Annotated in this window: 40 protein-coding genes, 2 rRNA genes and 1 pseudogene (1 of these 43 running past the window's edge); 23 read left to right on the plus strand and 20 right to left on the minus strand. The window is 51.5% G+C overall.

Annotated features, from left to right (window positions below; genetic code table 11):
- Positions 1-245 carry the 5' portion of a lipopolysaccharide biosynthesis protein gene (locus P1P86_07915; GenBank protein MDF1575099.1) on the minus strand. Its footprint begins 1066 nt before the window's first position, so the window shows 245 of its 1311 coding nt (coding positions 1-245); the start codon lies at positions 243-245; its stop codon lies beyond the left edge, outside the window.
- Positions 246-366: 121 nt separating this feature from the next.
- Between P1P86_07915 and P1P86_07920 the strand changes: the two genes are divergently transcribed.
- From P1P86_07920 to P1P86_07940, 5 genes are all read left to right on the plus strand, one after another.
- Positions 367-1119 carry a Bax inhibitor-1/YccA family protein gene (locus tag P1P86_07920; GenBank protein ID MDF1575100.1) on the plus strand — a complete coding sequence of 251 codons (753 nt, stop codon included), beginning with the start codon at positions 367-369 and terminating at the stop codon, positions 1117-1119.
- Between the two features lie 10 nt (positions 1120-1129).
- Positions 1130-2602 (plus strand): aminotransferase class V-fold PLP-dependent enzyme, encoded by a 1473-nt coding sequence (locus tag P1P86_07925; protein ID MDF1575101.1) that lies wholly within the window; start codon positions 1130-1132, stop codon positions 2600-2602.
- Positions 2603-2619: 17 nt separating this feature from the next.
- Positions 2620-3822, plus strand: coding sequence for a hypothetical protein (locus P1P86_07930; GenBank protein MDF1575102.1), 1203 nt, complete (start codon positions 2620-2622; stop codon positions 3820-3822).
- A gap of 62 nt (positions 3823-3884) precedes the next feature.
- Positions 3885-4151: a type B 50S ribosomal protein L31 gene (locus P1P86_07935; GenBank protein ID MDF1575103.1), complete on the plus strand. Its 267-nt coding sequence runs from the start codon at positions 3885-3887 to the stop codon at positions 4149-4151.
- A gap of 69 nt (positions 4152-4220) precedes the next feature.
- Complete coding sequence (locus P1P86_07940) at positions 4221-5402, plus strand: GlmU family protein (protein MDF1575104.1); 1182 nt, start codon at positions 4221-4223, stop codon at positions 5400-5402.
- A gap of 1 nt (position 5403) precedes the next feature.
- Here P1P86_07940 and P1P86_07945 read toward each other — a convergent pair whose 3' ends face one another.
- From P1P86_07945 to glmM, 4 genes are read right to left on the minus strand one after another with little or no spacing between them, the layout of a single operon-like run.
- The gene (locus P1P86_07945) at positions 5404-6903 is read right to left on the minus strand and encodes a TolC family protein (protein ID MDF1575105.1); all 1500 of its coding nucleotides are present in this window, start codon (positions 6901-6903) and stop codon (positions 5404-5406) included.
- On the minus strand, positions 6896-8269 hold the full coding sequence (locus P1P86_07950; GenBank protein ID MDF1575106.1) for an ABC transporter permease: 1374 nt from the start codon (positions 8267-8269) through the stop codon (positions 6896-6898). The genes P1P86_07945 and P1P86_07950 overlap by 8 nt, the downstream gene beginning before the upstream one ends.
- The gene (locus tag P1P86_07955) at positions 8244-9680 is read right to left on the minus strand and encodes an efflux RND transporter periplasmic adaptor subunit (GenBank protein MDF1575107.1); all 1437 of its coding nucleotides are present in this window, start codon (positions 9678-9680) and stop codon (positions 8244-8246) included. Before P1P86_07955 ends, P1P86_07950 begins: the two co-directional genes overlap by 26 nt.
- Before the next feature lie 19 nt (positions 9681-9699).
- Positions 9700-11088, minus strand: a complete 1389-nt coding sequence (gene glmM, locus P1P86_07960) for a phosphoglucosamine mutase (GenBank protein ID MDF1575108.1) — start codon at positions 11086-11088, stop codon at positions 9700-9702.
- Between the two features lie 264 nt (positions 11089-11352).
- On the opposite strand from glmM, the pseudogene P1P86_07965 reads away from it, so the two are divergent.
- The 4 genes and pseudogenes from P1P86_07965 (at position 11353) to P1P86_07980 (ending at position 14806) form a co-directional block, all read left to right on the plus strand.
- Positions 11353-12063, plus strand: a pseudogene (locus tag P1P86_07965) (pseudouridine synthase).
- 1 nt (position 12064) lies between these two features.
- Positions 12065-12943, plus strand: a complete 879-nt coding sequence (gene era / locus P1P86_07970) for a GTPase Era (GenBank protein MDF1575109.1) — start codon at positions 12065-12067, stop codon at positions 12941-12943.
- Positions 12944-12955: 12 nt separating this feature from the next.
- A complete protein-coding gene (gene der, locus P1P86_07975; protein MDF1575110.1) occupies positions 12956-14263 on the plus strand; it encodes a ribosome biogenesis GTPase Der in 1308 nt (435 codons plus the stop codon).
- 27 nt (positions 14264-14290) lie between these two features.
- A complete protein-coding gene (locus tag P1P86_07980) occupies positions 14291-14806 on the plus strand; it encodes a hypothetical protein (GenBank protein MDF1575111.1) in 516 nt (171 codons plus the stop codon).
- On the opposite strand, the gene P1P86_07985 is transcribed toward P1P86_07980, so the two are convergent.
- The 7 genes from P1P86_07985 to rlmH all read right to left on the minus strand — a co-directional run bounded on the left by P1P86_07985 (position 14807) and on the right by rlmH (position 30059).
- Entirely contained in the window at positions 14807-17998 is a 3192-nt protein-coding gene (locus P1P86_07985) for a two-component regulator propeller domain-containing protein (GenBank protein MDF1575112.1), read from the minus strand.
- A 20-nt stretch (positions 17999-18018) separates the two neighbouring features.
- Positions 18019-18981 carry a hypothetical protein gene (locus tag P1P86_07990; protein ID MDF1575113.1) on the minus strand — a complete coding sequence of 321 codons (963 nt, stop codon included), beginning with the start codon at positions 18979-18981 and terminating at the stop codon, positions 18019-18021.
- Positions 18982-19083: 102 nt separating this feature from the next.
- Positions 19084-20481 (minus strand): PKD domain-containing protein, encoded by a 1398-nt coding sequence (locus tag P1P86_07995; GenBank protein MDF1575114.1) that lies wholly within the window; start codon positions 20479-20481, stop codon positions 19084-19086.
- A 3-nt stretch (positions 20482-20484) separates the two neighbouring features.
- On the minus strand, positions 20485-21408 hold the full coding sequence (locus P1P86_08000; GenBank protein MDF1575115.1) for a type IX secretion system membrane protein PorP/SprF: 924 nt from the start codon (positions 21406-21408) through the stop codon (positions 20485-20487).
- A gap of 1 nt (position 21409) precedes the next feature.
- Complete coding sequence (locus P1P86_08005; GenBank protein ID MDF1575116.1) at positions 21410-25852, minus strand: gliding motility-associated C-terminal domain-containing protein; 4443 nt, start codon at positions 25850-25852, stop codon at positions 21410-21412.
- A gap of 54 nt (positions 25853-25906) precedes the next feature.
- Positions 25907-29596 carry an ATP-binding protein gene (locus tag P1P86_08010; protein ID MDF1575117.1) on the minus strand — a complete coding sequence of 1230 codons (3690 nt, stop codon included), beginning with the start codon at positions 29594-29596 and terminating at the stop codon, positions 25907-25909.
- The gene (gene rlmH / locus P1P86_08015; GenBank protein MDF1575118.1) at positions 29589-30059 is read right to left on the minus strand and encodes a 23S rRNA (pseudouridine(1915)-N(3))-methyltransferase RlmH; all 471 of its coding nucleotides are present in this window, start codon (positions 30057-30059) and stop codon (positions 29589-29591) included. Before rlmH ends, P1P86_08010 begins: the two co-directional genes overlap by 8 nt.
- A 97-nt stretch (positions 30060-30156) precedes the next feature.
- On the opposite strand from rlmH, the gene P1P86_08020 reads away from it, so the two are divergent.
- From P1P86_08020 to pdxH, 3 genes are read left to right on the plus strand one after another with little or no spacing between them, the layout of a single operon-like run.
- Positions 30157-30570 (plus strand): DUF4783 domain-containing protein, encoded by a 414-nt coding sequence (locus P1P86_08020; protein ID MDF1575119.1) that lies wholly within the window; start codon positions 30157-30159, stop codon positions 30568-30570.
- Complete coding sequence (gene nadC / locus P1P86_08025; protein ID MDF1575120.1) at positions 30548-31396, plus strand: carboxylating nicotinate-nucleotide diphosphorylase; 849 nt, start codon at positions 30548-30550, stop codon at positions 31394-31396. Before P1P86_08020 ends, nadC begins: the two co-directional genes overlap by 23 nt.
- Positions 31397-31398: 2 nt before the next feature.
- A complete protein-coding gene (pdxH, locus tag P1P86_08030; GenBank protein ID MDF1575121.1) occupies positions 31399-32055 on the plus strand; it encodes a pyridoxamine 5'-phosphate oxidase in 657 nt (218 codons plus the stop codon).
- Here pdxH and P1P86_08035 read toward each other — a convergent pair.
- Positions 32039-34684, minus strand: a complete 2646-nt coding sequence (locus P1P86_08035; GenBank protein MDF1575122.1) for a valine--tRNA ligase — start codon at positions 34682-34684, stop codon at positions 32039-32041. The genes pdxH and P1P86_08035 overlap by 17 nt on opposite strands.
- 153 nt (positions 34685-34837) lie before the next feature.
- Here P1P86_08035 and P1P86_08040 point away from each other — a divergent pair, with 153 nt between their 5' ends.
- From P1P86_08040 to P1P86_08060, 5 genes are read left to right on the plus strand one after another with little or no spacing between them, the layout of a single operon-like run.
- Positions 34838-35446, plus strand: a complete 609-nt coding sequence (locus tag P1P86_08040) for a TetR/AcrR family transcriptional regulator (GenBank protein ID MDF1575123.1) — start codon at positions 34838-34840, stop codon at positions 35444-35446.
- 13 nt (positions 35447-35459) lie between these two features.
- Complete coding sequence (locus P1P86_08045; protein MDF1575124.1) at positions 35460-36911, plus strand: TolC family protein; 1452 nt, start codon at positions 35460-35462, stop codon at positions 36909-36911.
- A 47-nt stretch (positions 36912-36958) separates the two neighbouring features.
- A complete protein-coding gene (locus tag P1P86_08050) occupies positions 36959-38017 on the plus strand; it encodes an efflux RND transporter periplasmic adaptor subunit (GenBank protein ID MDF1575125.1) in 1059 nt (352 codons plus the stop codon).
- Positions 38018-38033: 16 nt separating this feature from the next.
- On the plus strand, positions 38034-41162 hold the full coding sequence (locus P1P86_08055; GenBank protein ID MDF1575126.1) for an efflux RND transporter permease subunit: 3129 nt from the start codon (positions 38034-38036) through the stop codon (positions 41160-41162).
- Positions 41163-41168: 6 nt separating this feature from the next.
- Entirely contained in the window at positions 41169-41462 is a 294-nt protein-coding gene (locus P1P86_08060; protein MDF1575127.1) for a hypothetical protein, read from the plus strand.
- Here the strand turns inward: P1P86_08060 and P1P86_08065 are convergent.
- A complete protein-coding gene (locus tag P1P86_08065) occupies positions 41459-41926 on the minus strand; it encodes a pyridoxamine 5'-phosphate oxidase family protein (GenBank protein ID MDF1575128.1) in 468 nt (155 codons plus the stop codon). The two genes, P1P86_08060 and P1P86_08065, sit on opposite strands and share 4 nt — an antisense overlap.
- 110 nt (positions 41927-42036) lie before the next feature.
- Here P1P86_08065 and P1P86_08070 point away from each other — a divergent pair, with 110 nt between their 5' ends.
- The 3 genes from P1P86_08070 (at position 42037) to P1P86_08080 (ending at position 45019) form a co-directional block, all read left to right on the plus strand.
- Positions 42037-42459: a DUF1573 domain-containing protein gene (locus P1P86_08070; protein MDF1575129.1), complete on the plus strand. Its 423-nt coding sequence runs from the start codon at positions 42037-42039 to the stop codon at positions 42457-42459.
- A gap of 19 nt (positions 42460-42478) precedes the next feature.
- The gene (locus tag P1P86_08075) at positions 42479-43678 is read left to right on the plus strand and encodes a pyridoxal phosphate-dependent aminotransferase (GenBank protein MDF1575130.1); all 1200 of its coding nucleotides are present in this window, start codon (positions 42479-42481) and stop codon (positions 43676-43678) included.
- Positions 43679-43753: 75 nt separating this feature from the next.
- Positions 43754-45019, plus strand: coding sequence for a DEAD/DEAH box helicase (locus P1P86_08080; protein ID MDF1575131.1), 1266 nt, complete (start codon positions 43754-43756; stop codon positions 45017-45019).
- 8 nt (positions 45020-45027) lie between these two features.
- Here the strand turns inward: P1P86_08080 and P1P86_08085 are convergent, their stop codons facing one another.
- Both P1P86_08085 and P1P86_08090 read right to left on the minus strand, forming a co-directional pair.
- Positions 45028-47280, minus strand: a complete 2253-nt coding sequence (locus tag P1P86_08085) for a CotH kinase family protein (protein MDF1575132.1) — start codon at positions 47278-47280, stop codon at positions 45028-45030.
- Complete coding sequence (locus P1P86_08090; protein ID MDF1575133.1) at positions 47273-48409, minus strand: DUF1343 domain-containing protein; 1137 nt, start codon at positions 48407-48409, stop codon at positions 47273-47275. The genes P1P86_08085 and P1P86_08090 overlap by 8 nt, the downstream gene beginning before the upstream one ends.
- Before the next feature lie 99 nt (positions 48410-48508).
- On the opposite strand from P1P86_08090, the gene P1P86_08095 reads away from it, so the two are divergent.
- The 3 genes from P1P86_08095 to P1P86_08105 all read left to right on the plus strand — a co-directional run bounded on the left by P1P86_08095 (position 48509) and on the right by P1P86_08105 (position 53467).
- The gene (locus tag P1P86_08095; protein MDF1575134.1) at positions 48509-49753 is read left to right on the plus strand and encodes an ABC transporter permease; all 1245 of its coding nucleotides are present in this window, start codon (positions 48509-48511) and stop codon (positions 49751-49753) included.
- An 86-nt stretch (positions 49754-49839) separates the two neighbouring features.
- The gene (locus tag P1P86_08100; GenBank protein ID MDF1575135.1) at positions 49840-52830 is read left to right on the plus strand and encodes a thiol protease/hemagglutinin PrtT; all 2991 of its coding nucleotides are present in this window, start codon (positions 49840-49842) and stop codon (positions 52828-52830) included.
- Positions 52831-52849: 19 nt separating this feature from the next.
- The gene (locus P1P86_08105; GenBank protein MDF1575136.1) at positions 52850-53467 is read left to right on the plus strand and encodes a CoA pyrophosphatase; all 618 of its coding nucleotides are present in this window, start codon (positions 52850-52852) and stop codon (positions 53465-53467) included.
- On the opposite strand, the gene P1P86_08110 is transcribed toward P1P86_08105, so the two are convergent.
- From P1P86_08110 to P1P86_08125, 4 genes are all read right to left on the minus strand, one after another.
- Positions 53415-54923 (minus strand): transporter substrate-binding domain-containing protein, encoded by a 1509-nt coding sequence (locus P1P86_08110; GenBank protein ID MDF1575137.1) that lies wholly within the window; start codon positions 54921-54923, stop codon positions 53415-53417. The genes P1P86_08105 and P1P86_08110 overlap by 53 nt on opposite strands.
- Positions 54916-56841: a hypothetical protein gene (locus tag P1P86_08115; GenBank protein ID MDF1575138.1), complete on the minus strand. Its 1926-nt coding sequence runs from the start codon at positions 56839-56841 to the stop codon at positions 54916-54918. The genes P1P86_08110 and P1P86_08115 overlap by 8 nt, the downstream gene beginning before the upstream one ends.
- A gap of 91 nt (positions 56842-56932) precedes the next feature.
- A 5S ribosomal RNA gene (gene rrf, locus P1P86_08120) occupies positions 56933-57042 on the minus strand.
- A gap of 49 nt (positions 57043-57091) precedes the next feature.
- Positions 57092-57332, minus strand: a 23S ribosomal RNA gene (locus P1P86_08125); the annotation flags it as partial.

Genomic DNA, 57332 nt, shown 5'->3' on the forward strand with positions numbered 1-57332 from the left:
ACAGAGTCCCGCTCACTTTTTGGAAGCAGAATGGCCAGTTCATACTTGGCGGTGGAGAAGATCACGGTGATATTCAGGATATTCATATAGAGACCGAATACCCCGAAATCCTCCTCGCTATATATCCGGCTCAGAACAATATAGATCAGCACGGAAAATGCCTGTGCCAGGGTGGTCCCGGAGATCAGTGTGGCCACGTTCCTGAAGAACTCGCTGTTCCAGATTGTACGAAAGGCCCGATTCATAATCAAAAATAGAAATTTAACTGCAATTCTGTCAGTATTTGACTTTGGCTGCGCAATGGCATGTCTTTTGACTCCCTACCATTTGATAAAAACCTATATATTTGACGCAAATTAGAAGAAGATGAGAGCAATGAGGTCATCCAATCCTGCGATGACAGGAAAGATTTTCGAGAAAGCGGGTATTGCAGCCGCCGGCAGCAGTACCATGACCATAAACGGAACCATCAATAAAATCGGATTAATGCTGCTTATGCTTATCGCAGCGGCAGCCTATACCTGGAACATGGTGATGGGAGCCGATCCGGGCAGGGCAGGAACGCTGGCCATGGTTGGAGCCATTGGCGGATTTATCATGGCCCTGGTTACCATTTTCAGGCCGCAATCATCGGCCGTCACGGCACCGATCTATGCCATCCTGGAAGGACTCTTCCTGGGTTCCATCAGCGCCGTAATAAATTCCAGGTACCCCGGCGTGGCCTTCCAGGCTGTCTTGCTGACCATAGGCACCCTGTTTACCATGCTTTTTTTATACCGCTCGGGACGGATCCGGGCCACACCCAGATTCAGACGCGGGGTGATGATGGCCACAGGGGCCGTTTTCTTTGCCTATCTGATCAGCTGGATTCTGGGAATGTTTGGCATGCCGGTGGGTTTCATGCACTCGTCCGGAACTATGGGCATTCTGATTAACCTGGTCATTATCGTAATTGCCGCCCTGAACCTGATCCTGGATTTCGATTTCATCGAGAAGGGCTCTCAGATGGGAGCTCCAAAATATATGGAGTGGTACGGGGCCTTCGGACTGATGGTCACCCTGATCTGGCTCTATATTGAGTTCCTCAGGCTGTTATCCCGGTTCGCAGGCAGAGATTAAAAAAAAATGAGTGAGTAAGCTGGAAAAATATTTTGAACCCTTCAGGGATAAGATCATCGGGAACGATGCCACCTTTGAGTCTCCCTACGGAACAAAAAGAATTCTCTATGGCGACTGGATTGCCAGTGGCAGGCTCTACGAACCCATTGAACAGAAACTGCAGACCCAATTCGGGCCCTACGTGGCCAATACGCATACGGAAACTACCCTGACAGGAACCCTGATGACCAAAGCTTACCACCGCTCCCACCAGTTGATCAAGGAGCATGTGAATGCCGGTCCTAACGACATAATCATTACTGCCGGCTACGGGATGACCGCGGTGATCAACAAATTGATGCGTATCCTGAGTCTGAAAGGGTGCGGGGGAAGCAATCATGATTGTGTCAAAAAAGGGGACCGGCCGGTGGTGTTCCTTACCCATATGGAGCACCATTCGAACCACACCTCCTGGTTCGAAACCATTGCCGATGTGGTCATGATCGAACCGGACAGGCACCTGAGGGTCGACCTGGACGATCTGAAAGCGAAGCTGGAGCTCTATAAGGATCGCAAGTTTAAGATCGGTTCCTTCACGGCCTGCTCCAATGTAACCGGTGTTATAACTCCTTATCATCAGATGGCCAAGCTGATGCATACCTATGGAGGGCTTGTATTAATAGATTTTGCAGCCAGCGCGCCTTATATGGATATAAATATGCACCCGGAGGATCCCATGGAGAAACTGGATGCCATCTTCTTCTCTCCCCATAAGTTTCTGGGGGGACCCGGATCATCGGGTGTTCTGATCTTCGACAAGGCCATGTATACGGCCGAAGTTCCTGACAACCCCGGGGGAGGCACGGTCGACTGGACCAATCCATGGGGGAAATACAAGTATGTGGATGACATCGAGGTCCGCGAGGATGGCGGCACTCCCGGTTTCCTGCAATCCATCAAAGCGGCCCTGGCCATCCAGCTGAAAAACGAGATGGGTGTGGAGAATATCATGAGGCGCGAAGAGGAGCTGCTGAAGATTGCACTGCCCGGGCTCCGGCAGATTGATGGAATCCGGATTCTGGCCAATAACGTGGACGACCGGCTGGGAGTGATCTCCTTCTACCACCCCGATATCCATTTTAATCTTTTTGTGAAATTGCTGAATGACCGCTTCGGCATCCAGACCAGGGGGGGCTGTGCCTGTGCCGGCACCTATGGGCACTTCCTGCTGGAAGTGACCTATGATAAGTCACAGGAGATCACCGAGAAGATCAATCATGGCGATCTTTCGGAAAAACCCGGATGGGTCAGATGGTCGCTGCATCCCACCATGACCAATGAGGAGGTGCACCAGGTACTCTATGCCATCAGGGAGGTAAGCCTGCACCACCTCGAATGGGCCGGGGAGTATAAGTATCTGACAAACAAAAACGAGTTTATCCACTTAAGTCACCTTCAGCGCAAGCCCGAAGATGAGATGATGAGCGATTGGTTCAATTTGTAAAAAAGACCCCTTTACTCATGCATATTGTATCTGTTGAAAGCAAAAAGGAAGAGAAGTGTTTCCTGGATTTCCCCAGGAAACTGTACCGCAACGACCCTAATCATGTGGTGCAGTTTGACAGCGAAATCAAATGCGCCTTCGACCGGAAGGTAAACCCTTACTTCAGGCACGGCGACGCGGTCCGCTGGATTGTACGAAACGACCGGGGCGAAACGCTTGGCCGCATAGCTGCATTCTACGACACCCATAAGGACGAGGCCGACTATGTGCGCAGCGGTGGCTGTGGTTTTTTTGAATCCATCGACGACAGGCAGGTGGCTTTTCTACTCTTTGATACGGCCAGGGAATGGTTGCAGAAGAATGGCTATGAAGCCATGACCGGGCCCATCAATTTCGGGGAAAACGATACCAACTGGGGCTGCCTGGTCCAGGGATTTATCCCCCAGGGACTGGGTATGACCTATAACCTGCCTTACTACAGGGAGTTGTTTGAAAGCTATGGCTTCCAGCTCTACTACAGGCAACTGTCCTTTCACCTCGACATCGTAAAACCCTTCCCGGAACGCTTCTGGAAGATTGCCGAGTGGGTCAACAAGCGAAAAGGCTTCACTTACAAGCACTATGAACCAGATAAGACGGCTAAGTTCGTAGACGATACGGTCTATATCTACAACCAGGCATGGAGCAAACTCAGAAAGGATTATACTCCCCTGGATCCGGCCTCTCTCTACGATGAATTGAGGAAGGTAAAAATAATCATGGACCCGGAAATGATCTGGTATGCCTACCACGGGGAGGAGCCTATCGCCTTTTTTATGTTTCTTCCCGATGCCAACCAGATTTTCAGGCGCCTGAACGGAAAGCTGCACCTGGTCAACAAGCTGAAATTTCTCTATTATAAAAGAACCCATTCCATTACACGGGCCAGGGGGACGGTGGCGGGTGTCATCCCGAAGTTTCAGAATTCAGGGGTGGAATCGGGTATTTTTTTCCAGTTGAGAGATGTAATGGCCCGTAAGCCGCAATATAAAGAGTTTGAACTCTCCTGGGTAGGTGACTTCAATCCCAAAATGATCTCCCTCTATATAAATACCGGAGCTGTCCATACGAAAACTCATCACACCTACCGCTACCTGTTCGACCGCGAAAAACCTTTCCAGCGATTTATGGAAGAGGCTGTGGATGAGTCAAAACTTCCTGAAAATATTTTGAAGTTGTAACAAACATTTCTATCTTTGCATTCCGTTTTGAAAAAAGCGCAGATATTGAAACCAATAAGACAATGAAGAAAGATATACATCCGAAGAACTACAGGCTTGTTGCATTCAGGGACATGTCCAATGGATTCACATTCGTAACCAAATCAACAGCTCCCTCGAAGGAGACGGTTAAACTGGAAGATGGCCTTGAATATCCGCTGATTAAACTTGAAATCTCCAGTACTTCGCACCCTTTTTATACCGGTAAGATGAAACTGGTAGACACCGCCGGACGTGTGGACAAGTTTATGAACCGCTATAAGAGTCACCTGGACAAAAAAAACAAATAGCAGATCAGCAAATCTGTTTAAAAGCCATCTCTTCAAGGATGGCTTTTTTTTTTACTTTTAAATAAAAAAATGGCGCTGATCCTGTTCGATGATCACTCCTGGGACAACCTGCTTCCCCTTACCTTCACCCGTCCGGTTTCGGAGCTCAGGATCGGGATTCTGACCATTGCAGAAAAGTGGGAACATGATCTTAAGATCAAATCCACCCCCCTGACCAGGGAATACCTGCGCGACAAGTTTCCCTGCCGGACCGGGTCGGATAATCTCTACGTGAACAGCACCCTTTTACCCGACAGGGAGATCGTCGCTGCCATTCAGAATCTGCAGGATAAGCAGGCTGTTGTGAAGAACGGCGTTTTGCTGGCAGCCCGGACCAGCGAGAAGCCGGAACCAGGGTTTGATCCGGATAAATGGATCGCTAAGGGAAAAGAGTATGGCGCTGAGCTTTCATGGGTGGACTACCCCTGGAAGATCTTTCGTCTGAACGGACAGGAGATTGAGGCTGATTTCCTCAGGATCTCCGGGGGAAGAAAGAGCGAAAAACTGAATGATAGCGTACGGGTGGATCAACCCGGGAGGGTATTTGTGGAACCCGGGTTCAGCGGAGGGTACTTTACCCTGAATGCCTCACGGGGCCCTGTCTATCTGGGTAAGGACAGCGAGATCATGGAGGGAAGCCTGATACGGGGACCTTTTGCGCTTTGCGAGGGGGCCGTGGTAAAGATGGGTGCCAGAATCTATGGGCCCACCACCATCGGGCCCTACAGTAAAGTGGGAGGAGAGATTAATAATTCGGTTCTGCTGGGGAATTCCAATAAAGCCCATGATGGTTTTCTGGGGAATTCGGTGATAGGTGAATGGTGCAACCTGGGAGCCGACACGAACAATTCCAACCTGAAAAATAACTACGCCGAAGTGAAAATCTGGAACTACCCCTCCGGCACCTTTATCCCTACCGGAAATCAGTTTTGCGGACTGATCATGGGCGATCATTCCAAGTGCGGGATCAATACCATGTTTAACACCGGTACCGTGGTAGGCGTTTCTGCCAATATCTTCGGACCCGGCTTCCCCCCCGCCTTTATTCCTTCCTTCAGCTGGGGAGGTGCAGAGGGGTTTAGCGAATACCGGATGGAAAAGGTCCTGGAGACCGCCAACCTGGTTATGGAACGCAGGGGAATGCAGCTATCACAGGATGACCGGGAGATCCTGAATCATATAAGCCAGTACAGTCTGGCTTTCCGGAGCTGATCTACAAATCCAGAATGTCGTCAAAATCCTCACTGAGCTTGATATCCTTCTGCCAGTCGTAAAGGGTAAGTCCCCTCAGGTCAAAGTAGTAGTCCCAATAATTTCTCATGGCCTCCACATAGCCTCTGCGGGCCACATCCTTCTCCTCGAGTGCCACATTCAGATCGAGCACATCGATCTTCCCTATTAAGAAACGCTGTTTGGTCACTTCGTAGCGAAGATCGGCAATGGTATCGGCCTTGGCTGCGATGGCCACCTGGTCGTCCTGCAGGTTGAACTGCATCACCTGCAGGAAAATATTCTCATTGAAATCGATCAGCGACTGGCTGACGTCCATTTTTACCACCTCTTCGGCCGACTGGGCCATGCGGTACCTCCCCTTTCCAAGGCCCCAATCCAGGATGGGAATCTGAACCCCCACCTCAACACGCTGCTGCCGGGCCATATCCGTATAGGCGCTGCGCAGATCCTCATTGACTCCACTGAAGCCGATCTGTGCAAACAGGTCGCCCCGGATCCCCTTTTGCGACCGGGCCTCGGCCACCGCCCGTTCAGCCTCCAGCAGTTGCTGTTCCATGGTCAGGATCTCCGGATTATTCTCTCTGGCTTCGGTCAGTGTCCTGTTATAATCCATGGTAATCTCCGGAACCTCTCTGGGGAGGACCAGCTTCAGGCTCACTCTTTCGTTGAACCCCAGAAAGGAACGAAGCCTCGACTTCCGTAATTCCAGATCGATGGTGGCCTCATTATATTGCGTTTCCGAATTAAGACGGCTGAGTTCCAGTTGTAAAAGATCGTTCTCCGCAATGGTCCCCAGCTGGTAACGACCCTGGGCAATCTGATATAGGGTGTCTGAATTGGCCAGGTTCTTCTGAGCAATCTCCAGGTTGATCTGGGCCAGGGCCAGGTCAAAGAAATACCTCACCGACTGCTGACTTACACGTTCCATGGTATTGATATAGGTCAGCTGGGCCGCCTCATACTTCATCGGTTCAATCTTCCGGTCCCACTTAAACTCATTGTACCCGTTGATGGGCTGCATAAATCCTATGGTTACCGGGTAAGAAAGATATTTGGTCGGTGGCTCCTCTCCGAAATTATCGTTCCGCTGGAGCTGGGAGGAGACAAATACCCGTCCGCCGGTGAGCCAGATATTCTGGTTCAGCTGCATATCCAGGGAAGTCCTCATAAAGGAACGTTCCACAAACTCTTCTGTCCCATCGGGTTGTATCACACTCTCGGTGGCATTGGTCAGTGAGGGCAGGGTTCCCTCCAGGGTCAGGCCTGGCCTGGTGCTTGCCTTGTGGGCCCTGAACTCCCAATAAGAGCTGCGAAACCGGTGCCTGGACATCAGCGACATCAGCGACTGCTCGTGAGCCACCTCGATGACCTCGGGAAGGGTAAGTTCAATCACTTCAATATCTGACTGCGACCAGGCAGATGCCTGGATTCCAAGAACCAGCGCCAGTCCTGCTATTAGCTTACGAAACATACTATTCATACCTTAAAGATTCAATGGGATCTCTCTCAGAAGCCCTTTTGGCCGGAGAGTACCCGAAAATAACCCCGACAGATGCGGAGACTACAAATGAGATAATCACGCTGATGGGTGTGACGATGGTGGCGATATCGGCAAAGTTGGTAATCAGCCAGGAGGCCAGGACACCAATAATCACCCCAACCAAACCGCCACTCACGCTGATCAGCACCGCCTCGGCAAGGAACTGAACCACAATGTCCCGCTTCTGAGCTCCAATGGCCAGTCGCGTCCCAATCTCCTTGATACGCTCCATCACCGAGGCAAACATGATATTCATAATCCCGATACCACCCACCAGCAGCGAGATGCTGGCGATGGCTCCCAGTACGATATTAAAGATATCTTTGGTTCGCTGCTCCTGTTTAAGCAGCAGCTCCGGTACGGTGATCTCAAAATCCTTGACCTCCTCGTGACGCCTGAGCAGCAAACGGGCCAGGAGGTCGGTAGAGGGAGAAAGCTCGCTCGATTCATTCACCTGTACGATAATCCGGTCCAGCTGGTTGTAGTTAGATTCACTATCGTTAGAAGAAGTGAAAGCGGCCACCATAGGCCCCCTGCGCATCACATTGGTACTCCCCACCACCCGGGTGCCCACCAGGGCCCGGTTCTGGTACCTCAGGAGCATGGTTTTGACCGGAACATAAATGTTGTCGTTCATCACGTTGACCCCGATGTTTTCGAAGCGGGTCAGCGTAACTTCATTTTTCTCCAGCACTCCGATCACCTTCAGCCATACCTTGTCAAATTTGATATACTTGCCAATGGGATTCTCCTTACTAAAAAATTTATTCTTGATATTGGCCCCGATCACACAGACCGGAATACCATTCTCCTCCTGGTACTCATTGAAGAAGGTCCCCTCCTCAATGGGGAGATTATAAATCTCGAAATAGGCGCTCGAGACTCCCAGCAGCTTGGCACTGGCCCTTTTCCCCTCCTTGATCACATTGCTGTTCAGGGTAATTTCGGGCGAGGCTGTCCGGACAGTTGGAATCACTTCCAGAATGGCTTCCACATCCTGCATGGTAAGGCCCGGTGAGAATTTCTTTGTCTGGCTTTCTCCGGAAGATTCACTGTCCCCTCCATTGGCAGCTTCTATAATGGGCGTGACGATTATATTGTTCACCCCTACCATCTTGATCTGATCAAGAATCTCCTGCTGGGCCCCTTTGCCGATGGCCAGCATGGTAATTACCGCAGCGACACCGAAAATAATACCCAGGGCAGTCAGGATACTGCGCATCTGGTTTGCCAGGATCGACTCGATAGCAATGACAATATCATGCAAATAACGTCCCATCTTACTCCCCCCCGGTTCTGTTTGCATTACTAACCCGGGTTTCTGCCTGCTCAGTTCCCTGGGCTTCTCCCTGCGGACGACCCTGGGGAGGTCCTCCCTGGATATTGCGCGGTTGTCTCGGCCGGTTCATCTGCTCCTGCATCTCCCTCCTTTGCTTTTCTTCCTCGGCCTTTCTGCGCTGAATCTCATCCATCAGCTCCAGCCCGGCATACTTAAAGTTTTCGGGGTTATCCGGATTGGAGAGATAGAGCTTCTCGCCCTTCTTTAGTCCCATATCCACCACAATATGATTCTCATTGGATTCACCCAGCACCACCACCTGTTTCCGGCCGTCCCGGGTATAGACAAAGGTCAGGCTGTCATTGGCATGAACGGCTTCCAACGGAAGAAAGAGTACGCTGTCCAGCACCTGGGTGATGACCTGGTTGCTGGTGGTCATGGAGGGCCTGAGAATGGAGTCCCGCTCATTCAGCTCAATTCTCACTTCAAAAACCTTGGCATCGGTATTGGGCAGCTGCTGACCAATATTGGCCACTTCGGTCACCTCGCCCGTAAACTGCTTTTCGGGGAAGGCATCCACTCCGATTTTAACCTTCTGCCCTCTCTTCAATTTGCTGATGTCAATTTCATTCACATAGGTCATGGAGATCATGGTGGAGAGATCGGGCAGTGTGGCCACGGCCAGGTCCCAGGTATTAATCTCTGTTCCGGCAGTCCGTTTTTCTCCGCTCCAGTCTTTTTTATAAATCACCATTCCCGAAGAGGGTGCATAGATATCAAACTTTTGCAGCACCGCTTCCATCTCCTCCTTGCTCCGCCGGTCCCGTGCCATATTGATCTCCGCTTCACGCATATTTGCCCGGGCCTGACTTACTCTCAGGCCATAATTGCTTTCAGCCTGGTCATAGGCTCTTTCAGCCTTTTCCAGTTCAATCTCTGCCTGGCGGATGGTGGCCGGGGGTTCGTATTTCGACTGTTCCACCGTAATCTGAGCCTCTTCCATGGCAAATTTCAGGTTAAATAATTCATCGCGAAGCTCGCGAAGCTGCATGGTGGTATCCAGCTTGGTACGCATATATTCAGACTCTTTCTGTTCCAGGTTATCCAGGATATCCTTCAGGGAGTTATCCGCCTCGGAGCGGTCCAGGGTAGCCACCCAGTCGCCCGAATCAACCACGGTACCTTCAGGGATCAGATCCTGAATCTTGACACTGCGAATTCGCAGGTTCCTGCTTCGCAGCTGAGACGGGGCCTGGATCTCGGTCTCGCGGATAGCCTGTAACTCGCCGGTTACCATGACCACGATCTCAAACTGTCCCTGCTGCACCTCGGTCTCCAGCACGATCTCCTTCTCTTTACCTGACAGTACTGAATAGAGTATCAGTGCAATGATGATAACTGCAGGAATAACAATGGCTATTAATGTTCTCTTTTTCATAACTCCTTTTGAAATATTACTAATTAATCAGTTTATGAATGGTTTGCATGGCGTCGCCGGCAATACGTTCTGCCTCTTCACTGCTCGAAGCTTCGGCATACAACCTTATAATTGGTTCTGTATTTGATTTTCTCAGATGCACCCATCCTTCTGGCATATCCACCTTGACCCCGTCCACGGTATTGACATCATAGGCTGCATGCGCTTTCTCAAAGGCTGCCAGCAGGAGATCCGCATCCGCTCCGTCGGGCAGGCTGATCTTATTTTTTGATATATGATAATCGGGATAACACATTCGCAATACACTGCAGTCCATACCGCTTTCCGCCAGATGGGTCAGGAACAGGGCGATCCCCACCAGGGCATCCCTGCCGTAATGCAAAGCAGGGTAAATAATTCCGCCATTCCCCTCACCACCAATGACACAATCATGCTCTTTCATGGCAGTCACCACATTCACTTCTCCCACCGCAGCAGGGAAGTAGGATTGTCCGTGCCCCTCGGTCACATCCCGGAGGGCCCGGGTGGAAGACAGATTGGAAGCTGTATTGCCCGGGGTCCTTGAGAGTATATAATCGGCTATGGCCACCAGGGTGTACTCTTCGCCAAACATCGACCCGTCTTCGCAAACAATGGCCAGACGGTCCACATCGGGATCTACGACAAAGCCCACATCGGCCTTTTCCCGTACCACCAGTTCCGATATCTCTGTGAGGTTTTCGGGAAGTGGCTCCGGGTTATGGGGAAAGTCACCGCTGGGATCGCAATAGAGTTCTATCACCTCCTGCACCCCCAGCGCATGGAGCAATGCTGGTAAAATGATGCCTCCAACCGAATTAACACAATCTATAGCCACGCGAAATTTCTTTTTTGCAATTTTCTCTGCTTTGACCAGGTCCAGCTTCAGTACCTGATCGATGTGTTTGACGTCCATTCCTTCCAGAGGTTTAATAAGCCCCAGATTTTTAACATCTGTATAGCTGTAATTGTTGGTCCTGACCATCTCCAGGATCGCTTCTCCATCTGCCGCTGAGAGGAACTCCCCCCTACTGTTGAGCAATTTCAAGGCGTTCCATTGAGCCGGGTTATGGCTGGCTGTCAGTATAATACCTCCATCAGCGCCTGTCCCGGTCACCGCCAGCTCGACCGTGGGGGTAGTGGCCAGTCCCATCAGGTATACATCCACACCCATGGCCGACAGGGTGGCCGACACCAGCTGCTCCACCATGGGGCCTGAAATGCGTGCATCGCGTCCAAGGGCCACAGAAGGCCTTTTTTTTCCTGACCCGGCGATGAGCCAGGAGGCGTAAGCAGATGCAAATTGAACGGTATCGATGGGGGTTAAGCCTTCCGAAGGTTGCCCTCCGATGGTTCCGCGAATGCCTGAAATTGAGATCACTAAACTCATTTTTGTCTGATTTTAAAAACGGTATCAAAGTTAAGACTAATATTCCAGGAATGTAATTTAATAAGCTGTATCTTTGTAGCCTTTAACTTCATATTAATATTCAGGCCATTGAGTAGAGCAGAAGCGCCAAAAAAGGGGGGGGGCCGTGTTGGGAAAAGACCCATGCTGACCGGAGAAAGTGGTTCCCGGCCTCTGAGGCAGAACCGCAAAGAATCTGTTGCCAAAAAACAGAGCCGGCCCGCCGCTGAAAAATCCGGCGAACTGGTGCGCCTCAATAAGTATATTGCCTCCGCCGGTATCTGCTCCCGCAGGGAGGCTGACCAGCTGATCTCGGCCGGTCTGATTACCGTCAACGGAAAAGCGGTTACCGAACTGGGAAGCAAGGTTATGCCGGGAGATGAGGTCCGGTACAATGGCGAACGTATTCGCACCGAGCGCAAAGTATACCTGCTGCTGAACAAACCAAAGGACTATGTGACCACCACCGATGATCCCAGGGAGCGGAAAACGGTGATGTTGCTGATCCGGGATGCCTGCCCGGAGCGGATCTACCCGGTGGGACGGCTCGACCGGAATACGACCGGGGTTTTGCTGTTTACCAATGACGGGGACCTGGCCAAAAAAATGACCCATCCTTCCAGCAACAAGAAAAAGATTTACCATGTGTTCCTGGACAAGAATCTCCCGGGAAGCGACCTGAATAAACTGGCCGGGGGCATTACCCTGGAGGATGGATTTATCCAGCCCGATGCCATCAGCTATGTGAGTGGTGAAAGCAAGCGGGAGGTTGGACTGGAGATCCATTCCGGCAGAAACCGCATTGTGCGGAGAATGTTTGAATCTCTGGGTTACAGGGTGGATAAGCTGGACCGGGTTTATTTTGGGGGACTCACCAAGAAGAACCTGCCCAGGGGGAAGTGGAGGTTCCTTACGGAGAAAGAGGTTAGCCGGTTAAAAATGAATGCTTACGAGTAGGATGAAGCACAAAGCGGGATATGTCAATATTATCGGTAAGCCCAACGTGGGCAAATCGACCCTGATGAATGCCATGGTGGGGGAAAAACTCTCTATTATCACCTCCAAGGCGCAGACCACCAGGCACAGGATCCTTGGAATCCTGAATACAGCTGATTACCAGGTGATTTTTTCGGACACCCCCGGAATTCTCGAACCCGGTTACAAGTTACAGGAAAACATGTTAAAAGCTGCCCGTTCGGCCCTGGTGGATGCCGATGTACTGATCTACCTGTCCGAGATCGGGGAAAAACCGGATCCGGAAGATGCCTTCCTGCAAAAGGTGGCCAGGGCGAAGGTGCCGGTTTTGCTGGTGATCAATAAGATAGATCTGAGCAACCAGGAAAAGGTAAGAACAAGCATGGAGCTCTGGGAAAAGATTCTTCCCAAAGCGGAGAAGATCCCCATCTCGGCCCTGGAAAAGTTTAATGTGGATTCGGTTTTCAGGAGAATCCTGGAGCTCCTGCCCGAATCGCCCCCCTATTATCCCAAGGATGCACTGACCGATAAATCGGAAAGGTTCTTTGCGGGAGAGATGATCCGGGAGAAGATCCTGCTCTATTACAAACAGGAGATCCCTTATGCGGTGGAGGTGGAGGTGGAATCGTTTAAAGAGGAGGACAGACTGATCCGGATAAGCGCCCTGATTTATGTGGAGCGCGACAGTCAGAAAGGGATCCTGATCGGGAACAGGGGACTGGCCTTAAAAAAGGTGGGAAAGGAATCCAGACTGGATATGGAAAGCTTTTTTCAGAAGAAAGTATTTCTTGAACTTCGCGTAAAGGTGAAAAAAGACTGGCGCAACAACGAACGCTTTATTAAGAATTTTGGTTATCGTTAAGGGATCTGGAGTATGGGAAATATTGTAGCCATCGTTGGAAGACCCAATGTGGGAAAATCCACTTTCTTTAACCGCCTGACCGAAACCCGCCAGGCCATCGTCGATGAAGTCAGTGGTGTTACACGCGACCGGCACTATGGGAAGGTGATCTGGAACGGGCATGAATTCAGTATCATCGATACCGGCGGATATGTCACCAACTCGGATGATGTTTTTGAGGAGGAGATACGAAAGCAGGTTCTGCTTGCCATTGAAGAAGCCGATGTGGTGCTCTTTCTGGTAGACGTTGTTTCAGGGATTACCGACCTGGACCAGACCATTGCCGGCATGCTGCGGAAGATCCAGAAACCGGTATTGCTTGTGGTAAACAAAGTGGATAATTCCAACAGGCTCTATGATGCCAGTGTTTTCTACGGACTCGGACTGGGCGAGTACTCGGCTCTCTCCTCCATCAACGGGAGTGGTACCGGTGATATGCTGGACCGGCTTACCTCCATGTTCGCAAAAAAGGTGGAAGAGGAAGAGGAGGAAGAGATCCCCAGAATTGCGGTGGTTGGCCGTCCCAATGTGGGGAAATCCTCCCTGGTGAATGCCCTGATCGGAGAGGAGAGAAATATAGTAACCCCCATCTCGGGTACCACCCGCGATTCCATTCATACCCGCTATACCAAGTTCAATCATGATTTCTACCTGGTGGATACAGCCGGACTCCGGAAAAAGGGGAAGGTGAAGGAAGACCTGGAGTTCTATTCGGTCATGAGATCGGTCCGGGCCATCGAATATGCCGATATCTGCATGCTGCTCATCGATGCCACCCAGGGGATTGAGTCGCAGGATGTAAACATCTTTCATCTTATAGAACGTAACCGGAAGGGGGTGGTGGTGCTGGTCAATAAATGGGACCTGGTGGACAAGGAGACCCGGACCATGAAAAAATTCGAAGAGGCTGTTAAAAAAAGGCTCGAGCCTTTTGTGGATGTACCCGTGCTGTTTGTTTCCGCGCTCACCAAACAAAGGATCCATAAAGCCCTGGACCTGGCCATAGAGGTCTATAAGAACCGGCAGGTCCGGATTCCCACATCGAAGCTGAATGAGGTGATGCAGAAGGCCATTGCGGAGTATCATCCTCCCTCGGTGAAGGGCAAGCACGTTAAGGTTAAGTATGTGACACAGCTTCCCACGCATGCCCCTGCATTTGCATTTTACTGTAATCTGCCCCAGTACATCCGTGAACCCTATAAACGTTACCTGGAAAACCAGATCCGGAAACACTTCAAATTCACCGGAGTCCCCATCCGGATTTTCATGCGAAAAAAATAGGCAGGATTTTTGTAGTATTGTATACAAATGAGAACGCTCCGGTTTATTCTTTTCAGTGCCCTGCTTCTGGTGCTCTCCTGCAATGAGATTGACCCGGTATATCCCGACGAACCGGTGGTAGACTACCAGGGCTTTGGTCTTTTTATTTCGGTGGACGCACTGGGCAACAGGACCCTCGTGGGTCAGCTCACCTTTGAATTTACCGATGGCGATGGAAATCTGGGGCTGGCTCCCCTGACAGACACCACGGATCTGAATCTGCCCGATACGGTCAAATACAATTTTTTCCTTCAACTCTATGACCTGCAGGGCTATGATTATGTGCAGATTCCTGATGACGATGGCGGCCTTCTCAAATACAGGATCCCATACCTGGACAAGCAACCATTAAGCGGAACCATGGACCTGGAGATTGCCTACCCTGTCATCAAATACGATACCATCTACTACACCTTCTGGATATTCGACAGGGACTTCAACCGCAGCAACACCGACACCACCGATGTGATCGTACTAAGCGGGATTGAGCTGGAGGAGTATTGATCAGATCCGGATTCCCATAAACAATACATCATCGACCTGTTCCAGGTCCTCTTTCCAGAGGAAGAAGTTGCTCTTGATATAGTTGTATTGTTCATCCATGGGCTTATCATGTATATCCCGGAGCAGGTTCTTGAGTCTGACCATTTTAAATTTCCGGCCAAGCGGTCCCCCAAACTGATCGGGATAGCCATCGGAGAACATGTAAATGATATCCCCTTTGTTCAGCATAAACTCCTGATCGATAAAATCCTTCTCTACCCTGTCCTCATCCAGTTGTCCCCCGATGGAACTCCGGCTTCCCTTCACATAGATCTGCTCACCGCCTGAATATATAATGACCGGGCGCATGGCAGAGCTCACCGTGAACTTGTTGGTTCTCATGTCCACCTCGGCCACAATAATATCCATTCCATCGTTGGAACCACTGGTCTCCACATTCTGGTTCAGGGCCTCCCTCACCTCATTATCGAGGGTGGTGAGCACCTGGGAAGGTTTTGTAATACCGCTTCTCAGGCAAATATCCTTGATCAGAGTGGTCCCGATCATGGACATGAATGCCCCCGGGACCCCATGGCCTGTTGAGTCGGCACAAACCACCATAAACCGGTTTTCATCGACCTTTTCATACCAGTAGAAGTCGCCCGATACAATATCCCGCGGCTGATAAAACACAAAACTACCCGTAAAGGCATCATGCAGCTTCTTAATGGGGGGCAGGATGCTGGCCTGTATTCGCTGGGCATAATTGAGCGAGTCGGTGATATCCCTGTTTTTCACCTCAATCTCCTCTTTCTGCTGAACCACCTCACGGGTGCGCTCGTCCAGCTGACGCTGAAGATACTCCTGTATCGCCTTCTGGTTTCGCTCCCTGATCTTAAATACTGCGAAAATTACGGTAAGCACCAGCATGACCAGTGCGAAGATAAACCACCAGGCCTTCCAGACAGGTATCCTTACGGAAAGATCAAAGGTCAATGGCTCCGGGGAGCAGTTGCCATTGCCATCACAGGCTTTTAACATAAAGGTGTAGTTTCCGTCCTCCACCCGCCCGTAATAGGCAAAGGAAAGGTTGGAAGCCCGCGACCATTCCTCATCAAAATTATCCAGTTTATACTGGTAACTTACCTGCTCCGGGTTAATGAGATTGATCCCCACAAATTCGATACGAATCCTGTATTTGCCATATTTGAGCCTGATGGCCTCATCAGGACTATAGGGATCCCCGTTAATTTCAATGGACTTAATACTTAAGCGGGGAGCAGCGGTGTCCTCCCGGGCCTGGTAGGCATCATATTCAATAACCCCCCCCGTGGACCCAAACAGCATCTTTCCATCGGAACTTATTGCTACTGCGTTCTGGTTGACATCAGACTTAAACCCCGACTCTCTGCCAAAACTCCGTACCGTCTTCCGGCCGGGATGGATGGCACTCAGTCCCATCCGGTGTCCTGCCCAGATTTTTCCCCTTGGATCGGCTGTAAGGGCATAGGTATTATTGGATTTGAGTCCCCTGTCGGCAGAATAATACTCCTGGGATTCCCTGTTCAGATCAAACTTAAATACCCCATCGCCTGCGGTACCCGCCCAAATCACACCATCCTCACCCTCGGCCAGTGTCACATACTCCACGTTCGGCCGGTCTGCTACCGGGATATGCCGTTCTGAACTGATGCTGTATAAACCGCTGGACCGGGTGGCAATCCACACTTCCCCGTTCCGGCCCACCAGCAGGTCATTAATCAGATTATGTGGCAGACCGTTGGCTGTCGTGCGGAAGGAATATTTCCCTGTAAGCGGGTTCAGGATACAGACCCCGCTGTTGGTGGCCAGATAAAGAACCGTATCATTTCCGTCAATGGCACGGATGCTGTTCTCCAGGGAGTTCCTGGACTGCAGGAGGGGAATAATCCCGGATGTTCCGGCTCTTTTCCAGTACAATCCCGTATTCCGGGTCCCGATATAGAGATTATGTTGTTTATCGGTATAAAGGGCTGTAATGTAATCATCGGGGAGGCCATTGCTTCTCCCCAGGTAAGAATATGCTCCGCCCGCATCCCCGCTGAGACTTCCCCTGACCGAGGCGATCCTGCCTTCTCCCCCGAACCACCTGAGCTCACCGTCTGCAAACACCGCCGTCACATCGGAATAGCCCTCCTCCTTCCAGATACTGTAAAAGGTGAAAGCCTGGTCCCTCAAAACGGTAAGGCCGTTCCCTGGTGTAGAGAACCACTGATTCCCCTCCTCATCCACAAAAATATGGTTGATATAAGCACTTGTCAGCCCATTTTTCTGAGAGAACAGGAGAGAGTTCCCCAGGTTTCCGTTCTCATCCAGGTCGAACCTGTAGATTCCTTCGCTAAGACTGTTGATCCAGACTCTTCTGTCTCCATCGAAAACAATGGAAGCAATACTGGCATATTCTATTCCCTGACCCTGACCGATTTTTTCAACCCGGTATCCTGCCGGATCAAATCCCTCCCCGGTGATCCTGAATAATCCTTCATCCTCGGTTCCCGCCCAGTATTCGTTCTGATTCAGGGCACCTACCAGTTCCTGTACGCCCAGGTACTGAAGCCCGGGCAGTACCCCGGTATGGATGTAGATCTTCAGATCCTCATCGTACCTGTACAGACTCACTCCGTCCTGGGTGGCGACCAGCAGGGTGCCATCGGAGCTCTCCTGCATATCGTAAAGGAATTTGCCGGAAAAGGGATCCTCGGGATTTTCCGGATCCCGTTCATAAATAATCTTCAGATCCCTGTCAAGGACCAGTAGTCCGCTTTGCTGACAGAGTACCAGGATATTTCCGGACTTACTCTCCCTGATCGCGGTTATTTTGGAACGATGGTGATCACTGGGGGCGATGAGCCGGAAAGCCCCATCCCGGTAGACGGACAACAGGCCATTCTCATGTCCGAACCAGAGGCGCCCCCGGGAATCAAGCAAACTGGAATGTGCAATGCTGGTAGTTATGGAATCCCCCTTGAAATCATTTTCAAATTCGTTCCCGTCGAACCTGCACAATCCTGCCCCGGTGCCTATCCATAAGAAGCCCTGCGGATCCTGGTTAAGGGTATAGGTAAATTTGTCGAACAGGCCTTCATCCAGTCCGTAATTGGAGAACTGATAGGTCTGGGCAAGCCCGTACAGGGGAAGCAGGAAGATAAGAACGAAAACAGAGCGTCTTTTCACAGGAAATATTTTAGTTCATATTAGTCAATAGGAACAAACTCCACCTCTCCCCTGTATTTGGGAACTCCTCCCAGTGGAATGGAATAGAACCGCATGGCTTCCCCGTACTGGTTCCTCACATTGACCACCACATTGTTATTCCTGACCAGTGACGGGGATTTAACAAACCTGAAATCCATGGAGTGTTCAATCTCTTCCTCCTGGATCCTCAGTTCATCATGAGACCAGTGATCCTCCCCGGAAATCTTTACCTCGCGCCCCTGCCTGGCCACGGAGATCACCACAATACTGCCATCAAAATCCCAGTCAAAATTAGAGATCCGGACCGACGTGGTTCCTGCATCCACATAAGGATAGATATGGGCCACTTCATCCACCACATTGTGCATTCTGAAGGAGTATTCATAGGCAAAGGCATTCGCATTTTCAATGCTCCGGTTTTCGGTGGCACTGGTACTCAGGTAGTACCGGTACATATTCCCGTCATCGCCCGACACCCCTTCGCAGATCACCTTGAAAATGTAACTTTTAAACTCCTCCACAAACTCCCCCTGAGCCGGATTAAAAGGCCCGAAGCTAAACCAGTTGTTGTCATAGCGGGGGTTGGCGGTGAAGGCCCTGGTAGCCAGAAGTGTGCCGCTTTTATAATTTCCGACGGGACTGGTCTCTTTGGCAGCCGGATTGGACCAGTTGCCCTCACCTCCGAAAACCTCGAACACACAGCGGGTATCAAATACTCCTGCAATCTCATCAATCTCTCCGCCTGTATCGGGATCAAAGACCCGGATAAAAAAAGGCTGATCGTAATCTTCCGGGATCTGGAAAAAAAATGTCTGGGAAAAATCATCATCGCCCCAATCGGTATCCGCCGACTTTCCGAAAGTCATCAGGTAAAGGATGTTCTCCTCCACGTTGGGGACCGGCTGAGAATAACCCATCGCACACATTACCAATAATATAAAAGCGCTTATTATTCTGCTCATTTTCCTCAAATTTCAATATTTCCTAAAAATATGCAAAATCCATGCAACTTTGACCAAGAGTTATTAAACATGCATGTATGCGTGAACGAAAAAAAGAGGGGACTATGGTGCCTGGGGAAGCACCAGGATATCCTTATAACTTACCCTCAGCTCAGGAGTGTCTTTCCTGTTTCTCTTTCGCTCCTCAACTCCAAGCATGACCCGGTACCTACCCGGGTAAAGGTAGCTGTGCGTCACCTGTAATCCCTCTCCGTAGGTTCCGTCTCCGAACTCCCAGAGATATCTGCCTGCAGAAAATCCCGGCAGATAGGTCTCGCTGCCATCAAAGAGGACCGGGGTGTTCACCGTGGTGGTATCGGTACATAGGATCACTGCCTGTTCGTGCAGCCTGATGGGCAGGGATTTTGTATCCTGAACAACCAGGGTATCCAGCTGAAGATCATGTACCATTAATTTGCATTCGTAAACTCCCGGCTCCGGAAACTGGTAAATAACTTCATGACCGGGCAGCTCCAGGGTATCATTGATAAGCCAGAAGTAGGAAAACAGCTCGGTATCCACGGTATCCAGATTCTTGTCGCGAAGCAGGTATTTGTAATAGGTTCTGCGGATGGGTTCCGGCGATTCAAATACAGGAATATCTGTATGAAAGGTGAAGATATCCTTGGTCCCGCCCCTCCCGTCGCTGGTCAGGTAACCTTCCTTAAAATCTTCGCTGAACCAGATATGGTAATCATTGGAAAGGGTATTAAAAGGAGCTCCCAGCCGGACGGCCTTGGCCCACTTTCCTTCCACACTGGCCGTCTCAAAGAGATCAAAGCCCGCCACATGGTTGTCATGGCCATCCGATGAAAAATAGAGCCTGCCTGAAGGGTGAATCACCGGGTAGATCTCATTATCGGGGGTATTCACTCCGGGACCCAGATTTTCCGGCTTGCTCCAGGCTCCCCCCCTGAGTCTGGACCGGTAAATATCAAATCCGCCCATTCCTCCCTCAAAATTTGCTGAAAAAAAGAGGGTCCGTCCATCGCCGGAGAGCGAGGGGGAGAAGAGCCAGGCCACATCATCGTTAAATTCAAAGGCCCTTTCGTTCACCCATTCCCCATTCACATATTCGGCAAAATAGAGACCGAGGGGATCCATCCTGCCCAGGGACGGTCGTTGTTGGGAAAACACCATGGTCTTAAAATCGGCCGTGAAAGAAACCGGCCCTTCATGCTTCTGGCTGACCAGTTCAGACCGGAAGTGCCTTTTCTTTCCTCCGCTCTCCATTAAAAATATGGTATAGAGCTTCCTGCCCTGAGCATCGGTCGGACTGCTGGCTCCCACGCTGTTCGATTCAGTGATATAAACAATGCCCCCTTCATCATAAGGAATGGCAGCAGCTTCATGAAGCCCCGTGGAGATTCTGGTCTGCTTCCGCAACTGGTAATAATCCTGACCCAGCGCCAGGGGGAGCAGGATCAGGAGGGACCATATAACAAGAATTGCTCTCTTCATCACCTAAAAATAAAATGGGTCATCCGGAATGGTCCGGATCACCGGTCTTAATTCCCAGCGAAGCACCACCTCATGACTTCCTCCCAGGGCCTTCCGGACCGGACCCGTGTTAAAGGTATAGGCATAACCAATCAGCCATTGAGGATTCACCTGGAAGTTCAGGAGTGCGATTGCAAAGTTTGGGTAGTCGTAGGCTCCTCCCACATAAACACGTGAATCCAGGAATCCCATATTCAGACTGGCTTTAAAGGAGGTATAAGCCTTATTGTAGTCGAACCACAGGGAGGGCTTCAGACGAAAGTCCCTGCTGAAATTAAACTGGTAGGCACCGGTCAGGATAAAACGGTAATTTTCAAATTTTGCCGATCCGATTCCCTGATCCTCCGTGGGAATTGAGAGTAATTCGGGGACCGAAAGTCCCACAAAAAGCTTCTCCGTATAATAAAGGACCCCTGTTCCAAAGTTGGGAAACCAGCGTTGATAAGGATTCTCGGGAAAGGAGGGGTCACCCGGATCACGCAGATCAATACTGCTCAGATCGCTGTTCACTCCATACATGCCAGCCGACAGCCCGAAAGCGAGCCGGCCGCTGCCCAGATAGATCCGGTAGGCATAGGTGCTCATAATGGAGTAGAGGTTTTGAATATTGGGAACGGTGTTGTATGCCACCACGCCGCCTAAGGCCACCTTGGAGTTGCCAACGGGGGAGTGCACATTTAATTGCATATCGGTGGGCCCCAGCCCGGGACCGTAAAGGGACGAACGATAGAGGGAGCTGATACTGATGGCATCCCTGAAACCGGAAAAGGCGGGATTGATGGTGGTCCAGGTAAGATGATAATTGCTCACAGAGGGGATCAGGGTGTTCTGCGCGGAGCCGGATAACACCACCAATAAAAATATACCTATGAGCCAGTTACTTTTCATCTTATTCACGCACTACGACTACATAACCTTTAAATTCATAAGAATCGGTCCGGTCTATCTCACCGCTCAGATAGTCGCGCTGGTGCATAATAAAGGTCACCACAAAATAGTAGGTTCCCGAGGGAACCATATTCCCGTTATTGGACCGGCCATCCCATACAACCATCTCGTCTTCCCGCAATCCATGGGCAATCAGGGATTCATCAATCTCCATCTCATCCATATTCTCGTTGGTAACGGTTCGGACTGTATTCCCCAGCGAGTTAAAAAAGGAGACCGAAAACTCATCGGCATAAGGCAGCCCCTGGATGATGTAGTATTCATTGCTCATGTCGCCGTTGGGCGAGAAGCCCTGGTACTTTTTTACCTCGTTCCGGTGGACTATGGTTACATCACTGGATGTCGTGCACATCCCCTCGTCCTCCCCGTTACGTACCGTCCACCTGAAGGTGTTCTCTTCTCCCAGGCCCAGTTCATAGGCAAAGGTGCCGGGATTATGTTCCTCTGCGATAATTCCGCTGCCATTGGTCAATGCCCAGGTTCCGGTCCCTGCCGTCGGGGGATCGGCTCTCAGTTGCACCGCGTTGACCAGAAAGAGCACCGTATCCGGCCCGGCATAGGCAGGTGCCGGCTGCTCAAAGAAGTGCAGATCCATGGAATCCAGGCCGGCACAATCCCCGGCCTCGCTCCTGATAAAAATCCGGTACTCTCCATAGTCCTCATGCCTGTCCGGTATAGAAACAATATACTCATCCTGGCCGCTTCCGGGAGTGAATAAAAGGGCGCCTGCCGGCACACTCCATCTGCTCGAATTCCCGTTATCGGGATCCAGCCGGAGAGTCGCCGTATCGCTGCATACCTTGTAACTATCCCTGGCCACACCATCCACCAGGATCTGTGGATCGGGCATACGGGCAAGACTCACCTCCACCGGGCTAAGGGGCAGGTTGGCTGCCGGGGCTGTACAGGCATAGCCATCCTCCGGATAATAAAGGATCGATTCTATTTCGTAGGTATAACTGATATGGTCAGCACCTTCGGTATCCATCGTAATGTTAACCACATCCATATCCTGGTCGACCAGCCCCGGTCCGATTCCCGTATGCACCCCGTCTTTCAGATAAACAAGCCAGGGAGTCACATAGTGCCCGACACTCAGGCTTCCCATATTGAGATCCAGCTGCAGGGCCGTATCCTTTTCACAGGCAAAGAAAGCTGCATCGGTGAGCTCGCCTCCCGGCAGCTGCATAACAGTCACCATCATGGATGCAGAGGTGTCGCGGCAGGAGCCGATCTCCACCACCCGGTCATAAAAGTAAGTCAGGGTAGCCGGATCGCTGTAAGGCCCGCCCACAAATTCCTGCTGATCGGAGCCTGCAAGGGGCACTGCATCGGCCACGCTCTCTCCTTCCAGCCAGCTGCGCCAGGTATATATGGGAGTGAAGCCCACTTCACCTCCTGCCAGGGACTCATGCCTTAGAGCCTTGCTGTCGTTAAAACAGATAGCCTGGGCAGCATCAATGGCATTGGCCGTAATGGCCGAATGGATATCCAGGTGTACCCTGTTGGAAGTATCCCTGCACTGCCCCTCCGGTCCGCTGATCACGATCCGGTGGTACCAGCGGTTCACATCGCTGGTGAGCTGATCCGGATCTGTATAGCTCTGGCCTGTTGAGCCGGAAGCAACAGGAGTCCAGTCGCCCACTCCAGGTTCCAGCTCCATGACCGATACTTCCCAGCGGTATTCCCGGGTGGGATCGTTTCCTGCTACCGTGGCACCTCCCCCGGGCAGGGAACCTATAATCGCCTCCGGCACATCCCACTGACACTTGATATCATCTACGGGAGTGACCACATTGTTGGTGATGGAGGGAAGCACATTGATCACAATGGCAGAGCTGGTATCCTTACAGGCCAGCTGCAGACCGCCGGATCCAACCACCCTGCGGTACCAGGTGGTATCGCCGCTCATGACCCCGGGATCGAAGTTGCTTGCCACACCGTTGGAACCCCCTCCCGTGGCGGGTGCCCAGCTGGCCAGATCGGTGCTGGCAATCCAGGTATAGCTGTACTGGCCCAGGTATCCTCCACCGGGGGATGATCCGGTAAGAGGATCGGGCCGGTCCTCCTGGCACACGGTCTGCGGGGAGGCAATGCTGTTGCCGTTGATGGCAGGAACATTCAGGATCTCCACATAGGCGCTGGTATCGCGACAGGCATCGTCGTTCCCCGAGAGCACGACCCGGCGGATATAAGTGGTCTGACTCAGGGCCGGCGACTGATAGCTGAGGCCGGTCTCCCCGGCGATGGGGGAACCCATCACTCCCGGACTGGCAGAGCTGAGCCACCGGTAACGCAGGTCATCCTGATCTCCGTCGGAGGGAGCGGGACCACTGATCAGATCGGGGACCGTATTGACGCAAATGGTGTCGTTGGGGGTAATTACATTGCCGGTGAGGGCTTCCAGAACCCGGACGCTCTCCTCGTTGGAAGTGTCGACGCAGACCCCGGCATAGGCGATTCTCCGGTAGTCGGTGGAGGTGAACAGCGCACCGGCCTGGTAGGTGGGTTCTGCGACAGCAGCGGTGAGATCCGAATAACTGCCTGCTCCATCAGGCAGATGCTGCCACTTGTAGGTGAAGGTCCCCACGGTGGGTCCGCCTCCGATGGTGGCCCCCGAGGCGAAAAGCTCCGGGGGATTCCCCGAACAGACCGTATCACTGGCTGCAATGGTATTGCCGGTGATCTCCGGATGTACATAGACCGCAATCCGGAAGCTGGTATCGGACAGGCCCAGGGATGTTACAATCCTCCTGAAATAGGTTGTATCCGATAGCGGCCCGGGATCGTAATCTTTTCCGTTAGCAAGGGCAATATCGGCCCAGAAATTCTGAGTGCTGGAGCTGTCGATCCACTGATAGGTATAGGTCCCGTCCCCGCCCCTGGGTTCTGCAGCGATAATGGGTTCCGGGTCCTGATCCCCACAGATCCAGAATTCGGAAGGCACCGGGTTAAACAGGAATCCCCTGAGCGGGGCCACCAGTTCATCCTTCCGGACAGGTGGATTGGGCGATGCCAGGGGGGCATAATCCGGCAGTGACTCAAAAACCCCGTTGTTTCCTGCGGAGAAACTGGCCTGAAATTCAGGCGGGTTTACACTTCCCGAATGCCAGTAAATTCCGCCGCCGCCGGCCCCGCCCATCCCTGTTGTATCGCTTCCGGTGCTGCTGCTGTTACCGCCATCTCCTCCCACGGCTGATAGCGGGATAGTGCCCCGGTATCCGGCCACATCCAGGATGATGCAACCTCCGCCACCTCCTCCTGCTCCGGCCCCGTTGGCAGCAGTTCCCACAACATCACCTCCGTTGGCATAGATTCCACCACCATTCCCCAGGATGGTATCGGCCACAATGACCACAATGCCGCCTCCATGGCCTCCATCGGTAGTGCCGGCACCTGCGGGCTTTGATCCGCTTCCACCCCCGCCTCCAAAGAAAATGCGATCAGCAGCATGGTCAATTTGAGGAGTTCCGTTCTTATTTACGTAATAATACCCGGAGCGGCCAAGATCAAATCCACCCCCTCCTCCTGTAAGGGAATCTCCGGGAGTGCACGCGGTGGATTGTTCTCCTCCGCGCACCCCGGCCGAGTAGTTGGATCCTCCTCCTCCTCCGGCCAGGAGGCCATTTCCTCCGCCACCTCCATTGATATTGGAGCCTTTCCCGCGATTATACAGAAAACGGGTATCGGTAATGCCTTCCCCTTTCAGACCGGCCCACCGCTCTCCGTCCAGGTAGAAATAGCTCATGGTATCCCCGTCCAGGCAACCGGCCGTATAATCAGCATCACTGCTTCCCGGAGCGCCACGAAAGCCCCTTCCCGAGACATCGATATCCCCGTCCAGCCGCAAAATGCCGTGCACAAAAAGAGCTACCACGCCACCGGTGCCGGTTCCGGGATCCCAGGGATCGGCGCTTAATCCTGCCGGGGGCACCTGAGCATAGCGGTAGGAGCGTACCCGGATCAACTGAGCCACTTCTCCCGGCCCCAGGGGCAGAATCTCCGGATTTAAGGCCGCATTAAGCACCACGTTGTTCCCAATCATTGTCTCGATCCGGTAAAAGGCATATCTCCCCGCATTCCCGGGATTCTGGGCATCCCAGCCGGGCCGGTACAGCTCATCCCCGGGCAAATAAGCCGGATCCCCGGTTCCGATACGCGCCCCCTTCGCACAGTAGATCATCACTGTATCATCCACAGCAAAATCAGCTACACTGGTTACGGTAACGGTATCCGAATCAAAACCCTGGCTGCTCTGGATGGCCGTGATGGACGTGTATTTGTTGATCACCCCGCTAATGGGCGTATAGGACTGCGGGTAGACCTGCTGAACAGCTAAACACAGTATCAAAGCAAGCAGGTATTTGGCTCTCTTCCGGTTCAATTCAGGGTTCTTATGGCAATCAAATCTAAATATAACAAAAAAAACAGATGGATCTTATCTTTTTTCTACCGATTCGGGAAGCTCTACATGGAAGGTGGTTCCCTGGTGCAGCACCGTATCATACCAGATTCGCCCCCCCAGGGACCTGATAATGTTATGGCTGATAGCCAGTCCCATTCCCATCCCCCCCGACTTGGTAGTGAAGTTGGGTTGAAATAGCTTATCCCTGATCTCCTCCGGAATTCCTTTTCCGTTATCGGTGAAGGTGATCTTTACCACATGAGCCTCTTCTTTCTTCAAAGCCACCCGGATAAGCCCCTCCCTGCCTTCCGGGATGGACTGCAGACCGTTTTTCACCAGGTTAATAAAGACCCGCATCAGTTGCTCCTTGTCGGCCATCACATATACCATACGATGTTCCCCCGGATCGATCTGGATCTTCGCTCTGTCCGTGGATTCAAAAAGCTGCTGCAGACTGTTCAGCTTGGGCACCAGATTGATCCTGCTGTGCCTGGCCTGGGGCATCTTGGCAAAATCGGAAAACTCCCGGGCGATCGCCGACAGCGAATCGATCTGCTCGATCAGGGTGGCCGAAATCCTCCGGATCATCTCCGGATTGCTCTTGCCTTCGGCAATGGCCCGCTGAAGGTGCTGCACATTCAGTTTCATGGGTGTGAGCGGATTCTTGATTTCATGTGCGATCTGCTTGGCCATCTCCCTCCAGGCAGATTCCCGTTCCGATTGTGCCAGTAATCCGGCGCTCCGTTCCAGTTCCTGCACCATATAATTATACTCTTCCACCAGTCCCCTGATCTCATCACTGCGGGTGTACTGGATCATCTCATTTTTCCGGTTCAGGCTTACCTGGGCAATGCGGTTCTGGATCATCCTCAGGGGCTGCGTGATCCGGTCGGCCAGAAATACACTGACCAGAAGGATCAGCAGGATTAAAATCAGATATACATTGATCACAGCCACCACCAGATTGGTCACATCCCTGGCCAGAGCACCCGACTGGGTAAAATAGGGCAGATTCAGATAGGCCAGGAATTTATTTTCACTGTTCATCAGCGGTACATAGGCCGAGATGTATTTCATATCCCCTATGTGCTCATTATGAATATATTCCGAAGCATTCTCCCTGGAGAGGTTTTCATACACCAGCCGGTTCATCCGGTAGCTCAGTAATTGCCTGTCGAAGATCTCCGAGCGCGAAGTAGCCAGGAGGTATCCCTGCTGGTCGTACAGGTTGATATCGGTATAAAATACATTGGAGAACTTTCTTAGCAACTCATCCAGGTTATAGTAGCTGTCCGATGACCAGTTTTTCAGGTCTTCTTCGAATTCAAGTTTATGCATCAGCTCAATATAAACCGAACGCATGGTATTTCGCAGGTTGTCATTGTGCTTGACCCTGTATTGCTGGAAAATAAAGTAGATGGTCCCTGAACAAATCAGTACAAAAGTGAGAAAGAGGACCCCGACCAGGGAGTATTGTATTCTGTTCTTAAAGCTCCAGTTCAGCGACGGTCGCAGGCGGACGGAAACGAGCAGGTACACCAGTGCCACCAGGAGGAAGTTAAAAGCAAAAATATAGGAAAAGAATATAAGGTAGTCGATCACGGTAATGGAAGGGCTCCCCACAATAATCGTATTCCGTTGATCCACATTGTATATGCTGTGGTCGTACCCCTTAAGGCTAATGATCTCAAATTCCTGATCCCCGCTGGTATAGTGGGAACTGGAGGTCCGGTAGGGAAAATCACCGCTTTGGGAAAAAAGTTCGCCCCCGTTATACCGGGCAATGGAGAACCTGGAACTGGTAAAGGAGGTGTAATTCTCATCCAGCAATAACTCGGGATAACCCAGCTCTTCGGAAAAGATCTTGGAGTTAAGCTCGATATAGACCCTTTGCTCGCTCCCGGACGTGAAATAGGGAATGGAAGCCAGGTAGGATATCCTCCCGTTCAGATTATCCAGAAAATAAAAATCGCTGCCCGGGATCTCTATACCAAACTCCTCGATCCACTCATTAAAAAAGGTATAGCAGTGCTCATAGCTGTCATCCGGGGGCTCCAGGTACACCCGATCGTCCGGCCTGCAAATGGTGACCTGGAGATCGTATTTGCTCCAGTATCCCGAGAAGTAATTACGTCGCAACCTGTTGACCACCTGTTCCACCTGGTCAATGTCGATATATTCCCGGTTCAGGTAAAGGGCAAATACCGAGTCGTTCCGGATGGCCATGGACATCTCACTAAAAAGCATTTCGGCTACCGGGTCATGTTCAGAGGCAAGTTTGACCAGTTCCACCTCGCGCTTTCGCTCGACATGGATGCGGTTGTTCTCCTGCAGCCGGATGGTTATAAAGACAGAGATAAAGAGGAGCAGGAAAATGAAGCGTGAAAAGGGAATGCGCCCCCCCTGCCTGTACCTTAAATAAAGCTGTCCGCCGAGAATTAGCAAAAGAGCGATCCAGGCAATCCAGGAGCATTGCATTCCCTGAAAAAACGAGGCTGCGGCAAAAGTCAGGGAAACGGTGACCGATCCGTATAGCAAAGGTCTTAAAAGAGATCCTGACAGCAGGACAATGGCTTTATCAAGGATCAGACCCAGCAAGAGAAACCACATGATAATGATGGACAATCCCACTACGGTACTCCAGGTAAAGGTAGTCACCCGGTGAGCCTCAAAAGAGATGCTGGAATCCAGCACCAGGGTCCCGATCAGCTGTTCTATCAGAAGCAAAAGCAGTGCAGAAGCCACAAAAAGAGCTGTGGCGACACCCCTTTTCCACGCTTTCGATCCAATTTTCTCCAAATTGCCATAGAGGTAATAGAGCCCCGCCAGGAGCAGGGCCGAAACCGTAAACACCAGGAGGGTCCCCAGGGAGGGAAAGTAGCGGCTGGCATAAATATCCGGCTGGAAGAGCTTTCCCCCGGTCAGCAGAGGGGGAAAGGCGTATTTCAGGACCCCCACAGTGCTGGCGGCAATCAGCAGGGTGATCAGGCCCAGCCACAGGTATCTGCTCCGGCCACTGATGCGTTTTAATACAGAACAGCATCCCGCGAAAAAGAGCAGGAGCGAAACAAGCAGGCTTCCGGCGGCCAGGATCTTCAGGCCCGGAGATTCGGGCGCGGTTCCGGTAAAATTCAGGGAAAACAGATAGTCGCCCGCCTCATTGAAAACCGCTTCAGACCCTTCAGCTTCAAAAAACTCGATGTTTACGGCAGGATCCAGTTTAAAATCCCTCTGAAAGCCGTTCATTAAAAATTTGTTCTGAAAGGGGTAGTGGGTCTTCACCTCGATCATTCCCAGCAATCTGCCCTTTTTTACCGGATGAATAACCCCGACGTAGGAGGCATTCCTCAGGGAGATAAAGGGCCTGTCCATCCTGGACCTCCACCGGTCCGAAACAGCAATGGTATGATCGGACCAGTAGGTCAGGGCTCCTCCTTCATAATAGAATATATAGATTCCCTCCCTGGCGGCGAGTTCCTGGTATTCGGCCGATTTCCGGTCGAGGATCCCGGTGGGGTTCTCGCTGATAAAAAGCGCCTCCAGCTCCCTGAACTCCTCTTTGAGCAGGCGCTCCTTTTTATGAAGCACGTCCTCGAAATTCCGGACATCTTTCCGGGAATAGCCAGCCTCCCTGAACAGAGTGGCTGAAATAATTCCCACTACCATAAACACGGAGGCTGCCAGCAGCAGAATCAATCTGGGATATGTCTTCTGGTCAGGCATGATGATATGGCTCCCCTTTAAGAATGGTGTAGGCCCGGTACAGCTGTTCCATAAAGATCAGCCTTACAAGCTGGTGAGAAAAAGTCAGTTTTGAAAGAGAAATTTTTGCATCGGCCTTTTTATATACTTCGGGTGAAAATCCGTAGGGCCCCCCAATCACAAAAAGCAGATGGCCCACCCGGCCCTCCAGGCTATTCAGGTACTCGGCAAAGGAGATGGAATGAAACTCTTCTCCCCGTTCATCCAGAAGAATCAGGTAATCGCCTGGTTTCAGACGTTTTAATATAAGCCTGCCCTCCTTTTCCTGCACCTCCTTCATGGTCATGCTCCGGGTATTCTTCAGATCCGGGACGGTATCGATCCGGAACGGGACATAACGCTCCACTCTGTTTTTAAAAAGCTCCACACCCTCCCTGATAAAAGGGTCCCTTGTCTTTCCGCTTTCAATGAGAGTGATGCGCATACCGGATTAATCGACAGGTTTTTTGTATCTTGCAAGAGACCTCTTTGTTGGCCCAATAGTTGTGGTATATTGCAAACATACTTGATATTTAGATAAAGTGAAACAGAGGATATTAACTATTTTATGGATAAGCATGCTGGTCCTGCCACAAGTTTCAGGCCAGACTGTTCCGCCGGATCTGGTCAGGGCCATAGGGAACGGAGATGCTGCTTCCATGTCGGCGTGGTTTCATCAGAGCCTGGAGATGACCATCCTGGAGCAGAAATATGAAACCAGCAAAAACCAGGCTTCCAGGATCCTGGAAAGTTTTTTCAAAAGCCATACCCCGTCCGCTTTTACCGTCTCTTTTGAGGGGACCAAGGAACAATCCAAATATGCCATTGGGACTCTGAGCACCGACTCCGGTAATTTCAGGATCAATATCTATTTTCTTATGAAGGAGGGTAAGCGGCTGATTTATTATCTGAGCATAGAAAAAGAGTCTCCCTATGAACTCCGCCCAAAACCTTGATTCTCTCATAGACCTCTGGTTCCGGGAGGATATCGGGGAAGGAGATCATACGACCTTCAGCACCATTCCTGCTGCTGCCACCGGATCCGCAAAACTGCTGGTTAAGGAGGAAGGGGTTCTGGCCGGACTGGCAGTGGCCCGGCGAATATTTCACCGTTTCGATCCGGAGCTTCAGTTACAGATCCTGCTGGAGGATGGAAGTACTATCCATCCGGGCGACATGGTATTCAGGGTAAGCGGAAAGGTACACTCGCTGCTGCAATGTGAACGTCTGGTTCTGAATGTGATGCAGCGCATGAGCGGCATAGCCACCACCACCCGTGCCTATGTGGGCCTGCTGGAGGGCACCGGTACCCAAATCCTGGATACCCGCAAAACCACTCCGGGCTTACGGCTCCTGGAAAAGGAGGCCGTGCGGCTCGGTGGCGGAGTGAACCACCGCTTCGGACTTTATGATATGATCCTGATCAAAGACAACCATATCGATTTCGCCGGAGGCATCCGTCAGGCCATATCGGGTGTCAGGGCCTACCTGGATCAGAAAAAACTGGACCTGGATCTGGTGGTGGAGGTCCGCTCCCTGGAGGATATTGAAGCCGTGCTCTCCATGGGAGGGATTCGCAGGATACTGCTGGATAATTTCTCCCTGGACCTGACCAGAGAAGCCGTGAGGCTGATCAAGCGCCGGGTGGAGACAGAATCATCGGGGGGCATCACCAGGGAGACCCTCCGTAGTTATGCCGAATGCGGGGTCGACTATATTTCCGTAGGGGCTCTGACCCATCAGATCAAAAGCCTGGACCTGAGCCTGAAAGCAGATTTTTAAGGATGCCGGACGGAAGACATAAGGAGCTTGACAGGATCCGCAGGGAATACGGGCGCGGGGTGCTGGACGAATCAAAAATTCCGGCGGATCCACTGTTGCTCTTCCATACATGGGTGGAGGATGCCACCCGTTCGGAAAATCCCGATCCCACGGCCATGACGCTTTCCACGGTAGACCGGAGAGGGTCCCCCTCCTCCCGCATCGTCCTTCTGAAAGAGATCCGGGAAGAAAAGCTGATCTTTTTTACCTCCCACAAGAGCAGGAAGGCGAAAGAGATCGGCAGGAATCCCAGGGTAGCCGCTCATTTTTTCTGGCCCGATCTGGAACGCCAGGTAAAAATTGCCGGGATTGCCGGACCGCTGGAAGATGCAGGGTCGGACCTCTATTTCAGCTCCCGGCCCTTTGAGAGCCAGATAAGTGCCTGGGCTTCGCCCCAGAGTGAAGTGGTCCCTGGCCGGGAGTTCCTCGAAGGAGAGTACCGGAAGTACCTGGAGAAGTTTAAGGAGGCGGAAAAGGTTCCCAGACCGGCACACTGGGGAGGCTTTTTTATTAGTCCCCGCCGTATGGAGTTCTGGCAGGGTGGAGCGCACCGCTTGCACGATCGCATCGAATATTCCAGGGAGCAAAAAGGGTGGCGCTTTGTCAGGCTTGCGCCTTAAGCTTCAGGATCTGAGCCTCCAGCACAGTGATCTTACCTTCTGCATCGGCCATCTTCTGCCTCTCCTTTTCCACAACCTGGGCCGGGGCATGCTGTACAAAACGTTCATTGCCCAGCTTTTTCTCCACACTCTTCAAAAAGCCCCGGGTGTAGTTCAGTTCTTCTTCCAGCTTGCTCAGTGCTTCAACGGCATCGGCCATGCTGCCCAGCTCTATGAAATACTCCACGTTCTTTACGATAAAGGATGCAGCACCCTCCGGTTCGTCTGTGATCCTCTCCACGGAAGAGAGCCTGGCCAGCTTAATAACAACCGGTTCCAGGTACTCCCTGTACTTGCTTCCTTCGGAGAAACGGACCATCAGTTTCAGAGCCTCCCCGGGGGCTATGTTCTTTTCCTTTCGAACAGACCGGATAGCCGTAATCACCTCCTTGCTTTCCTCGAAATGCCTCCGCAACTTTTTATCATAGCTCTCTGGTGCAGGCATGGGTGAAACCATCAGGCTTTCTCCCGGCTTCCGCTCTCTGATCAGCTGCCAGATCTCCTCGGTAATAAAGGGCATGAAGGGATGCAGCATATGCATCAGCCTGTCGAAAAAGTCCAGGGTGGCCTCATAGGTAGCCCGGTCGGCCGGTTTCTGGTAGGCAGGCTTTACGATTTCCAGGTACCAGGAGCTGAATTCGTCCCAGAACAGTTTATAAACGATCATCAGGGCATCCGACACCCGGTACTTCTGAAACTGGTCGTCTACCTTTATAAAGGCCCGGTTTATCTGGGTCCCGAACCATCGAACCGCCTGGATGGAATGGGCAGGCTGCTCCAGGCTGTCATCCACCTTCCAGCTCCTGACCAGGCGGAAGGCGTTCCATATTTTATTACTGAAATTCCTTCCCTGCTCGGTGAGCCCCTCGTCAAAAAGAAGATCGTTGCCAGCGGGCGAACAGAAAAGCATCCCCACCCTGACACCATCGGCACTGTACTTCTTCATCAGTTCGATGGGGTCCGGGGAGTTGCCCAGTGATTTGGACATCTTCCTTCGCTTGCTGTCGCGGACGATCCCGGTGAGATAAACCGAAGCAAATGGCTTCTCGTTCCGGTATTCATACCCGGCTATGATCATCCGGGCGACCCAGAAAAAGAGAATCTCCGGAGCGGTCACCAGATCGTTGGTGGGATAATAATAATTGATATCCTCGTTTTCGGGAAAACGGATGCCATCAAAAACCGAAATGGGCCATAACCAGGAGGAGAACCAGGTATCCAGCACATCCTCATCCTGACGCAGGTCCCCGGCATTCAGCTGCCTGTTTCCACTCAGCTCACGGGCCAGCTCCAGGGCTTCCTCCGGCGATCCGGCCACCACGTAATCGTTTGGGCCTTCTCCATAAAAATAGACGGGAATCCGGTGGCCCCACCAAAGCTGACGGGAAATGCACCAGTCCCTTACATTCTCCATCCAGTGACGGTAGGTGTTCTTGAACTTGTCAGGCTGCAGCCTGATATCGTCGTTCATCACATGCTCCAGGGCCGGGGCACTCAGTTCCTTCATCTTCAGGAACCATTGCAGGCTCAGCCGTGGTTCTATCACTGCATCGGTGCGCTCCGAAAAACCCACCTTGTTTACATAGTCTTCGCTTTTCACCAGCTTACCCGCTTCCTCAAGCAGGGGAATAATGAGTTTCCGGGCATTAAAACGATCCTCGCCAACCAGCACCTGAGCCGCTTCATTCAGCGTCCCCTTGTCGCTAAAGATATCAATGGACTCCAGGTTGTGCTTCAGTCCCAGCTCATAGTCGTTGATGTCGTGGGCCGGAGTGATCTTCAGGGCCCCGGTCCCAAACTCCCTGTCCACATACTCATCCAGTATGATGGGAACGGAACGGTTCACCAGGGGCACCAGCACCTTTTTCCCGTGAAAACGGCTAAAGCGCTCATCCTCCGGATGCACGCATACGGCCGTATCGCCCAGGATGGTTTCGGGACGGGTGGTAGCGATGGTGATGTAATCTTCTTCTCCATCCACTTTGTATCTGAGATAGTAGAGTTTGGAGGCCACCTCCTTATATACAACCTCCTCATCTGAAACGGCAGTTAGCGCCTGGGGATCCCAGTTTACCATTCTTACGCCCCGGTAAATTTTCCCCTTTCTGAACAAATCCACAAATACCCGGATCACGCTCTCCGAAAGCGCCTCATCCATGGTAAAACAGGTTCGGTCCCAGTCGCAGGAAGCTCCCAGCTTTTTCAGCTGCTCCAGGATGATTCCCCCATGGGTATGGGTCCACTTCCAGGCATGTTCCAGGAACTCCTCCCGGCTCAGGTCGCTTTTTTTGATCCCTTCTTCTGCCAGCCTGTTCACCACCCTGGCTTCGGTGGCAATGGAAGCATGATCGGTCCCGGGCACCCACAGAGCGTTTTTTCCCTGCATGCGGGCCCTTCGGATCAAGACATCCTGAAGGGTATTATTGAGCATGTGCCCCATGTGCAAGACGCCCGTTACATTGGGGGGCGGGATCACAATGCAGTAGGGTTCACGTTCATCGGGTGTGCTTCGGAAGAAACCATGTTTCATCCAGTAGGAGTACCATTTATCCTCCACACTGGCCGGGTCGTATTTTGATGGAATATTCATGCCCGCAAAAGTAGTAAAAAAATGGGGTCCGGTGGATGCAAATTCCCCTTCACCGGTTCAAATTCACCGTTCACCGATTTTAAACATAAAAACCCCCCTGGAAAACTGTAAAAACTAAAATAGTTTTCATATACTTGCCGAAAATTTCATCCATTGGAAGTCAAAGACAGAATATTGATTGAGGCGGGAATACTCTTTGGAAAATACGGGATCCGGAGTATGACCATGGATTCACTGGCCGAAGAACTGGGGATATCCAAACGGACCATCTACGAGCGTTTCAAGGACAAAGATACCCTGCTGATGGAGGTGATCCGGTATTATAAGGATCAGACCCAGCAGGAGGCCTTTCAGCTGATCGATCAGTCGGATAACGCCATAGAGGCACTGTTCCGGATCATAAAGCTGACCATTGGCCAGATGCAGCGAATGAGCCCGGCATTTTTCAAGGATTTCAGGAAGTACCATCAGAAAGTCATTTTGCAATTCTCCGCGCCGGGTGAGATTCGCGACTTCAGTATCACCAAACGATTGCTGGAGACCGGTATGGAACAGGAGGTCTTCAGAGATGATATAAACCTTGAAATTGTTAACCAGGCCATCCACTCCCTGTTCGACCTGTTTGGACACAACAGCACCCTGGTAGATGCAGGCTTCGACCGGAAAGATATGTTTGACCATATATTGATCCCCTATTTCAGGGGAATAGCAACCAAAAAAGGGCGGAAGCTCCTGGTAGATTGTAAACCCATACTTGAATAAAAGAGACAGAGATATGAAACAGCAAAAGATCATCATGCTATTTACAATGCTTCTGACCGCGAGCCTCCTGGTTCCCTTAAAAAGTCAGGAAGCTTCCGGACGGCTGGTACTGGACCTCCAGGGAGCCGTCGATTATGCCATCGACTATAATAAATCCCTGCAGAACTCCCGCCTGGAAGTGGAACGGTCGGGAAAATCCATCTGGGAAGCCATTGCACAGGGACTGCCCCAGGTGGACGGCACCGTGGATTATATGTCCTATTTCAATTATGAAATGGAATTTAACTTCGGGATGGGAGAGGTTCCGGATTTTTCGCCGGAGGACATTCAGCAAGCCTTTAACGAGACCCAGGCGGTCTTCCCCTTCTATACCCAGAGCGATGTGGCCATGCTGGGTGCAAATAATTTTTACGAAAGCCAGCTCCAGTCCATGCTGCCTCCCACCACCATTCCGCTCACAGACCAGAGTACTGCCAAGCTGCAGGTATCCCAGCTGATCTTCAGCGGTCAGTATATCGTGGGGATTCAGACTGCAAAACTTGCCCGGAAAATATCGGAGCAAAATCTGGAGTACAGTGAGCTGAATACCAAAGAGATGGTAATTAATTCCTATTACCTGGTTCTGATCACGGAAGAATCCCTGGCGATCGTGGAACAAAACCTGGTAAATCTGGAGGAGACCCTGGCCCAGACCGAAGTGATGTTTAAAACCGGAATGGCCGAGCAGACCGATGTGGATCAGATCCGCATCACGGTGAATCAGTTGATGAACGCCAGAAACTCCCTGGCCCGGAACGTGGAGCTGAACTATAATTTACTCCGGTTTCAGCTGGGACTGGAAGCCGGTGTGGAGCTGGAGCTAAGCGATAATCTGGAAGGGCTCTTTGACAGCATGCAGCCCGAATCTGTATTAGCGGCTCCTTTTGACATGGAGGACAACGTGACCTACCAGATCATGAAAACCCAGGAGGAAATAAACAAAAGATTGCTGGATCTGGAACAATGGAACTATGCCCCCACCATTGCCGGTTTTTATAATTACAACAAGAAAATCCGTACTTCCGGTTTTGATATGAATCCCAATCACCTGGTGGGACTCCAGATGTCGGTCCCCATCTTCTCCAGCGGAATGAGGAAAGCCAGGGTCGACCGGGCAAAAATAGACTACCATATGGCCCAGACCAATAAGAGTATCCTGGAAGACCAGCTGAGCCTGCAGGAGAAGCAGAACAAATATAACCTGCAAAGCTCCCTGGAAAACTATTTTACCCAACTGGAGAATGTGGAAGTGGCTCAACGGGTATATGACAGCTATCGCCGGAAATTTGAGCAGGGAATGGCCACCAGCCTGGATCTGACCCAGGCCAACAGCAATTACCTGGATGCCGAGAGCAACTACCTGAACTCCATCTTGGAAGTAATGAATGCCAAGTTGCAACTGGATAAACTGATGAACCAACTATAGTAAGCCACGACATGAAATTAAGATCTATTATGAAAACCATATCCATCATGAAAACAATAAAAATTGCCCTGCTCACCCTGATTGGCGGTGCAGCACTTACAGCCTGCAACATGCAGCCAGGAGCCACTGCGGATACAGCAGCCGAAGCCCCTGAAATAAAGCCCCGTCCGGTCAGAGTCATGGAGCTGGACTATCAGGAAACTGCCATCACTCAGGATATTACCTCCACGGTGGTCGCCTTTGAAGAGACCTACCTCTCTCCGGCCCTTTCAGGACGGATCCGCTCTGTGAAGGTGGAGGTAAACGACCATGTGAACAAGGGACAGCTCCTGGTGGAGATGGACCGGAGCCAGCTGGACCAGACGCAACTGCAGTACCAGCAGCTGCTGACCGACCTGGCCCGGATGGACACCCTGTTGCGTTACGGTTCCATCACTCAACAGGCTTATGACCAGATGAAGGCACAGGTGGAAACCACCGAACTGATCCTGGAAAACCTGAAAGAAAACACCCTGCTGAGAGCTCCCTATTCCGGGGTGATTACCGGTAAGTATTACAACGACGGAGAGTTATATTCACCGGCTCCCAATACTCCTGCAGGGAAAGCCGCTCTGGTTTCCATGTTCCAGGTAGATCCGGTGAAGCTTATGGTCAACCTGAGTGAAAGTTATTTACCCCTGGTCAGGGAAGGAATGAAAGCCACGGTGACCACCGATGTCTATCCCGGTACCAGTTTTCAGGGTACGGTGTTCAGGATTCATCCTACCATCAGTGCCGCCACGCGCAACTTTATCGTTGAGGTGAAGATTGCCAACAAAAACGGGAAGCTGGCCCCGGGTATGTTTGCCCGGGTAAGCCTGAAACTGGGTGAGACCGAGGCCCTGATTGTACCTTCCATTGCGGTGATGCAACAGGCCGGGACCAACCAGAGATATGTCATGCTGTATGAAAACGGTAGCGCTAAAAAGGTGAATGTACAGATCGTTAACAGACATGATGATCAACTGGAAATTTCTTCTCCGGAAATCCAGGGTGGAGAGCAGCTGATCTATGCCGGGCAAAGCCAGCTGGAAAACGGCGACCCTGTAAATGTAGTGTCTGAATAATTTAAAGCATCTGAAGATGAGTATTTACGGAAACGCGGTCAAACGACCGATCACAACAATAATGATCTTTGTGGCACTGCTGGTGATGGGAGGGTACTCCCTGAACAGGCTCCCCATTGATTTCTACCCCGATATCGATTTTCCTGCCATATCTGTTATCACCACTTATGCAGGAGCCAGTGCTGCCGATATTGAAACCAATGTGACCCGTCCCATTGAGGATGGTTTGAACACTGTTGGAAGCCTGAAAAATATTTCTTCGGTTTCGCGCGACAATATGTCCGTCGTGGTCTGTGAATTTGAATGGGGAACAAACCTGGACGAGGCTTCCAATGAAATGAGAGACGGATTAAGCTTTGTGGAGCAGTTCCTTCCCGAGGAAGTGGAGAAGCCCATGCTGTTTAAATTCAGTTCCAGTGCCATGCCCATTCTGTTCTACGGGGTTACCGCCGATGAGAGTTACGAGGCCATTGCCAATATCCTGGACGAAAAAGTGGTGAATGCGCTTAACCGGGTCGACGGGGTGGGATCTGTATCCCTGATGGGTGCGCCGGGTCGCGAGATCCAGGTGGACATTGATCCGCGTAAAATGGAATCCTATCATATAAGTGTGGAGATGATCGCCGGGGTCCTCAATGCCGAAAACCTCAACCTTCCTGCAGGGAACATGGAAATGGGGATGATGGATTATCCGCTGAGGGTCAAAGGCGAGTTTCCGTCCAGCGATATCATCGAAGACATTGTCCTGACCAGCTTCAACGGGCAAACCGTATACCTGGGTGATGTGGCTACGGTCCGGGATACCATCCGGGATACCTCCCTGGATGAGCGCCTGAACGGGAAGACCGGGATGCGGATCATCATCCAGAAACAGTCCGGGGCCAACACCGTAGAGGTGAGCCGGGACATCAATGCCATGATGCCGGAATTGATCAAAACCCTGCCCGAGGACATCGAGATCATCACCTTCTTTGATTCCTCTGAGTTCATTACCGATTCGATTAATAACCTGACAAATTCCCTGATGTACGCGGCCTTCGCTGTCATCCTGGTGGTACTCTTCTTCCTGGGGCGATGGAGGGCCACCTTTATTGTGATCCTGACCATTCCCATTTCATTGATCGTCTCCTTTATATACCTCTATGTATCGGGAAGCTCCATTAATATTATCGCGCTTTCGTCCCTGTCCATTGCCATCGGAATGGTGGTGGATGATGCCATTGTGGTTCTGGAGAATATCACCAAACATGTGGAAAGGGGGTCCAGTCCCCGGGAGGCGGCCATTTATGCCACCAACGAGGTATGGCTGGCAGTGATCGTAACTACTCTTACGGTGGTGGCTGTTTTTCTGCCCCTGACCCTGATTGGCGGAATGACCGGCGAACTCTTCCGTCCCCTGGGGTATATCGTTACCATCACCGTGGTCACCTCCACCATAACGGCCATTTCCCTGACTCCCATGCTGGCTTCAAAAATGATGAAGCTCAGAAAAAAGCCGAAGAAAGTCCGAAAAATGTCCTATGACAACACCATCGGACGTTTCCTGGACTGGCTGGACCGCTTTTACGGACGTTCCCTGAAGACGGCCCTTCGTTTCAGATGGGGCACCCTGATCATTGCCATGCTTATCTTCGTGTTATCCATGATGATGGCAGGAGGTATGGGTTTTGAGTTTATGCCGGAGGCCGACCAGGGATCTATGACTGCAGCCATTGAATTGCAAACCGGACTGAGAGTGGATGAGACTACCAAAGTGGCACGAAAGATCGATGCCTTCATCGAAGAAAATATGCCCGAGGCTCAGTTTTATTATACTTCATCGGGCTCGGACGACCAGGGAGGAATGATGTCCCTCTTTATGGAGTCGGGATCCCACCGGATAAACATCAACTTCACTCTCACGGATCTGGAGACCAGGGAGCGCGACGTCTGGGCTCTGGCCAATCTGCTCACCGGATACCTGGAGACCATCCCGGAGATTGTCAATTTTGACGTGGTCCCCAACGGGGGCATGGGAGGAACCACCGAAAACAACGTGGTGGTGGAGATTTTTGGCTACGATTTCGAAACCACCTCCCTGATTGCAAATGCCCTGGCCGACAGTGTAAGCAACATTCAGGGAGCTACCAACGTTAATGTGAGCCGCGATCCGTCCAAGCCGGAGCTGCAGATTGTGCCGGACCGGGAAAAAATGGCTCATCACGGTCTGAATACTTATACACTGGCCTCTTCCGTACGTAACCGGGTGGAGGGCCCTTACATGAGCCGTTACAGGGAGGAAGGAGATGAATACGACATTGTGGTCCGTTTCGAGGAAGAGGAGCGCAGCTCCCTTTCCAACCTGAATGATATCGCCCTGATGAATTCGCAGAATCAGGAGATCCGGCTGGGTGAAGTGGCCGACATCGAAGAACGCTGGTCGCCTCCCAATATTGAACGGAAAAACAGGGAACGAATGGTTACCGTATCCATCACGCCTTACAAGGTACCTCTGAATAAAATGGCCGAAGAGGTACAGGCAAAGATCAACAGCATGGAGATCCCGCCCGAAGTGAATATTCAGATGGGAGGCGCCGTAGAGGAATTGCAGGATTCCATGAAGGATCTCACCCTGCTGCTCCTGCTCAGCCTGATCCTCACCTACCTGGTCATGGCCTCTCAGTTCGAATCCATGAAGATGCCTTTTATCATCATGTTCTCCATTCCATTTGCCTTTACCGGTGTGATCCTGGCCCACCTGGTCACGGGTACCACCATGAGTGTGATTTCCATGGTAGGGGGAGTGATGCTGATCGGGATCGTGGTGAAGAACGCCATTGTACTGGTGGACTATATTAACCTGATGCGGGAGCGCGGACTGGACCTGAAACAGGCCATTGTGGAATCGGGACAATCCAGGTTGCGCCCGGTGCTGATGACCTCCCTGACCACCATCCTGGCCATGCTGCCCCTGGCCATGAGTACCGGTTCAGGATCGGAAATCTGGAGCCCCATGGGGATCGCTGTCATCGGGGGACTGATCTTCTCTACCATAGTCACCCTGATCCTGGTCCCGGTGATCTATCACATGATGCTTCGCAGGAGTGATGCCAGGAAAAAATCCGTGGAGTATAATTTTTTGAATGGAAATGAATTAAATAATTAATTACTTGTGAAAGCTGTATTTATTGTATATAACCAGGCGCAGACCGAGAAAGTCGAGTACCTGTTCGACAAGCTGGATATCCGGGGATTTACACGCTGGACCGGCCTCACCGGCCGGGGCAGCGTGGATGGCCCCCCGCACATGAACACCCATACCTGGCCGGAACAGAACACCGCCCGGATGGCAGTGATGGAAGATGAAGCAGTGGCGTCGGTTCTGGACGGTGTCCGCCGGCTCGACGAGGAGAACAAGGACGTGGGCATACGGGCCTTTGTCTGGGAGGTGGCGGACTACTATTAGTCCGCCCGGCTGGATTGTTTTCCGCTTTTGGAGGTAATGGTGACTTTCAGGATCACCATGCGGTCCAGGTTTTTCTGCTTGAACTCAATCAGGTCCGGGGCCCCATGCTGTGCCATAATCGCCTCCAGACCCTCCTGCTTACCCTGCTGATCTGATAGGATCTCCACCGTTCCGTAGCCCACTATGGAACGGTATCGGGTGCTCCAGTCGCAGGCCCTCTCTCCTTTGGAGATCTCTACCGCATCTTCCACCTCGAAACAGACCCTGTTATCCCGGGCGAGAAGATCGATCTTCTTGCCCCCGGGGGCCGAATGGATAAAAATGCATCCATCCCTGTATCCGTAGTTGAAGGGGAGGATATAGGGCCGGTCGCCATCGATCATGGCCAGCCTGCATATCATGGCCTTCCCCAGTATCTCCTCCAGAACGCTCTTGTCTGTGATCTCCTGCTGTGCTCTTCTCATAGGATTGGTCCGAAATTTTATATGAATATAGGGACTTCCTGCTGTTTATCATTTTCCCCCTCGTCAAAATGAAGTACTTTTAGGCCTTTGAGTTTACGATAAGATTAATTATGAGAGCTTCACTGAATTTCATAATCTCCATGATGATCCTGGCAGCAGGTACCTGGGGATGTTCTGACTCACCGGAAGAGAAAGCCAGGGATCATGGCCAGGAGATCTGGTTCGAAGAGTACATGCACGACTACGGACAGATTGAGAAGGACAGCGATGGCACCTGGTCTTTTGTCTTTAAGAACCTGGGGGACGAGGCCTTTGTCATCAACCGGGTGCGTTCCACCTGTGGCTGCACCGTCCCCGACTGGCCGAGGGAACCCATTGAACCGGGATCCACCGGGAAGATAAGCGTCAAATACAATACCGCCACAACCGGCACTTTCCTGAAATCGGTGGTGGTATACTCTACAGCAGCCAATTCACCTGTGAAACTACAGATCAAAGGCAAGGTGGTCGCCAGGGAAAAGGAAGAATTATAAAACTGTTAACTAAAATCGTATGCCAGGTATCTCAACAAAAGGACAGCAAATGCCAGCATCTCCCATCCGGAAGCTGGTCCCCTATGCGGAAGAGGCTAAGCGTAAGGGGAGAAAGGTCTACCACCTCAACATTGGTCAGCCCGATATCCTTACCCCTGAAGTGGCCCGCAATGCGGTGAAGAATATGAGCGCCAGGGTCATTGAGTACAGTCACTCTGCCGGAAATGAAAGTTATCGCCGGAAGCTGGCATCCTTTTATCAGGGTTTGGGAATTGAAGTGGACCACACCGAAATGCTGGTGACCACCGGAGGATCCGAAGCGATCTCTTTCGCACTGATGTCCACTGTAAACCCGGGGGAGGAAGTGATTGTACCGGAACCCTTCTACGCCAATTATAATGGCTTTTCGGTAGCAGCGGGAGTCAGGGTGGTCCCCATTACTTCGGGTATTGAAAATGGATTTGCCCTGCCTCCCATCGAGGAATTTGAAAAGGCGATTACTCCGGATACCCGCGGCATTATCATCTGCAATCCAAACAATCCCACCGGATATCTTTATTCTCAGGAGGAGCTTGAGCTGCTGGGTGAGATTGTGAAAAAGCATGACCTGTATCTCTACTCGGACGAAGTATACAGGGAATTTTGCTATGATGGGGAGAAACACTTTTCAGCCATGGATCTGCCCGGTCTGGAACAGCATGTGATCATGTTTGATTCGGTTTCCAAACGCTACAGCATGTGCGGAGTAAGGGTCGGAACCCTGATCTCCCGGAACAAAGAAGTCATCTCGACGGCACTGAAGTTTGCCCAGGCCAGACTGAGCCCACCCTCCTACGGGCAGGTGGCTGCGGAAGCAGCACTGGATACACCTTCCTCCTACTTCAAAGAGGTCTATGAGGAGTATATCGAACGCCGCAATTTTATGGTGGAGGCCCTGAACAAAATGCCGGGGGTCAGATGCCCCACACCCAAAGGAGCATTCTATACAGTGGTGCATCTTCCGGTGGATGATTCCGACCTGTTCTGCCAGTGGATCCTGAGTGAGTTTGAATACAAGAACCAGACGGTGATGATGGCTCCGGCTTCTGGATTTTACTCCACTCCCGGACTGGGAAAACAGGAGGTCCGGATCGCCTATGTGCTGAAAAAAGAGGACCTGGCCAAAGCCATGGATACCCTGGCCGGGGCCTTGAAAGCTTACCCGGGGCGAACCAACTGATCCCGGCACTGTTAAACATGCAGGTAGTCATTGAATAATAACTACCTTTGTCCACTTAACTTAGAAAGAGAAAACTTGAATTTTAATGATTTTGGATTTGATCCCGACCTGATGGAGGGGATCAGTGCCATGGGATTTGAATCCCCTACTCCCATCCAGGAACAGGCCATTCCAGCCATTCTGGAGGGCAGGGACATCATCGGTTCGGCACAGACCGGTACCGGTAAAACGGCCGCTTTCCTGCTTCCTGTTATACAGAATATCATTGCCTCCAGGGGGGCCAGTAAAACCAGGGCCCTGGTGATTGTGCCCACCCGTGAGCTGGCCCAGCAGATTGATCAGCAGATGGAGGGCTTCTCCTATTTTACCCCGGTCAGTTCCATAGCGGTATACGGAGGGGGAGACGGCACCCTGTTTGCCCGGGAAAAGAAAGCGCTCACAGAAGGGACAGAGGTTGTTATCTGTACTCCGGGCAGAATGATTGCCCACCTGAACAATAATTACGTGAAGTTTGACAGCCTGAAGTACCTGATTCTGGACGAGGCCGACCGGATGCTGGATATGGGTTTCTTCGAGGATATCATGAAGATCATCCAGCACCTCCCCAAAGAGAGGCAGAACCTGATGTTTGCAGCGACAATGCCCGAAGATATCCGGAAACTGGCCCGCAAGGTGCTGCACCAGCCTGTGGAGCTGAATATCGCCATCTCCAAACCGGCCGAAAAGATCTTACAGGTGGCCTATGTGGTCTACGAAACCCAGAAACTACCCCTGGCAAAACACCTTCTGAAAGGACGCGACCTGAAAAGCGTTATTGTGTTCTGCTCCACCAAGTTATCTGCGAAGCAGCTGGGAAGGGAGCTGAAAAGAGAAGGCTTGAAAGTGGAGGATATCCATTCCGATCTGGACCAGAAAACCCGGGAGCAGATCATGCTTGATTTCAGGAACCGGAAACTGAATATCCTGGTGGCCACCGACCTGTTATCCAGAGGCATCGACGTGGATAATATTGAGTTGATCATCAATTATGATGTTCCCCATGAAGGGGAGGATTATATTCACCGGATCGGTCGGACTGCCAGGGCCGAATCCGACGGGGTGGCCATCACCCTGATCAGCCAGGAAGAGCAGTACAAGTTTGCCCGCATCGAAAAAATGCTGGAGAAGGCGGTGACCAAATCATCCGTTCCCGAAGAGTTCGGGGATACCCCCGACTATGATCCATCCGTAAACAGAGGCCGGTCCGGCTCTTTCAGGGGTGGTGGCGGAAGGAAGAAAAGTGGTGGCCAGAACCGACGAAATAATGATCGAAGAAAGTCGGGAAGCAATTCCGGCAGATAACAGGGAACTTACCTGCTCACTATAATCTTCACCGATTCCCCCTCTGCAGACCTGAAGATATAGACGCCCGGATTCAGCTGAGGCACCTGGGCCCGTTCCGTATTCACCAGCTCCATCATCTTCTGTCCCGATAGCTTATAGATGGCACCGCTTACCCGTTTATTAAAATGGAACACTCCCTCACTGACCGGGTTGGGGAAGATGGAAAGTGGCTCCCGGGGAGCGGGCTGATCCTGCTCTCCGGTACTCAGATTGGAGTACCTGGGAGTGGGCGAAGTAAAAGCGATCCACTCCAATCCGCCGTCCACCAGACGACCCATGGAAACATCCTGCTCCTGGAGCTCAAAAGTCACCGAGTCGACAAGGTGGTACCCGGTGGAAGGACGCTCCGATAAGCGAAGCTCCTCCCCCTCCTTGCTGATCTTAAAGGTGGCATGGTTCACTCCCTGCTCCTCCTGATCATCGAGCCATACCAGATAAAAGCCCCCTGCCGGGAGAAACTCTTCCGGAAACCTGTATTTGCCGGGAGAGCCCATGTTATCGCTCAGGTAATAATCCGCCAGCCAGACCGGGGTATCACTGGCATTGTAGATCTCCACCCAGTCATCGAATTCACCGTATTCATCTGACTTTACCGTCTGGTTGGAAGCCACGAACTCATTGATATAAAGGGGCCCGGCTATTAAAGGAAAGTTGATAAGCAGCGTGGTATCGGGATAACGTGTCTCCTGTCCGCCCAAATCGGTCGCCGTAAAATAGAGTTCCACGGAAGTGGTATCTGCCAGAGAAAAAAGGGTGTCGAGATACGTGGAGCTGCCCGAAACAGGATCCGTCAGGTCTGGATAACTTCTCAGCCGCGTGGTCCAGCCTCCTCCATCGATGCGGTAGTGGAGGGCCGTGACTGCATCCGGATTTTCATCCTCTACGGTCCAGTCCAGATCAATCCGCCCCTGGCGTGGCTTTACCCTCACATGGGAAAAGAGCGGGAAGGCATCGACTTGAATGGCCTCTGTCAAAGCACTTGCGCTTCGGGCAAGCAGAAATTCCTGAACCCCGTGAGTCACATGGGATCCCCATCCACCTGTCAGAGCTGCTTCAAAATCGTCAGAGCTAAACCCCCAGTCACGGGTGTAGTAGGAGTCCAGCCCCACAAAAGGACGGATCTGATCCCTCCAGCGAAGCAGTTCATTGTTGAAGGTCGCAGAGACCACATAGGCGGCCAGTCCCCGGACATAAGCAGTAAACTGATCCCTGTACTGCTCCACTTCCAGAATCTTTTCATACAGGGGACGCAGGTTCAGGTTCCAGTTATAGATGGAGCGGGTCGACCAGTCGACCCCCCTGAAATCGATCCCCACACTGTTTTCCAGGTTATAGGGAATATACTCAAACCTGCCGCTCACCTGGTCGCGGTAGAGATAGTAGTTGTTCTTATCCCCGCTGTAACCATCCCAGTTTCCCGTAATCATATCCACGGCCAAAACCTTCAGAAATTGCTGTACATTGATCAGACCTTCCAGGGCCCCTTTCAGGGATTCTCCGCTATACTGATCCAGGGTGCCTATCAGCAGGGCCAGGTCCTCATAATCGTCCCATTTTTCATTTTTGCGCAGGGCATAGGCCCGCCTCCCGTCATATTCGTACTTATATACTTCCGGTGAGGCACCCAGGTAAGCCAGATCGGCCGGCCATAAATTCCGGTAGAGGTTGCCATCGTTATTATCGAACCTCGATTTCGTAAAGCGTTCATCGATATGCTCTGTATTCAGATAGATGCCGAAAAAATCGTTATTGATATAGAGCAGAACATGATTGCTTCTGGATCCCGGCACTCCCAGGTAGCGGAACAGTTCCCATCCCAGTTTTGAACGGATCAGCGAGGGGTCATTGACCTCCGCATTCAGATCCATCTTTTCAATCCCATGCAGATCGGCACCGGCATCCATGGAGTTAAAAGAGATACGAAAGGACTTTTTTTCCTTGTTCCGGATGGTATCTCCCCGAAACCTCAAACCCACACCCAGGGGCCCCACGGTACTGTCGCCGCGGGTAAAGTTGAAAACGGCATAATACTCGGTATTGCTTTCCGGATCGGCATAGAGGCTCTGGAAATTCGATCCCGAGATCGTCAGATCGATACGGGGCAGGCCGGCATCATCAAACAGAAAACCGGCATCGGGATGAATCACCTGGGCATGGGCCGGATGGCTGCCGGCAAGAAGGGTGAGGAATAAGGCAATTCCCGGAATACATCTATTCATTGTTATCATATATCAGATACTTCTTTCGGATCAGCTTATACTTCTCGATATCCTGCTCCCAGGTGGCCCTGATACGCTCTTCACCCCATCCGGCTTCTATCATTTTCCGGAGAGAATCTGTCCCTGCCAGCTTGTCCATATAGGGGGTAAAAAACTCTTTTTTTCTGGGGAAGGCTTCATAGGCTTCCAGCAAGAAACGCAGGTGGATGCGGGTCCAGCCCTCCTCCGGACTGAAAGATCTCAGGTCGGCGCCATAACAGAGCTCTCCCTGAAACTTCGGGTTCCCGGCCACACCGGGAATGCTTCTGGGTACAAAACTAAATTCTCCTTGTAGCTCCGGATGTCCGTAAACCTCGAAAGGCATATCGGTTCCCCGGCCCTCACTCAGTACGGTCCCTTCAAAAAAACAGGTGGAGGGATAGAGCCATACCGCATGTTCGTTGGGGAGATTGGGGGATGGCCTCACCGGCAGCGAGTACGGCCGCCCATGCACATAGCCCTCACAGGGAATTACGGTTAAATCACACCTGACTCCCTGGTTTAACCATCCCTCTCCGTTGATCATTCCCGACAATTCACCAATGGTCAGCCCATAGACCACCGGGATGGGGTGCATACCCACAAAGGAGCTGAAGGCCGTATCGAGCAGGGGACCATCCACGTAAGCTCCGTTGGGATTGGGCCTGTCCAGGAGGATCAGGGGAATCCCGTTTTCCGCACAGGCTTCCATCACATAGTGCAGGGTGGAGATATAGGTGTAGAAGCGTGCCCCCACATCCTGCAGATCGAAAATCATCAGATCAATGCCCGCCAGGTCTTCCGGCTCCGGCTTTTTATGACTGCCATAGAGAGAGGCTACCGGAATGCCCGTTAAAGGATCGGTAGCATCCTCGATCAGGACTCCGGCGGCCCGGTCACCCCGGAAGCCATGCTCGGGAGCAAATACTTTCACAAACTGATCCCTTCCTATGCCACTGGCCAGGAGAGTATCCACCAGGTGCTTCCCTCCGACCACCGAACTATGGTTGGCCACCAGGGCAATCCGCTTCTCCTTTAACAGAGGCAGGTAGCGGTCGAGTTGCTCCGCTCCGCTGCGCAAGGGAGCCGGATCGGCCGAACAGGCCGTCACCAAGGACTTAAGAATAATGAATGACAGGATTAAGCATTTCTTCACATCTTAAAAATAGCTAAAAGATGGTTACATTTGCTGAACTGATAATAAGAATCCTTGAATACCGAATTGTTTATCGTACGCCGGATGATCGGCAGCAGGACGAAGGGTGGTAGTTTCTCGCGGTCCATTGTGGGCATTGCCATGTTCGGCATTGCATTGAGCCTGGCTGTTATGATCGTAGCCGTGTCCATTGTAACAGGTTTTAAGAAGGAGATCTCCAACAAGGTAACCGGATTCGGGGCCCATATTCAGATACAGAATCTGGATTCGAACCTCTCCTACGAAACAACACCGGTGCCTGCCGGGCTGGAGAGTATATCCGGAATCTCTCAAATGGAGGGGATCAGGAATGTACAGCCCTTTGCCATCAAAGCCGGGATCATTAAAACCGGCGAGGAGATACACGGGGCTGTGCTGAAGGGGGTCGATGGCAGCTATGACTGGTCCTTCATAGAGAAACACCTTTCGGAAGGGGAACTGTTGGAGGTAAATGACTCGTTAAGAAGTAATAAAGTAGTGCTTTCCGGATCTACAGCCAGACTTCTGAACCTGGGGGTTGGCGATCGTTTTACCATGTATTTCATCCAGGACCCGCCCAGAGCCAGGACTTTTACCATCAGCGGCCTGTACAATACCAGCCTGGAACAATTTGACCAGCTCTATATTTTTACCGATATCAAACAGGTTCAGCGACTGAATAACTGGAACGACGGACAGGTTAGCGGATACGAAGTACTGATCCATAAAATGGAGGATCTTCCCGAACTTGCAGGCCGGGTCAGGGAACTGGTAGGATTTGATTTCCTGGATGATGGCAGCCGCCTGAAAGTAGAGACCATTCGTGAAAAGAACAGCCAGATCTTCGACTGGTTGAATCTCCAGGATATGAATGTGGTGGTCCTGGTGATCCTGATGCTGGTTGTGGCAGGATTTAACATGATCTCCGGATTACTGATCCTGATCCTGGAACGGACCAACATGATCGGGATTCTGAAGGCGCTGGGAACCAACAATATGTCTGTCCGGAAGATTTTCATGTACCAGTCGGCTTACCTGACCATGGTGGGCCTGTTCTGGGGAAACCTTTGCGGTTTGGGAATCTGCCTTTTGCAAAAACACCTGAATCTGCTTTCCCTGGACCCCTCCTCCTACTACCTGGATACAGTTCCCATCAACCTGAACCCGCTCCATCTGCTCCTGCTTAACCTGGGAACCATGCTCATCACCTTCCTGTTCCTCCTGATTCCTTCCGGCATCATTGCCAGGATCTCACCGGATAAGAGTATCCGCTTTAACTAAAAGAAGGCCTCATGTTCCAGCCAGGCAGTTCCACACGAGGCTTTGATTTCAGGATATATATCTCTGCTTTTTTTAAAAGCCGTCAAATGGCACCATTGATCCTGCCGAACAGGAAAATCCCCTGCCTGGCCCTTATTGTTCTTGGCCTGCATATATCCTCCGGGCTTTTTGGTGCCGGGATAGATTCCATAAATGCTGTAAGCGTTGCAAGAAATTTCTACCTCAGTCATTTTTTGGACGCATCCCATTTAAAAAAAGCAGGGAGTGAAGAATTCACCTTCTCCCTGGTCCACCGGGAATACGGGCAGGAAGATAATTCCACTCTGGTAAAAAGCGGAAGCGTTTCTTCGCCACTCTATTATGTATTTGATGTGGGGGAAGAGGATGGCTATGTGGTGGTTGCCGGCGATGACCGGATCCCGGCGGTCCTCGCCTGCTCATTCCAGGGATCCTATTCCAGGGGGAATCAGGCTCCGGCGTTCCTGGATTGGATGGACAATTACAAAGCCCAAATCTCTTTTATCATGGACAATGACCTGGAGGAAAGCAGCGATATTACGGAGATGTGGGATCGCTATGGAACAGACCAGGGAACCCCGGCGCCGCTGGCGGTGGAAGATGTTTCTCCGCTGATCCAGTCCCACTGGAACCAGGGCTGCTTCTATAACACCTACTGCCCGGAAGATCCGGGAGGTCCCTGCGATCATACCCTGGTGGGGTGCGTGGCGATGGCCATGGCCCAGATCATCCAATACTGGGAACATCCGGTTTACGTGGAACAAATTCCCGGATATACCCACAGCACTTACGGGCAGATCGATGAAATTAACCAGATCAGCTACAACTGGGCGGCCAAAACCAACAGCCTTGGCTCTGTGAGCACTTCTCAGGAAATAGAAGCAGTGGCAGGCCTTTTATATCATTGCGGCGTTTCCGTTCAGATGGACTATGGACCAGATGGTTCTAGCGCATATTCCGGCCGGGCCTATACCGCATTCCGGAACATCTTTCATTATTCAGACGCATCGGTATATATTTCCAGGGGCTCCTATTCCGGTACCGGCTGGGAGGAGATGCTCCGCACCGAACTGGATAATGGCAGACCGGTCTATTACAGGGGAAACAATGTAAGCGATGGAGGTCATGCCTTTATATGTGACGGATATATGGGAAGCGACTATTTCCATTTTAACTGGGGATGGGGAGGAAGTCAGGATGGCTACTTCTATCTGGACCCGCTACATGAAAATGTCATAGAATACAACGAGAATCAGTGGGCCATTATGGGCATCATGCCCGATTCGGATCCCTGCAATAATATCATCCCCATTTATGGTTGCGGACCTGGCCATACCCAGACTTTCAGCAGTGAATCCGGTAGCGGAATCCGGGACCTGAGTCTCTGTGGCTTTGAAGCCCGGGGTACTGAGCAGGTTTATCGTTTTGTGGCCCCGGTAAGCGGCATCTACAGCATCGAACTGACTGCCACAGGCGATCCTGTGCTCTATGGATGGAGCATGGCCTGCAGTCCGGAAGAATGGAACTGTATCGGAAATCTCAGCGACCAGCAGGGAAGCTATGGCACCATGAACTGGACCGAAGGCGAAACCTACTTTATTTTACTGAAGGGGCTGGATGATACCCCGGAAACCCACCAGTTTTATATCCATTGTCCGGAGGATACCCCCCCGGATCTGCAACTGGACTACTATCTCATTGATGATGACTCTGAGGGGGAGAGTTCCGGGGATGGGGATGGCCTGATTGAACCCGGGGAAACCATTGAACTGACCTTCTGGATCTTCAATAACGGACCCGGGGGGGCTGATGATGTGGAGGTCCTGGTAGAGACCGGCCAGGAGGATATACAGTTTTGGAACCCGGATATATTTATCGGTACGATCCCTGCGGGGGACAGCCGGAGCGGCATCGAAAAAATCACCTTTACCGTGCAGGAGGATTGTCCGGAAGGAGATATCATATTCCATCTGAACGGATCATCCGTGCAGGCAGACTGGAACGCGCAGTTAACTCTTCATATCTATCCTCCTCCCCCGGACCCCTGCGACTATATCCTTCCCATTCCCGGTTGTGGTCCGGAACACAGCCAGTCCTTTAGCGGTGTATCCGGCACCGGGATCTGGGATCTGAACCTCTGCGGGCAGGAGGCCTCCGGCCCGGAGCGGGTATATAGTTTTACAGCCCCGGAAACCGGCACCTACCGCATTGAACTTACTTCCCCGGGAAGCCGTATGCTCTATGGATGGAATACCGTTTGCAGCCCGGATGGCTGGACCTGCATGGACGAGCTGAGTGAGCAGACGGGGAGCTATGGCAGCATGGAGTGGACTGCCGGGAATACCTATTACATCCTTGTTAAGGGGCTGGCCAGTGCCCCGGAAACCCAACAATTCCACATCACCTGTCCGGAACCTCCTGCCTTACCCCAACTGGGAATATTCAACCAGGAGCTGGATGACAATCTGAATCAAAGCGGTGACAATGATGGAGTCCCTGAACCGGGTGAGAATATCAAAATGTATCTCTGGCTAAACAATACCGGTGAGGGAGATGCTCATGATGTATCGGCCGGCCTCACCACGGACGATCCCCATATCACCATCAGTGATTCGGAGGAACTCTTCGGCTTTGTTCCCTCGGGAGAATATAAAAAAGGTCCGGACGGATTTGTTCTGACGATTTCTGAAGAGTGTCCCGGAAAAGAGATCCGTTTTGATCTCGAGATCCAGTCGGAGGAAGGAGTCTGGACGGATCAGATCACCTTCACGGTAATCACCGGCATCCATCCGGATATCGAAAGGGAGAACAGGCTCCTGGTTTATCCCAATCCCGCAGAGAATTTAGTCTTTCTGGAAAGCAGGTATTCCCTGGAAACACCCCTGAAAATTGAGCTGACAGACAACAACGGGAGGCGGCTGCTTGTTACAGAACTGGATCAGATCCATGCAGGAGATGCGATAGGTATAGATATTTCAGACTTTAGTTCCGGGGTATATATCCTGAGTGTAGCCTATTCGGAAAACAGAATATATCAAAAATTAATCAAGTTGCAGTAGCCCGCCCGGGGAAATCTTTATGAAGGAAAGCTTAAATCCGGAATGGTGGAGGAAGAGATTACAGGGACCCCTGCCCGGTGAAGGTGCACAGCTCAGGATGGCTCCTGCCTTCAGAGGCAGCTTTCCATGGCAGGAAAAACCCGTCCATGCCGCTGTGCTGGCCCTGCTCTATCCTTCCAGGGGAGATACACACCTGGTATTTATAAAACGGAACGAATACGACGGTCCGCACAGCGCACAGGTTTCCTTTCCGGGAGGAGCCCGGGAAGCAGGAGATCTTTCCCTGGAGGAGACTGCTCTCAGGGAGACCCGGGAAGAGACCGGTGTTACCGGTTCCATAGAGATTCTTGGATCGTTAACACCACTTCATATACCAGTCAGTAATTATATGGTATATCCTTTTCTGGGATGGATGGAGGAAACTCCGGAGTTTGATCCCGACCCTACAGAGGTTCAATACCTCATTGAAGTAAGTTTGAAAGAGCTGCTGGATCCTGCCCACTGCGATTCGGAAACTATCCGGCATCACGACCGGGCCATAAATGCCCCTTTCTATCGTGTGGGAAAAGATAAAATATGGGGAGCTACTGCAATGATGTTGAGCGAACTACTTCAATTGACTGGGAAACTTCCATAAGCTCTTCGTTCACGATATTCTTATAGTGTTCGTAGCGGTTCATAATATCCTTAACGAAGTTATAGGTCTCAATGCCCCGTGCGAATCCGTGACGGACCACCGGATCAGAATAATAATCCGGATCCGATTTTTTCAGCAACCACTCATCCACACTGCCAAACCACCTGTCGGGGTCTGAATTATAACGTTCCGCCAGTCTTCTGGCGTCCTGGATATGGCCCAATCCAATATTGTAAGAGGCCAGAACAAATTTGATGCGTTCATCCGGATCTGTAATCACCTCATCGAAACGTTCATCGAGCCACTTGATAAAACTGGCGCCTGCCCGGATCTGCTCCTCCGGGGGCGAATCCGGAGTAATTCCATAACTCCCTGCTGTAATAGGCATCAACTGCATCAATCCGAATGCGCCTGCCCAGGAGACCGCCTCGGGATTAAACCTGGATTCCTGGAAAATCACCGATGCAAGCAGCCTCCAGTCCCAGCCAATACGTTCGCTCTCATTTTTGATGATATCATCGTAACGGGAAATCTTTCCGCTCCTTAGGGTATAGTATTCGCTGTGAATGCTTCTGTAGGAGTGCCTGTTATTGAAGTACTTATTATAGAGAATAGAATACTTGTCTGTCCTTCGGAAGCCATTGATCCACTGGTCAATCACCTTCAGCAGGCTGTCGGAACGGGGATGGACTGCCCAGGCCACATGTTGCGGAAAAGAGATGGCTGTGCCTACGTCCAGCTCCGGAAAATAGGTGGTATTGACCAGGCCCACATTCTCATCACAAACCGCATAATCGATCTCTCCCAGGGCGACCCGATGGATAAGCTGCTCCGATTCCATATTCACTTCCTCGATTCGGATCCCGCCACCTATCTCATCGGAAAGCGAGCTCAGGCGGGCTTCATAAACCGATCCCTTCTGTACATAAACCACCTTTCCCCCCAGGTCCAGCTGGTTCCTGACCAATTCCGAGTCCAGCTGCACCCGGTTCATCTTCTGCCAATGCTCCGGCTTCCGCTGAACCAGCACCTGCCTGGTCTGAAGAAGCGGTGCCGTAAAAGCCACATCTGTCTTTCTTTCAGAGGTGACCGTCAGATTCATGGCAATCAGATCCACTGTTCCTTCACGCAGATCAGCGAAGTTTTTATCCAGATCATTGCTTACACTCACCTCCAGAGCCAGATTCAGGTTATTGGCAAGATCCTGCAACAACTCAAACTGAAATCCCATGGGTTGCCCCCGGTAAAGAAAATAGCTGATAGAATTGTACTCGGTGACCACCTTCAGTGCCCCGTACTGGCGAATCTCCTCCAGATGTGAGAGCCTGTCCTCCGGTCGCAGCTGCTCCACATCCTGAAATCTGGATCCACGTCCCCCCTTGCACGAGCCCAGGGAAAGCACCAGGGGAGCGAGCAGCAGGAGGATTACAGCTCTATGGGATCTCTTCTCAGTCATAGAAGTACCATACGATTCCCAACCTGAAGTGACGGGGCTTCATGGGGTATGAAAGGGTGGTGAAAAAGTTATTGCCTGCAAAGCCAACACTCTGAAGAACATTGTGGTAGGTAGCAAAAAGGCGGGTCTGCTTCACACGGAAAACCATAAAGATATCGAGGAAGGGGTATCCGCCCAGGTCATACTCATCCTGAAGGTGAAAGATCCCGGTTGCAGGCATATAAGCACTTGCCCGGTACCGGGTGGTATAGGAGATATCAAATCCCAGATCTGCCACCAGGGCACCCTTAAACAGCGACTGGTTCCAGTAGTTGGAGGAATATATGACTGCCAGCGGAAGTCTGAGTGCCTCATCTGCAGTGGTATACTGCAAGAGTACTTTGCTTTCTGAGTTAAAACCTCCCCATTTGAAATGCCTGGACATATGAGCCGTAAAAACAAGCAGATCTTTGTCATATACCCGGGGCATGGCCTCCTGGTCCCAGTAGATATAATTGGAAATATAGGAGGCCCCCAGCCGGATATCCGTAGCTTTGTTTTCGCTCCGGATAAAAGCATCACCCATGATCCTGAGCATGCCGGGGAAATCCTGCTCCCACTGGAAGAATGAGGATGAGTAGTTATTGGTGAAGTAATTTGGCCTGGTCATTTCGGCGCTGGCCCGGAGCCCCAGATCGGTTTTTCCTCCCAGTTCCCTGGAGAAAGTGGAGTTCAGCCTGAAATTGTTCTGATTATAACCCAGCAGGTAGTAAGTCCCGTCTAAGACCCAGTCCCAGATCCCGGTGGTGGGTCCGGCCAGGTGGAATCCCAGAAACACATCATTAAAATGCTCCAGCTGAAAATCACGGTCCACCGTATCCCGGTCCAGTGCATCCATATACCGGGTCCGGGGAGCAAGCATTCCGAAGCGCCTGAACTCATGCCCGGCAAGTATCCTGGCAGAGATCTTATCATAATCGGGATCGCCCAGGATCAGTTGCAGCACGTTGGATATCTTATCCTCTGAGGCCGAGTCGAGTGCCTCCGGAATTAAATAGTAATAGTTCCCGTACACGGGCGACAGGCTGTCCATGTCAATTTCATCCCTGTAGTCCTTAAGCTGCCGCTCGATCATAAGCTGATGAGATAAGGAAAGCGTTTTACCGCTGGTCGTAGTGTGGCCCAGACTGTCTGTTGTGCTTTTCCGCTCAAGCAGATTGTATTTCTGAGTGGTGAACAGAGCCAGGTTCCTGTAATGAGAATGTGCCTCCTCCAGATTCACGGGGTATTCCCACCAATTATCCAGTTCGCCATTCAGAAAGGCATCCCGATCCATAATCCCGCCATTTTCACCGGCCTTTATGTCATTGTAATAAAAGGTGCCGAAGATGCTGTAACGGTCCTTTGCATGACTCCCGAACAGTCCCGCCCGGGTGGCCCTTGTCTCCTGGTTTATGTAAAGGGGCTTGGAGGATATCATATTAAACTCAATTCCAAAATTGGTAAAGGGTGATGCATTCTGGGTGTGTATCACCTCAATATTATCCTCCTTCCACTCTTTTAACGGTATGGTGGAGTAAGAAAGAGCCGTAAATGGTGTTCTGGTATTAAAAAAAATGGTTCGCTCCGCAGTCTTCAAATAGGGTTCCCATGCCCTTCCAAAGAGGAATCCGGAGGGATCCTGCCTAAGCATAAAATCGACGTGGTTCACGCCATGCCCCAGAATTCCCAGCGACTCATAACTGAATCCGGGTGTAAAGGCCGGGTTAAAATCCCGCTGGAGCTGATGCATATTGGTGTCCAGGGTGACCTCCTCGAAGCGGGTAAAATGATGCGTCAGCATCCAGGTGTTGATTTTCCTGGTCGTATCGATGACCTGCCCCTCTGCAAGCAATGTTACAGTCAGGCTCAAAACAGAAATAAGAAATATTCTCCTCAACAGTGGGTGCATATAAATTGCAAAAATACAAAAGAAACAGAACTGAATATAACTAAAAAATCCCACCCGGAAACCGGATGGGATTAAATAAGATAGGCAACGACCTACTCTCCCACAATACGCAGTACCATCGGCGCAAATGGGCTTAACTTCTCTGTTCGGAATGGTAAGAGGTGGATCCCCATTGCAATAGTCACCTAAAGTCTTCAAATAAAATTAACATACTGGAAGAAGTATCTTTTAAATAGCCTTGAAAAAAGTTCACGGGCAATTAGTACTGCTCGGCTATGACATTACTGCCTTTACACCTGCAGCCTATCAACGTTATCGTCTTTAACGGCCCTTAAGGGAGATCTCATCTTGAGGCAGGCTTCGCGCTTAGATGCTTTCAGCGCTTATCCCTTCCAGACGTAGCTACCCTGCAATGCAGCTGGCGCCACAACAGGTACACTAGAGGTCTGTCCAACACGGTCCTCTCGTACTAGTGTCAG

It is taken from the genome of Bacteroidales bacterium (genome assembly GCA_029210725.1).
Taxonomy (GTDB): Bacteria; Bacteroidota; Bacteroidia; order Bacteroidales.

Coding starts and splice junctions, on each gene's coding strand:
- P1P86_07920 (MDF1575100.1), top strand. CDS start 367: ATGAGAGCAATGAGGTCATCCAATCCTGCGATGACAGGAAAGATTTTC.
- P1P86_07930 (MDF1575102.1), top strand. CDS start 2,620: ATGCATATTGTATCTGTTGAAAGCAAAAAGGAAGAGAAGTGTTTCCTG.
- P1P86_07935 (MDF1575103.1), top strand. CDS start 3,885: ATGAAGAAAGATATACATCCGAAGAACTACAGGCTTGTTGCATTCAGG.
- P1P86_07940 (MDF1575104.1), top strand. CDS start 4,221: ATGGCGCTGATCCTGTTCGATGATCACTCCTGGGACAACCTGCTTCCC.
- P1P86_07945 (MDF1575105.1), bottom strand. CDS start 6,903: ATGAATAGTATGTTTCGTAAGCTAATAGCAGGACTGGCGCTGGTTCTT.
- P1P86_07950 (MDF1575106.1), bottom strand. CDS start 8,269: ATGCAAACAGAACCGGGGGGGAGTAAGATGGGACGTTATTTGCATGAT.
- P1P86_07955 (MDF1575107.1), bottom strand. CDS start 9,680: ATGAAAAAGAGAACATTAATAGCCATTGTTATTCCTGCAGTTATCATC.
- glmM (MDF1575108.1), bottom strand. CDS start 11,088: ATGAGTTTAGTGATCTCAATTTCAGGCATTCGCGGAACCATCGGAGGG.
- era (MDF1575109.1), top strand. CDS start 12,065: ATGAAGCACAAAGCGGGATATGTCAATATTATCGGTAAGCCCAACGTG.
- der (MDF1575110.1), top strand. CDS start 12,956: ATGGGAAATATTGTAGCCATCGTTGGAAGACCCAATGTGGGAAAATCC.
- P1P86_07980 (MDF1575111.1), top strand. CDS start 14,291: ATGAGAACGCTCCGGTTTATTCTTTTCAGTGCCCTGCTTCTGGTGCTC.
- P1P86_07990 (MDF1575113.1), bottom strand. CDS start 18,981: ATGAGCAGAATAATAAGCGCTTTTATATTATTGGTAATGTGTGCGATG.
- P1P86_07995 (MDF1575114.1), bottom strand. CDS start 20,481: ATGAAGAGAGCAATTCTTGTTATATGGTCCCTCCTGATCCTGCTCCCC.
- P1P86_08000 (MDF1575115.1), bottom strand. CDS start 21,408: ATGAAAAGTAACTGGCTCATAGGTATATTTTTATTGGTGGTGTTATCC.
- P1P86_08010 (MDF1575117.1), bottom strand. CDS start 29,596: ATGCCTGACCAGAAGACATATCCCAGATTGATTCTGCTGCTGGCAGCC.
- rlmH (MDF1575118.1), bottom strand. CDS start 30,059: ATGCGCATCACTCTCATTGAAAGCGGAAAGACAAGGGACCCTTTTATC.
- nadC (MDF1575120.1), top strand. CDS start 30,548: ATGAACTCCGCCCAAAACCTTGATTCTCTCATAGACCTCTGGTTCCGG.
- pdxH (MDF1575121.1), top strand. CDS start 31,399: ATGCCGGACGGAAGACATAAGGAGCTTGACAGGATCCGCAGGGAATAC.
- P1P86_08035 (MDF1575122.1), bottom strand. CDS start 34,684: ATGAATATTCCATCAAAATACGACCCGGCCAGTGTGGAGGATAAATGG.
- P1P86_08045 (MDF1575124.1), top strand. CDS start 35,460: ATGAAACAGCAAAAGATCATCATGCTATTTACAATGCTTCTGACCGCG.
- P1P86_08050 (MDF1575125.1), top strand. CDS start 36,959: ATGAAAACAATAAAAATTGCCCTGCTCACCCTGATTGGCGGTGCAGCA.
- P1P86_08055 (MDF1575126.1), top strand. CDS start 38,034: ATGAGTATTTACGGAAACGCGGTCAAACGACCGATCACAACAATAATG.
- P1P86_08065 (MDF1575128.1), bottom strand. CDS start 41,926: ATGAGAAGAGCACAGCAGGAGATCACAGACAAGAGCGTTCTGGAGGAG.
- P1P86_08070 (MDF1575129.1), top strand. CDS start 42,037: ATGAGAGCTTCACTGAATTTCATAATCTCCATGATGATCCTGGCAGCA.
- P1P86_08075 (MDF1575130.1), top strand. CDS start 42,479: ATGCCAGGTATCTCAACAAAAGGACAGCAAATGCCAGCATCTCCCATC.
- P1P86_08085 (MDF1575132.1), bottom strand. CDS start 47,280: ATGAATAGATGTATTCCGGGAATTGCCTTATTCCTCACCCTTCTTGCC.
- P1P86_08100 (MDF1575135.1), top strand. CDS start 49,840: ATGGCACCATTGATCCTGCCGAACAGGAAAATCCCCTGCCTGGCCCTT.
- P1P86_08105 (MDF1575136.1), top strand. CDS start 52,850: ATGAAGGAAAGCTTAAATCCGGAATGGTGGAGGAAGAGATTACAGGGA.
- P1P86_08110 (MDF1575137.1), bottom strand. CDS start 54,923: ATGACTGAGAAGAGATCCCATAGAGCTGTAATCCTCCTGCTGCTCGCT.